Source organism: Massilia cavernae (genome assembly GCF_003590855.1).
In the GTDB taxonomy this organism is placed as follows: domain Bacteria; phylum Pseudomonadota; class Gammaproteobacteria; order Burkholderiales; family Burkholderiaceae_D; genus Telluria_A; species Telluria_A cavernae.
On record NZ_QYUP01000123.1, the window covers coordinates 1 to 57671 of the forward strand.

Annotated in this window: 49 protein-coding genes and 2 pseudogenes (1 of these 51 running past the window's edge); 34 read left to right on the plus strand and 17 right to left on the minus strand. The window is 65.0% G+C overall.

Features of this window, described 5'->3' with window-relative positions; translation table 11 throughout:
• Positions 1-1679: TonB-dependent receptor (locus D3872_RS15735; protein WP_119811695.1), on the plus strand; the 1679-nt coding region annotated here is incomplete at its 5' end.
• A 128-nt stretch (positions 1680-1807) separates the two neighbouring features.
• On the opposite strand, the gene D3872_RS15740 is transcribed toward D3872_RS15735, so the two are convergent.
• Entirely contained in the window at positions 1808-2635 is an 828-nt protein-coding gene (locus tag D3872_RS15740; RefSeq protein ID WP_119811696.1) for a carbon-nitrogen hydrolase family protein, read from the minus strand.
• 84 nt (positions 2636-2719) lie between these two features.
• Between D3872_RS15740 and D3872_RS15745 the strand changes: the two genes are divergently transcribed.
• The 7 genes from D3872_RS15745 (at position 2720) to D3872_RS15770 (ending at position 9284) form a co-directional block, all read left to right on the plus strand.
• Positions 2720-3385 carry a GntR family transcriptional regulator gene (locus D3872_RS15745; protein ID WP_119811697.1) on the plus strand — a complete coding sequence of 222 codons (666 nt, stop codon included), beginning with the start codon at positions 2720-2722 and terminating at the stop codon, positions 3383-3385.
• Positions 3386-3568: 183 nt separating this feature from the next.
• Positions 3569-4951, plus strand: a complete 1383-nt coding sequence (locus D3872_RS15750; RefSeq protein WP_119811698.1) for a glutamine synthetase family protein — start codon at positions 3569-3571, stop codon at positions 4949-4951.
• Positions 4952-4965: 14 nt separating this feature from the next.
• Positions 4966-6357 (plus strand): aldehyde dehydrogenase family protein, encoded by a 1392-nt coding sequence (locus D3872_RS15755; RefSeq protein WP_119811699.1) that lies wholly within the window; start codon positions 4966-4968, stop codon positions 6355-6357.
• The gene (locus D3872_RS15760; protein ID WP_229459353.1) at positions 6354-7523 is read left to right on the plus strand and encodes an iron-containing alcohol dehydrogenase; all 1170 of its coding nucleotides are present in this window, start codon (positions 6354-6356) and stop codon (positions 7521-7523) included. Before D3872_RS15755 ends, D3872_RS15760 begins: the two co-directional genes overlap by 4 nt.
• 31 nt (positions 7524-7554) lie before the next feature.
• On the plus strand, positions 7555-7683 hold the full coding sequence (locus D3872_RS27080; protein ID WP_274381728.1) for a hypothetical protein: 129 nt from the start codon (positions 7555-7557) through the stop codon (positions 7681-7683).
• A 63-nt stretch (positions 7684-7746) separates the two neighbouring features.
• The gene (locus tag D3872_RS15765) at positions 7747-8700 is read left to right on the plus strand and encodes an RNA-guided endonuclease InsQ/TnpB family protein (protein WP_229459354.1); all 954 of its coding nucleotides are present in this window, start codon (positions 7747-7749) and stop codon (positions 8698-8700) included.
• A gap of 29 nt (positions 8701-8729) precedes the next feature.
• Positions 8730-9284, plus strand: coding sequence for an RraA family protein (locus D3872_RS15770; protein ID WP_119811700.1), 555 nt, complete (start codon positions 8730-8732; stop codon positions 9282-9284).
• Here D3872_RS15770 and D3872_RS15775 read toward each other — a convergent pair.
• Positions 9281-10183: a proline iminopeptidase-family hydrolase gene (locus D3872_RS15775; RefSeq protein ID WP_119811701.1), complete on the minus strand. Its 903-nt coding sequence runs from the start codon at positions 10181-10183 to the stop codon at positions 9281-9283. The two genes, D3872_RS15770 and D3872_RS15775, sit on opposite strands and share 4 nt — an antisense overlap.
• 120 nt (positions 10184-10303) lie before the next feature.
• Between D3872_RS15775 and D3872_RS15780 the strand changes: the two genes are divergently transcribed.
• From D3872_RS15780 to D3872_RS15790, 3 genes are read left to right on the plus strand one after another with little or no spacing between them, the layout of a single operon-like run.
• The gene (locus D3872_RS15780) at positions 10304-11071 is read left to right on the plus strand and encodes an HpcH/HpaI aldolase family protein (RefSeq protein WP_119811702.1); all 768 of its coding nucleotides are present in this window, start codon (positions 10304-10306) and stop codon (positions 11069-11071) included.
• Between the two features lie 6 nt (positions 11072-11077).
• Positions 11078-12544 (plus strand): M81 family metallopeptidase, encoded by a 1467-nt coding sequence (locus D3872_RS15785; RefSeq protein ID WP_119811703.1) that lies wholly within the window; start codon positions 11078-11080, stop codon positions 12542-12544.
• A gap of 6 nt (positions 12545-12550) precedes the next feature.
• On the plus strand, positions 12551-13093 hold the full coding sequence (locus tag D3872_RS15790; protein WP_119811704.1) for a M17 family peptidase N-terminal domain-containing protein: 543 nt from the start codon (positions 12551-12553) through the stop codon (positions 13091-13093).
• Between the two features lie 64 nt (positions 13094-13157).
• Here D3872_RS15790 and D3872_RS15795 read toward each other — a convergent pair whose 3' ends face one another.
• On the minus strand, positions 13158-13973 hold the full coding sequence (locus D3872_RS15795) for an alpha/beta hydrolase (RefSeq protein WP_119811705.1): 816 nt from the start codon (positions 13971-13973) through the stop codon (positions 13158-13160).
• Positions 13974-14213: 240 nt separating this feature from the next.
• Here D3872_RS15795 and D3872_RS15800 point away from each other — a divergent pair, with 240 nt between their 5' ends.
• Positions 14214-15350: a PepSY-associated TM helix domain-containing protein gene (locus D3872_RS15800; RefSeq protein WP_119811706.1), complete on the plus strand. Its 1137-nt coding sequence runs from the start codon at positions 14214-14216 to the stop codon at positions 15348-15350.
• Between the two features lie 255 nt (positions 15351-15605).
• Here D3872_RS15800 and arfB read toward each other — a convergent pair whose 3' ends face one another.
• From arfB to D3872_RS15820, 3 genes are read right to left on the minus strand one after another with little or no spacing between them, the layout of a single operon-like run.
• Positions 15606-16004, minus strand: coding sequence for an alternative ribosome rescue aminoacyl-tRNA hydrolase ArfB (gene arfB, locus D3872_RS15810; RefSeq protein ID WP_119811707.1), 399 nt, complete (start codon positions 16002-16004; stop codon positions 15606-15608).
• Positions 16001-20392, minus strand: a complete 4392-nt coding sequence (locus D3872_RS15815; protein ID WP_119811708.1) for a DEAD/DEAH box helicase — start codon at positions 20390-20392, stop codon at positions 16001-16003. The genes arfB and D3872_RS15815 overlap by 4 nt, the downstream gene beginning before the upstream one ends.
• 55 nt (positions 20393-20447) lie before the next feature.
• The gene (locus D3872_RS15820) at positions 20448-21392 is read right to left on the minus strand and encodes a DUF535 family protein (RefSeq protein WP_119811709.1); all 945 of its coding nucleotides are present in this window, start codon (positions 21390-21392) and stop codon (positions 20448-20450) included.
• Positions 21393-21630: 238 nt separating this feature from the next.
• Between D3872_RS15820 and D3872_RS15825 the strand changes: the two genes are divergently transcribed.
• The 7 genes from D3872_RS15825 (at position 21631) to D3872_RS15855 (ending at position 29729) form a co-directional block, all read left to right on the plus strand.
• The gene (locus D3872_RS15825) at positions 21631-22587 is read left to right on the plus strand and encodes a DUF5996 family protein (protein ID WP_119811710.1); all 957 of its coding nucleotides are present in this window, start codon (positions 21631-21633) and stop codon (positions 22585-22587) included.
• A complete protein-coding gene (gene ppsA, locus D3872_RS15830) occupies positions 22584-25010 on the plus strand; it encodes a phosphoenolpyruvate synthase (RefSeq protein ID WP_119811711.1) in 2427 nt (808 codons plus the stop codon). The genes D3872_RS15825 and ppsA overlap by 4 nt, the downstream gene beginning before the upstream one ends.
• A 9-nt stretch (positions 25011-25019) precedes the next feature.
• A complete protein-coding gene (locus D3872_RS26055) occupies positions 25020-25400 on the plus strand; it encodes a CBS domain-containing protein (protein ID WP_119811712.1) in 381 nt (126 codons plus the stop codon).
• Entirely contained in the window at positions 25397-26518 is a 1122-nt protein-coding gene (locus D3872_RS15840) for a 6-phosphofructokinase (protein ID WP_220476946.1), read from the plus strand. Before D3872_RS26055 ends, D3872_RS15840 begins: the two co-directional genes overlap by 4 nt.
• A gap of 81 nt (positions 26519-26599) precedes the next feature.
• Complete coding sequence (locus D3872_RS15845) at positions 26600-27706, plus strand: HPP family protein (RefSeq protein ID WP_229459356.1); 1107 nt, start codon at positions 26600-26602, stop codon at positions 27704-27706.
• Complete coding sequence (locus D3872_RS15850) at positions 27703-28143, plus strand: MarR family transcriptional regulator (protein WP_119811715.1); 441 nt, start codon at positions 27703-27705, stop codon at positions 28141-28143. The genes D3872_RS15845 and D3872_RS15850 overlap by 4 nt, the downstream gene beginning before the upstream one ends.
• Before the next feature lie 62 nt (positions 28144-28205).
• A complete protein-coding gene (locus D3872_RS15855) occupies positions 28206-29729 on the plus strand; it encodes a CYTH and CHAD domain-containing protein (RefSeq protein ID WP_182915824.1) in 1524 nt (507 codons plus the stop codon).
• A 6-nt stretch (positions 29730-29735) separates the two neighbouring features.
• Here the strand turns inward: D3872_RS15855 and D3872_RS15860 are convergent, their stop codons facing one another.
• Both D3872_RS15860 and D3872_RS15865 read right to left on the minus strand, forming a co-directional pair.
• Complete coding sequence (locus tag D3872_RS15860) at positions 29736-30254, minus strand: DUF2244 domain-containing protein (RefSeq protein ID WP_307719438.1); 519 nt, start codon at positions 30252-30254, stop codon at positions 29736-29738.
• Positions 30255-30291: 37 nt separating this feature from the next.
• A complete protein-coding gene (locus D3872_RS15865; RefSeq protein WP_119811718.1) occupies positions 30292-31365 on the minus strand; it encodes a LacI family DNA-binding transcriptional regulator in 1074 nt (357 codons plus the stop codon).
• Positions 31366-31543: 178 nt separating this feature from the next.
• Here D3872_RS15865 and D3872_RS15870 point away from each other — a divergent pair, with 178 nt between their 5' ends.
• From D3872_RS15870 to D3872_RS15895, 6 genes are all read left to right on the plus strand, one after another.
• On the plus strand, positions 31544-32806 hold the full coding sequence (locus tag D3872_RS15870) for an Hsp70 family protein (protein WP_119811719.1): 1263 nt from the start codon (positions 31544-31546) through the stop codon (positions 32804-32806).
• Positions 32807-32810: 4 nt separating this feature from the next.
• Positions 32811-33452 carry a 3'-5' exonuclease gene (locus D3872_RS15875; RefSeq protein ID WP_119811720.1) on the plus strand — a complete coding sequence of 214 codons (642 nt, stop codon included), beginning with the start codon at positions 32811-32813 and terminating at the stop codon, positions 33450-33452.
• Between the two features lie 37 nt (positions 33453-33489).
• The gene (locus D3872_RS15880) at positions 33490-33816 is read left to right on the plus strand and encodes a DUF2946 family protein (protein ID WP_119811721.1); all 327 of its coding nucleotides are present in this window, start codon (positions 33490-33492) and stop codon (positions 33814-33816) included.
• Between the two features lie 85 nt (positions 33817-33901).
• A complete protein-coding gene (locus D3872_RS15885; RefSeq protein ID WP_119811722.1) occupies positions 33902-35890 on the plus strand; it encodes a TonB-dependent receptor in 1989 nt (662 codons plus the stop codon).
• Between the two features lie 225 nt (positions 35891-36115).
• Entirely contained in the window at positions 36116-37513 is a 1398-nt protein-coding gene (locus D3872_RS15890) for a tetratricopeptide repeat protein (protein ID WP_119811723.1), read from the plus strand.
• A 121-nt stretch (positions 37514-37634) separates the two neighbouring features.
• The gene (locus tag D3872_RS15895; RefSeq protein WP_119811724.1) at positions 37635-39803 is read left to right on the plus strand and encodes a prolyl oligopeptidase family serine peptidase; all 2169 of its coding nucleotides are present in this window, start codon (positions 37635-37637) and stop codon (positions 39801-39803) included.
• A 136-nt stretch (positions 39804-39939) separates the two neighbouring features.
• Here the strand turns inward: D3872_RS15895 and D3872_RS15900 are convergent, their stop codons facing one another.
• Positions 39940-40515 carry a helix-turn-helix domain-containing protein gene (locus D3872_RS15900; protein WP_119811725.1) on the minus strand — a complete coding sequence of 192 codons (576 nt, stop codon included), beginning with the start codon at positions 40513-40515 and terminating at the stop codon, positions 39940-39942.
• Between the two features lie 211 nt (positions 40516-40726).
• Here D3872_RS15900 and kbl point away from each other — a divergent pair, with 211 nt between their 5' ends.
• From kbl to moaD, 6 genes and pseudogenes are all read left to right on the plus strand, one after another.
• On the plus strand, positions 40727-41938 hold the full coding sequence (gene kbl / locus D3872_RS15905; RefSeq protein ID WP_119811726.1) for a glycine C-acetyltransferase: 1212 nt from the start codon (positions 40727-40729) through the stop codon (positions 41936-41938).
• 21 nt (positions 41939-41959) lie between these two features.
• Positions 41960-42922 carry an NAD-dependent epimerase/dehydratase family protein gene (locus D3872_RS15910; protein WP_119811744.1) on the plus strand — a complete coding sequence of 321 codons (963 nt, stop codon included), beginning with the start codon at positions 41960-41962 and terminating at the stop codon, positions 42920-42922.
• A 50-nt stretch (positions 42923-42972) separates the two neighbouring features.
• The gene (locus D3872_RS15915) at positions 42973-44358 is read left to right on the plus strand and encodes an L-serine ammonia-lyase (RefSeq protein ID WP_119811727.1); all 1386 of its coding nucleotides are present in this window, start codon (positions 42973-42975) and stop codon (positions 44356-44358) included.
• A 160-nt stretch (positions 44359-44518) separates the two neighbouring features.
• Entirely contained in the window at positions 44519-45994 is a 1476-nt protein-coding gene (gene thrC, locus D3872_RS15920; RefSeq protein ID WP_119811728.1) for a threonine synthase, read from the plus strand.
• 351 nt (positions 45995-46345) lie between these two features.
• Positions 46346-47556 (plus strand): annotated as a pseudogene (locus tag D3872_RS15925) (molybdopterin molybdotransferase MoeA).
• Positions 47557-47564: 8 nt separating this feature from the next.
• Positions 47565-47822 (plus strand): molybdopterin converting factor subunit 1, encoded by a 258-nt coding sequence (gene moaD / locus D3872_RS15930; protein ID WP_119811729.1) that lies wholly within the window; start codon positions 47565-47567, stop codon positions 47820-47822.
• Positions 47823-47824: 2 nt separating this feature from the next.
• Here the strand turns inward: moaD and D3872_RS15935 are convergent, their stop codons facing one another.
• On the minus strand, positions 47825-48754 hold the full coding sequence (locus D3872_RS15935) for an alpha/beta fold hydrolase (protein ID WP_119811730.1): 930 nt from the start codon (positions 48752-48754) through the stop codon (positions 47825-47827).
• 91 nt (positions 48755-48845) lie between these two features.
• Here D3872_RS15935 and D3872_RS15940 point away from each other — a divergent pair, with 91 nt between their 5' ends.
• Positions 48846-50144 carry an MFS transporter gene (locus tag D3872_RS15940; protein WP_182915825.1) on the plus strand — a complete coding sequence of 433 codons (1299 nt, stop codon included), beginning with the start codon at positions 48846-48848 and terminating at the stop codon, positions 50142-50144.
• 81 nt (positions 50145-50225) lie between these two features.
• Positions 50226-51476: a TIGR03862 family flavoprotein gene (locus D3872_RS15945; protein WP_119811732.1), complete on the plus strand. Its 1251-nt coding sequence runs from the start codon at positions 50226-50228 to the stop codon at positions 51474-51476.
• Here the strand turns inward: D3872_RS15945 and D3872_RS15950 are convergent.
• From D3872_RS15950 to tnpA, 6 genes and pseudogenes are all read right to left on the minus strand, one after another.
• The gene (locus D3872_RS15950) at positions 51463-52269 is read right to left on the minus strand and encodes a GIN domain-containing protein (RefSeq protein ID WP_119811733.1); all 807 of its coding nucleotides are present in this window, start codon (positions 52267-52269) and stop codon (positions 51463-51465) included. The genes D3872_RS15945 and D3872_RS15950 overlap by 14 nt on opposite strands.
• A gap of 18 nt (positions 52270-52287) precedes the next feature.
• Positions 52288-53214, minus strand: a complete 927-nt coding sequence (locus D3872_RS15955) for a DUF1700 domain-containing protein (RefSeq protein WP_119811734.1) — start codon at positions 53212-53214, stop codon at positions 52288-52290.
• 22 nt (positions 53215-53236) lie between these two features.
• The gene (locus D3872_RS25715; protein WP_182915826.1) at positions 53237-53395 is read right to left on the minus strand and encodes a hypothetical protein; all 159 of its coding nucleotides are present in this window, start codon (positions 53393-53395) and stop codon (positions 53237-53239) included.
• Positions 53396-53491: 96 nt separating this feature from the next.
• Entirely contained in the window at positions 53492-54820 is a 1329-nt protein-coding gene (hpnE, locus tag D3872_RS15960) for a hydroxysqualene dehydroxylase HpnE (RefSeq protein ID WP_119811735.1), read from the minus strand.
• Positions 54807-55640 (minus strand): presqualene diphosphate synthase HpnD, encoded by an 834-nt coding sequence (hpnD, locus tag D3872_RS15965; protein WP_119811736.1) that lies wholly within the window; start codon positions 55638-55640, stop codon positions 54807-54809. Before hpnD ends, hpnE begins: the two co-directional genes overlap by 14 nt.
• Before the next feature lie 98 nt (positions 55641-55738).
• Positions 55739-56150 (minus strand): annotated as a pseudogene (gene tnpA / locus D3872_RS15970) (IS200/IS605 family transposase).
• A gap of 21 nt (positions 56151-56171) precedes the next feature.
• Here tnpA and D3872_RS15975 point away from each other — a divergent pair.
• The gene (locus D3872_RS15975; RefSeq protein WP_119811737.1) at positions 56172-57389 is read left to right on the plus strand and encodes an RNA-guided endonuclease InsQ/TnpB family protein; all 1218 of its coding nucleotides are present in this window, start codon (positions 56172-56174) and stop codon (positions 57387-57389) included.
• Here the strand turns inward: D3872_RS15975 and D3872_RS15980 are convergent.
• On the minus strand, positions 57378-57671 hold the end of the coding sequence (locus D3872_RS15980; protein ID WP_119811738.1) for an IS1182 family transposase. 1404 nt of this gene lie beyond the right edge of the window; 294 of the gene's 1698 nt are visible here — the last part of the coding sequence; the start codon falls outside the window, past its right edge; the stop codon is at positions 57378-57380. The genes D3872_RS15975 and D3872_RS15980 overlap by 12 nt on opposite strands.

Genomic DNA, 57671 nt, shown 5'->3' on the forward strand with positions numbered 1-57671 from the left:
GCTTCATCAACTACGTCACCAAGGCCGGCTCGAAGGGGCCGGCAGTTTTCCGCACCGAGGCCGGCGCCGATGTCTCGACCAACAAGTTCAAGGCCCAGGGAAGCAGTCCGTCGGTGCGCCAGAGCGTGTCGGGGACAGTCGGACAGTTCGATTACCGCGTCATCGGCATGGTCAGGCGCATTAATGACTACATCGACGCCGACGGCAACGTGATCCCACCGCAGCTCGGTTCCGGCATCCAGAATTCGACGGTCAAGAGCCTCCTGGCCAAGATCGGCTACAGTTTCGGCCGCCAAAGGGTCGAAGCGGCGTTCAACGCGTATGAGCAAGTGGCGGACATCGAGTGGGCGGTCAAGAACGGCAACATCGCCACCGGTGCCCCGGCCACTGCGATCCCGGCCGTGCGGCGGCCAGGGCAGGTGGAAGAGCAGAACAAGAGCCAGGTTGCCAATGTCGTGTATTCGAACGCTGCGCTGTTCGGTTCCAGGAATTCGTTCCGTGCGCAGGCGTATTATGTCGACACCACCAGCTGGTTCCAGTATGCGGTCAACCGCTTCCCCCTGTTCCCGGAGGCGCCGAATGGCCAGTCCGGCAACCTGACCAAGAAAAGCGGCGCGCGCTTCGATGTGAATACACCACTGCGCTCCGTGCTGCCAATGGACGGCGCGCTGCTGTGGGGCCTGGACCTGATGCGTGACGATACAAAAATACCGCTGGTCGACGGCCGCCAGTTCGGTATCCCGCAAGTGCTGACCAGCACCGCCGGCTTCGTACAGCTTCAAATGAGCCCCTTCGACAAGCTGAAGGTGAGCCTGGGGCTGCGGCGCGAGGCGAGCGAGGTCGAGGTCAGCGATTACACCTCGCTGTTCACCAAGGCCAGGATCACCGGCGGCACTCTCGACTTCAAGACCACGCCCAAGAACGCCGGCCTGGTCTATTCGCCGAGCAAGCTGTTCGACCTGTACGGCGGCTTTTCGCAGGGCTTCGATATCCAGCAGACCAGCCAGAACTTCCGCGCCTGGCCGGTCGACATTGACCTGACCAGGACCAAGCCGCCGGCCAATGTCATCGACAGCCATGAGGTGGGCGTGCGCTTCCACGGTCATGGCATGCGCGCCTCGGCGGGCGTCTACCAGCTCAAGTCCAGCAATGGCATCAGCTATGTGTACAATGCGACAGCGCCACTGGAGCCGCGCGCCGTCGTGGCGCCGGACAAGGTCAGCGGCATAGAGCTCACGGCCGACTACACGGGCGTCGACGACTGGGTATTCGGTACGACCTATGCGAAAAGCCGCGGCAAGGCTGACACGAATGGCGACGGCAACTACGACACGCCGCTGCAGAACCGCCGCATCCCGCCGCCGAGCCTGACCGCGCATGCCGAATACGCATTCGCGCCAGGGTCCTTCGTCCGGGTGCAGGCGCTGTATTCGGGCAAGCGCAATGCGTTTCCGAACACCGTGCCGAATCGTTTCCACGAGGGTAAGGTCAACGCCTACCACACGATCGATGTGTCGGCCCGCATCGCCATGGCCGCGAACATGGACTTGAGCCTCGGTGTCCGAAATCTGTTCAACCGGGATTACTTCACCAATTATTCCGAAGGTTTCAACACCAACGACAACTACCTGAAGGCGCCGGGCCGCAGCATCTCCATGCGGCTGGGCGTGAATTACTAAGCAATTCTTGAGCAGGCCCGTTCGGGCGCCGCTTCGACAGGTTCGAGCGGCGCCCGTTTTTTATCCTGGCCAGGGACGAAAAAAAGCCGGCCTGCGCATTGCGGCCGGCTTGCACGCGATGGCGGCGCCTACGGCATGCTCAATGAGAAAGGCCGGTCGGCGCCCAGGCTGGGAATTGCCCGGCGCGCCTGCTGGACCAGCGCCAGGTCGAGCGTGGCGTCGATGATGCCTGGTTCGGTCCCCGTTTCGGCCAGTACCCGGCCCCACGGGTCGATGATGATCGAATGGCCGAAGCTTTGCCGGGCGCCGTAGTTGTTGCCGCACTGCGCGGGCGCGAACACGAAGCAGCCGTTCTCGATGGCCCTGGCGCGCATCAGCGCATGCCAGTGCGCCTCGCCGGTGACCTGCATAAAGGCGGCCGGGATGGCGAGCACGTTCGCGCCGCCCTTGGCCAGCGTACGGAACAGCTGCGGGAAACGAAGGTCATAGCAGATCGACAGCCCGATGCGGGCATGATCGAGTTCTGCAACCACGGCGCGGGTGCCGGCCACGTACAGTTTCGACTCCGTCGAGACGACCTCGCCGGGCGCAGCGTCGAACAGGTGGACCTTATCGTAGTAGCAGGCGATCGCGCCTTGGCGGTCGATGAAGACGCAGCGGTTCACCATCTGGCCCGACTCGTTCAGCGCCGCAATCGAACCCACCAGGACCGCCACGCCCAGCTCGCGCGCGGCGGCGCGGTAGCCCTTGAGGGCAGGGTGCTGGTGCATGGGTGCGGCAAACGCGCGCATGCGCTCGTTGTCCGCGTCGAGCAGGTCGACCGCCTCGGGCAGGCCGATAAGGGTGGCGCCGCGGCTGGCGGCTTCGCGGATCATCTGCAGCGATTCGCGCAGGTTGCGCTCAAAGTCCGGGCCGGTAGTCGTTTGCACGCAGGCGCAGTGTAGTGGATTGGTCATTGTAGGTGACGAGCATGGGAGGCTCGTGTAGACTGAGGTTCAGTTGAACAATTCTGCCTACTATTTTGGCTACTATTTCAAATTATGGCAACAAATATTTCGCGTGACGAAAAAACCGAGTCGTTCGGGACCGCCCTGCGCGCCGATCTGCTCTCGGGAAAATACTCTCCTGGCGAATGGCTCAAGCAGGCCGACCTCGAGTCGTCCTACGGGGCCAATCGTTTTGAAGTGCGCATCGCGCTTGCCGAACTGAACGCGCAAGGGCTGCTCGACCACTTCCCGAACCGCGGCTACCGGGTCTGCCAGCATTCCTACGCCGAACGCGAGCAGCTCTATGAGGTGCGTACCTTGCTGGAGGTGGCTGCCTGCCGCCTGGTCGTGCAACGAGCGACAGCTGAACAGATCGAGGAGTTCGAGCGCATGGTGAAGAAGTTCGACGAGTCGATCGAGAACGAGCGCCTTGGCAAGCTGCATGAGCTCAATTACGATTTGCATGGCCATCTGTATGAGATGACAGGCAATCCCATCCTCGCCGCCCAGATCCGCAACCTGCGCGAGCGCGGCATTCCTGGCCGCCAGGGCATGTGGGACGTGCAGAAGTCGATCAAGGAAAGCAGCGCCGACCACTTCGAGATGCTAGACATGCTCAAGCGGCGCGACGCCGACGGCCTTGCCGCCGCGGTGTACCGGCACTTGAACAACTGGCGGCGCGCCCCGGCCGGTTCCGCCGCCGCCACCACCGCCGAGTAATTCTTCAAATCACGGCGACGCTTGCCCCAGCAGGCGCCGCCGCATTTCTATCCCTGCTATCCTGAAATCAGCCACTGTGCACGGCTGGCGCCGTCGCGCCTTGCATTTTCACGTTGACATGAGTCGCACAAATTGGCTACTCTTCAAGTTCGCCGATCCGGCCATTGACCGATGGGAGCAGCAATGCAAGCCAGGGACATCAAAACCGCGCAAGATGCGCTCGCGCTGGCCGAAGCACGCCAGCTGACACACGTGAAGGTCGCCGTCACCGATATCGACGGCGTCCTGCGCGGGAAATACCTGTCGAGGGAAAAGTTCGCCTCGACACTGGAAGGGGGCCTGTCGATGTGCAACGTTGTTCTGGGCTGGGATTCGCAGGACCAGCTCTACGACAACGTCGAGTACACCGGCTGGCACACGGCCTATCCGGACGCGCAGGTGCGCCTGCTGCCGCACACGACCCGCGACCTGCCGTTCGAACCGGCTGCCGGCGGCGACATGCTGTTTGTGTTGGGGGAGTTCAGCGGCGAGGCCGAGCAGATCTGTCCGCGCGGCTTGCTGCGCCGGGTCCTCGAGCGCGCCCGCACGATGGGATTCGACGCTTTCGGGGCGCTCGAATATGAGTTCTTCATGTTCGACGAAACGCCGGAATCGGTACGCGCCAAAGGCTACCGCGACCTGCGCACCTGGACCCCGGGCGCATTCGGCTATTCGGTGCTGCGCAGTTCGGTCCATGCGGGCTTCTACCGGGAGCTGATCGAGCTGTGCGAAACGATGGACATGCCAATCGAAGGCTTGCACACCGAGACTGGTCCCGGCGTGCTCGAAGCGGCGCTGGCAGTCGATGAAGTCGGGGCAATGGCGGACAAGGCGATCCTGTTCAAGACCTTCGTCAAGGTGCTGGCCCAGAAGCACGGCCTGATGGCCACCTTCATGGCCAAGTGGTCGCATGAGTATCCGGGCCAGAGCGGGCATATCCACTTGTCGCTGCGCCACCGGCACGACAATCGCTCCGCCTTTTATGATGCGTCGCAGGCGCACGGGATGAGCCAGGCGCAGCGTCATTTCATGGCCGGTGTCCAGCGCCTGCTGCCCGAGATGATGGCCATGTACGCGCAGACCGTCAACAGCTATTCGCGCCTGGTGCCGGGCTACTGGGCGCCGCTGGACGCGACCTGGGGCGTCGAGAACCGCACCACTGCGTTGCGGCTGGTGCCTGGTTCCGACAAATCGCAGCGGGTCGAAGTGCGCATCGGCTCGGCGGACGCCAATCCCTACCTGGCGCTGGCCGCTGCCCTCGCTTCCGGGCTGGAGGGCATCGAGCAGGGCTGGGAGCCTGGACCTATGGTCGTCGGCAATGCCTACACCCAGCAGTTCCCGGCGGCGCTGGCCTTGCCCAATACATTGTCCGACGCTGCGCTGCGCCTGCGCGGCTCCGACACCGCACGCCGCCTGTTCGGCGCGGCGTTCGTCGACCACTACGCCGCCACCCGCGAATGGGAGGACCGCCAGTTCAGGCGCCATGTGACCGACTGGGAACTTGCGCGTTACTTCGAAATTATCTAAGCCGGATTCTTCATATGACCACAGAAATCGTTACTATCAGTCCCATTGACGGGCGTATCGTCGTGCGCCGCGAATGCGCCTCGCCCGCTGCCATCACCCAGGTCCTCACGCGCGCCCGCGCCGCCCAACCGGAATGGAAGCGCATGCCGCTCGCGCAGCGGGCGGCGCTGGTCGGACGCGCGGTCGACGCGCTGGTCGCCAACAAGGAGGCCATTGCAAGGGAACTGACGCTGCAAATGGGCCGTCCGATCCGCTACGCCGGCGGCGAGGTCGATGGCTTCGAGAACCGCGCGCGCCACATGATCGCGATCGCGCAAGAGTCATTGGCCGATGTGGTGCCCACTGCCGCCACGGGCTTTGTCCGCTTCATCCGGCGCGAGGCGCTTGGCGTCGTGCTGGTCGTGGCGCCATGGAATTACCCGCTGCTGACCGCCGTCAATGCGATCGTGCCAGCGCTATTGGCAGGTAACACCGTATTGCTCAAGCACTCCGCGCAAACACCGCTGGTTGCCGAGCGCCTGGCCGAGGCTTTCGCGCAGGCCGGGCTGCCGCCGGGCGTATTCCAGATTATCCAGACCACGCATGACGACACCTGCCGCATGATCGCATCGCCCGAGGTGGATTTCGTCTGCTTCACCGGGTCGGTGGCGGGCGGCGTGGCGGTCGAGAAAGCCGCCGCCGGCCGCTTCATCGGCGTGGGCCTGGAGCTGGGCGCATGCGACCCCGCCTATGTCAGGGCCGATGCCGATATCGCACACGCCGTGGACAGCCTGGTCGATGGCGCCTTCTTCAATTCGGGCCAGTCGTGCTGCGGCATCCAGCGCCTGTATGTCCATCAATCGGTGTACGGCGAATTTATCGAACGCGCCGCCGCGCTGGCGCGCCAGTATGTGCTTGGCGATCCGCTCGATCCGGCTACCACCCTCGGTCCGCTGGTGCGCACCTCCGCCGCCGCCGAAGTGCGCAGCGTAGTCGCCGACGCGATCGGCAAGGGCGCGCACGGCCTGGTCGATCCGCGCGCCTTCGGCCTCGACAACGGCGCCACGGCCTACATGGCGCCGCAGATCCTGACCGGTGTCGACCACGGCATGCGCATCATGGCCGACGAATGCTTTGGCCCGGTCTGTGGCGTGATGCCGGTCGCCAGCGACGAGCAGGCGATCGCGCTGATGAACGACAGCCAGTATGGCCTGTCGGCCGCGCTGTACACCAGGGATGCCGCCGCCGCCGTGCGGATCGGCGAACAGGTCGACACCGGCACCTTGTTCATGAACCGCTGCGACTACCTTGACCCGGCGCTGGCCTGGACCGGTATCAAGAACAGCGGTCGCGGCGCGACCCTGTCGAGCATCGGTTTCGAGCACCTGACCCGACCAAAATCCTTTCACCTGAAGACAATCCTATGAACATGACACCTATCCGCGTCAGCTGGAACTATCCCACTGCAATCAAGGCCGGCGCCGGCAGCATCGAACTGCTGCCCGGGCTATGCCAGTCCCTCGGCATGACCAATCCCTTGCTTGTCACCGATCCCGGCCTGGCCCGGCTGGCGCTGCCCGCGGCCGCCGTCGAACTGTGCCGCGCCGCAGGCCTGCGCTGCGCGGTGTTCAGCGAGGTCAAGGGCAACCCAAACGGCGAGAACGTGACCGCCGGCGTTGCCGCCTACCACGCCGGGCTGCACGACGGCGTCATCGCCTTCGGTGGCGGCTCCGCCATCGATGCCGCCAAGGCTATCGCATTGATGGTCGGGCAGGACCGCCCGCTGTGGGATTTCGAGGACATCGGCGATAATTGTCTGCGTGTCAAAGTGGACCGCATGGCGCCCGTGATCGCTGTGCCGACTACTGCGGGCACCGGTTCGGAAGTCGGGCGCGCATCGGTCATCACCGACGAGCAGGCGCGCGTCAAGCGCATCATTTTCCACGCCCGCATGCTGCCTGCGGCGGTGATCCTCGATCCCGAGCTGAGCGTGGGGCTGCCGCCGTCGCTGACCGCCGCCACCGGAATGGACGCGCTGTCGCACAACCTCGAGGCCTACTGTTCCCCGTTCTATCATCCGATGGCGGCAGGAGTGGCGCTGGAAGGCATACGCCTGGTCAAGGACTGGCTGCCGGCGGCGGTCGCAGTCGGGGGCAACCTGGAGGCGCGCCTGCACATGCTGGTCGCGTCGAGCATGGGCGCGACCGCATTCCAGCGCGGCTTGGGCGCCATGCACGCGCTGGCCCATCCGCTTGGCGCCCTGTACGACGCCCACCACGGCATGCTCAATGCAATCCTGATGCCGTACGTGCTGAAGGCGAATCGGGCCGCCATCGACACCCGCGTCGCTGCGCTGGCACGCTACCTTGATTTGCCGGATCCATCGTTCGACGCCTTCCTGGACTGGGTGCTGGCGCTACGGGCGCAACTGGGCATCCCGCATGCGCTCTCGGCGCTTGGCATCGACGCCACCGAGGCCGCTCAGGTGGCGCGCATGGCAGTGGCGGACGGCTCCGCCGCGACCAACCCGATCGCATTTTCGGAGCATGAGTACGCGCGCATCTTCACCGATGCCGTGGCCGGCGAACTGTAGGCGCCGCCAGCTGGAAAGGACAAGGACAAGCATGGACAAGTACCGGCTCGAAGCGATGCCGCCCCAGGTTGCGCCCGCGCTGGTGGCCAGCCTGGCGGGTATGGCGACCGCCACCATTGGCCACTTTTATCCGACAGCGCGTAAAAGGTGGGGGATATAAGCGCGGGATGCTGAAAGCATCCTTGCTTTTGACTTTAATCTTGATACACTGGATATTTATACAGTGATTTCGACAATGATGCCACGCGCTTCCCAATCCCAGACCGGTCCGCTTACGCGCGTGCTTCGGCTAAGGCTGAAAGATAAGCACGCGGCGGCGCTTCGGGAAAAATCGTATTGGGTCAATATGGTCTGGAATTACTGCAACGATCTGTCATTCAAAGTGTGGGAGCGCGAGCGCCGTTTCATGTCTGGCTATGATTTTGCCAAATACACCAAGGGTGCCGGCAAAGCCGGCATCCCACTGCACTCCCAGACTATCCAGGCAATTTCGGAAGAATTCGCTGCCCGGCGTAAACAATCCAAGAAACTGAAGCTGCGCTGGAGGGTCTCGGAGGATGCTCGTGGCCGTTGGTACATCAATATCTCCGTCAAGGTCGGCAGGCCGGCCGCGTCGCGCATGGAGCGCTCAATCGGAATTGACTTGGGCTTGAAGGATTTTGCGTCCACCTCGGACGGCGAGGTGATTGACGCGCAGCACATCTATCGGGATGCTGAGGCGCGACTGGCGGCGGCTCAGCGTGCAGGAAAGAAGAAGATAGTAAGAAATATCCACGCGAAGACTGCAAACAAACGCAGGGATTTCAATCACAAATTAAGCGCCAGGCTGGTTGTAGGGCATGGCGCAATCTTTGTTGGCAATGTGAATGCGGGCGCGCTGGCCAAGACGCGGATGGCGAAATCCGTATCGGATGCAGGGTGGTCGCAATTCCGAACCATGCTCAGTTACAAATGCGATAGCGCAGGTGTATGGTTCGATGAGGTCCATGAAGCGTATTCCACCCAAGACTGTTCTGCGTGCTTCGCACGCAGCGGGCCGAAAGGACTGCAAGATCTTGGAGTAAGAGAATGGACTTGTTTGGAATGCGGCGAGCATCACCATCGTGATGTGAATGCCGCCAAGAACATTCTCCGTCGCGGACGTGCGACGCTGGTAGTAGGAATCCCGGTCCTTTAGGGCCGGGAGGACGTCAACAATGGGGCTTCATGGACCTGGCGCTGCAGCGCCTGCGCCCGGGTGGCGTGGTGGCCGGCACGGCGGTCACCCTGAGCATTCCATCCCAGGACTCGACCTTGCTGCATCACGTGATCGGCATGCTGCGGCCAGGCGACTTCCTGGTGGTCGAACGCCAAGGCGATCACCGCCATGCCTGCTGGGGCGGCGGCGTCACCAGGGCGGCCCGCAATGCCGGCCTGGCGGGAGCGGTCATCGACGGCCCCTGCACCGACCCGGGCGAGATCGCCAGCATTGGTTTTCCGCTATGGTGCCGCGGCGTTTCAGCCATCACGACCAGGATGAACGATGTCGGCGGCCGCTTCAATATGCCGGTCAGCTGCGGCGGCGTGGCCGTGTCGCCAGGGGACCTGGTCCTGGCCGACGAAAGCGGCGTTCTGGTCCTGCCGCGCGACGAAGCAAGCGCGGTCGCTCAGCGGGCCCTCGCGCTTGCCGCCGACATCGAGCGCGGCGAGCAGCGCCTCGATGCCGGCGAACTGCTCGGCAAGGTGTACGGCGCCTCCGCCTTGGTCGTGGCGCGCCGCTAGTCGGTGGGCCCGGTCTGCTTGTGCAGGAAGGCGTTCAGGACGGCGAAGTAGGCCTGCGGCCGCTCGAAGAAAGGCATGTGCGAGCAGTCGCGGAAAATCACCAGCTCCGCGTTTGGCATCGCCTGCTGCATGCGCGCGGAGCAGGAGGGCGGCAATTCGTCGTATTCGCCGGCCAGCACCAGGCTAGGGATCGTAATGGCGCCCATGGCCGGCACCCGGTTCCAGTTCCGCATATTGCCGGTGTAGGTAAATTCGTTCGGGCCCTGGATGGCGCGGTAGGGATCCATGTTCCAGCCTTCGATGCTGGCGTTTAGCGAAGCGGGCCAGTCGTCGAGGCGGCACACGTGGCGGTAGTTGAGGATTGTGATGGCGGCCTGGTACTCCGGATGCCCGATGCTGCCTTCCGCTTCGCGCCGCGTCATCATGCTGACCGTTTGCTCGCCCAGGCACTGGCGAAGCCGCTGCAGTTCGCCGACCAGGTGCGGAATGTCTGCCGCGCCGTCGGCGGCGACATAACTCAACACCCGCTGCGGAAAGGTCAGGCAGTATTCGGTTCCAAGCCAGGTGCCCCAGGAGTGTCCCAGCAAGTGAAAGCGCTCGATGCCCAATTGCGCGCGAATTTGTTCCAGTTCCGCGACGTAGCGTTCAAGGGTCCACAGTGCATTGTCGCGCGGCCGGTCGGACGCCCCACAGCCCAGCTGGTCGTAGAAGACGATGCACCAGTCGTCATTGGCAAGTACCTTGTGGCTCTCGCGCAGATAGTCGCACGGCAAGCCAGGTCCGCCGTTGACGCATACCAGCACCTGCGCGGCCTGGCTGGGGGCGGGTCCGTAGCGATACGTGACGACCTGGTGGCCTTCGTTTAGGCGCAGCCGTGTTTCGTGGCAGGGGATGGACATACAAGCTCCTTCATTGTCAGTGGGATTGGAGGTTATTTTGGCTACTATAGCAGTTTCGTCTTGACGGTGCTAGCTTGAATTGGCTACTATTTATCTGTCACCATTTGGCATCGGAAAAACATGTTCAGACCAAACCGCCTGCTGGCCAAATTCCGCGCGGGGGAGCCTTGCCTGGGCGCCTGGCTGTTCACGGGCAGTCCCACGGTGTCCGAAGTGCTGGGACTGGCAGGCTTCGACGCCCTGATCATCGACCATGAGCACACGCCGGGCGGTATCGAGACGGCGGTCGAGCAGATCCGGGCGATCCAGGCGGCCGGCCCCAGTACCGTGCTTGCGCGCGTCGGCAGTAACGACCCGGCCCGCATCAGGCTGCTGCTCGATGCGGGTGTCGAAGGCCTGATCCTGCCCGACGTCAGGAGCGCGGAGGAAGCGCGCCGCTTTGTCGCCGCTTGCCGCTACCCGCCCGCTGGCATCCGGGGTGCGCATTTCACGGTGTCGCGCGCCGCCCATTGGGGCAGGCAAGGGGAGCGCTACTACAGGGACATCGACAAGGAATTGATCCTGATCGCGATGATTGAAAGCGAGGCCGGCGTGCGTGCGATTCCCGCGATGGCAGGGATCGACGGCCTGACCATGCTGTTCCTTGGGCCGCTCGACCTGTCCGCCAGTATCGGCAAGATGGGCATGCTGGACGATCCGGCAGTCATTGGCGCCCTGCGCGAAGCCGAGTCGGCCATCCTCGGGCACGGGGTCATGCTGGGCGGCGCGGCGCTTCCCGCGGAGAGCGCCGCCGACTGCTTCGCGCGCGGTTATCGTTTCGTCACCAGCGGCAGCGACGTCGGCATGCTCCATGCCGGGGCGGCCCGGCTGCTGGCCGGGGCGCGGTAGCTCGCCATGGCACGGATCGCGCTTGCAGGCTTTTTGCATGAGACAAATACGTTCGCGCGGCGAATGACCGGCATCGACGCCTTCATCGCGGCCGATGCCTGGCCCGGCCTGGTCATGGGGGAAGCGCTGCTGGAGAGCGTCGCCGGCGCCAACCTGGCGAGCGCCGGCTTCATCGCGGCGATGCGGGGGCTGGGGCACGAGATCGTGCCGTTGCTGTGGTGTTCGGCCAACCCGTCCGGCGTCGTCGCCAGCGATGCCTATGAAACCATCTGGACCATGCTGGCGCAGCAGCTGCGCGATGCGGGACAGATCGAAGGCTTGTTCCTCGATTTGCACGGCGCGATGGTGACCGAGCACCATCCGGACGGCGAAGGTGAATTGCTGTCCCGGCTGCGCGCCGTGACCGGGCCGTCGATGCCCATCGTCGCCGCCATCGATTTTCACGCCAACGTCAGTGCGCGCATGGTCGAGCTGACCGACGCCATGGCTGCCTACCGCAGCTATCCCCATGTCGACATGGCGGACACCGGCGGGCGCGCAGCGCGCCTGCTGGACGGTATGCTGGACGGAACACGCCCGCATAAGGTGCACCGCCAGCTGGACTTCCTGATTCCGATGCTGGCGCAATGCACGCTGGCGCAACCGTTTGCGGGCCTGGTGGCCCTGCTCGAACGCACCGAAGCCGAGACTGGCGTCCGTGCCGCGATCGTACCTGGTTTTCCGCTGGCCGATACGGCCGATTGCGGCCCGTCGATCCTGGCCTATGGTCCCGACCCAGGCGCCGTGGAGTGTGCCGCACAGCGCCTGCATGACGCCGTGGCCGCGCAGCGCCCGAACATGGCTGTTCGCCTGCTGGCGCCGAAGGAGGCGCTGGCCGAGGCGCAGGCCGTGCTGGCGCGCGGCGGCGGTCCGGTGATCCTGGCCGACACCGAAGACAACCCGGGCGGCGGGGCCAGCGGGGACACGACCGATATCCTGCATGAACTGGTGCGTGGCGATGCCGATGCCTGCCTCGGCTTGCTGTGCGATCCAGCCGCGGCGGAGCAGGCATGGCTGGCCGGGGTCGGCGCGCAGCTAGCGCTGGAGCTGGGCGGGGGCAGCGGCATTGGCGCGCCGCCCCTCAGCGCTTTGTTCCGGGTAGAGGCGCTGGGCGACGGCGAGATTACCGGCACGGGGCCGTTCTATCTGGGCTGCCGCATGTCGCTCGGCCGCATGGCCTGCCTTCGCATTGGCCGGGTGCGGGTGGTGGTCGCGAGCCGCAAGCAACAGGCGGCGGACCAGGCGATGTTTCGCCACGTCGGCATCGAGCCCGGCCTCGAAACAATACTGGTCCTGAAAAGTTCGATTCACTTCCGCGCCGACTTCGAGCCGATCGCCGCGGCGATTCTGACCGTATGTGCGTCCGGCGACAACATTGCCGATACCAAGGCCCTGGACTACAAGCGCTTGCGCGCTGGCGTGTCGCGAGGCTAGGAACCGATGAAGCAGGCAGACGTTCCGGCGCTGGCGATTGCACCGATGGCGGTGCGGCGCTCGCTGGCCACTGCGGACAGCGACTGCATCGTGGTCGCTGTCTCTGGCGGCGGCGGATTGTCGAAGCAGGCAGCGGCGCTCGACCGCTACGGCGAAATAACGGAGGCAGTCGCGTCCGGCGACATCAGCGGGGAGCCTGGCTCGACGCTCCTGCTGCGGAACTTGCGCGGCGCACGCGCGGCGCGCGTCCTGCTGGCCGGATTCGGCAGCGGGCCGTCGATCGCGGAGAAGGACTTCATCGGCGCGCTCAGGCGCATCGCCGGATGCCTTGCCGCACTCGGTGCGCGCCGCGTGCTGCTGGCGCTGCCGATCCGGCAGGTGACAGGGCGTGGTCCGGACTGGGCGATACGATTGATTGTTCAAAGCGTCCACGACGCGTGGTTAGGAACGGCGTATGTGCTGGCGGGCGGGCATGGCGCCACCGGGCGGCCGGTGTCCCTGCTGGCGACCTTCCTGATAAACCGGGCCAGGCGGGCGAGCCGGCTTTAGCTGCCTCGATGCGCCGCTGGGCGCAGCCAGGGGGCGGGGGAGCCGGGCGGCCCGCGCAAGCGGCTCAGTCCACGAAGGTGGAAGGCCGCCGCAAGAACGTGATGGCTGCCTGCACGACCGGTTCGAGCTGGTGGGCGACGCCGTCGAGTTCTTCGAGTGTGGCATGGATATGGTTGCGCGCGAGGTCGCGATGAAGGCTGCGAATCCGTTCGAGACGATTGGCGCCGGCGCTATCGACACCTTCCATCCAGCGCCGGTTGTCGCGGCCCTGGACGATTCCGGCGGTATTGATGTCGTCGCCGCCAACGACCAGGTGAACCGGCACTTCATGCAGCGCCGCCCACGGGACTGGGCGTCCGAACAATTGCTCGTAGTCGTACAGTCCCACCCACCAGGGATAGGCGAGGCTGGGTAGCGTGACTGATCCGGGCGCGGCAACGATGACGGCACTCAGGCGTTCAGGGTGGACATAGAAGAAGCGATGTGCAAGGTGTGCGCCGCCCGAGAAACCAAACAGCGCGAAGCGGTCCGCATTGAGCTTGTAGGCCGCTGCGACCTGTTCGACCATCGCCAACAGGATCCTGTCATAACGGATGCCGTCGTTGTTCAGGTATTTGTAGTTATCCAGGTCGTCATCCTCTACACCCACCGGAAACAGTGGGGCAAGCACGACGGTATTGGTTTGCTGGGCATACTCGCTGAACAGGTCGCGCAAGTATTGATTGTTGCGGTCGGTTCCATGCACCGCCACCAGGATCCGGCCCGGCGGGTTGCTGTGGTAGTCGCGCGGTACGTACAGGCAGAACGAGAAGCGAGGGTCAAGCGCGCACGTAAAGCTGACGGTTTTTTCAACGTGGAAGGGAGAAGTAGGAGAGCCCATCAATGGTGGCCTTGTTGAGTTCAAAAGGATAGTAGCCAATAATAGCTTCTATTTTGTGCGCTTGTAAACAGAAAGTCGCGTTGTTTCTGATGTTTGTCTGCTGCGCTGGCCCTGCCGCCTGTGGAGCCGTGTCCCGTTTTAACGTTCTTGCTCATGCCGCCCATTCGAAGCTTGACGATGGTAGCCGTGATTGGCTACTATTAATCGGTCTTTTCTCCTACCTTTGCAAAGGAATATGGAATGAATATTCGCGGATTGCCGCTGTTGGCGCATCGTTACCTGGGGTTGGCACTCTTGTTATTTGTGTGCAGCGCCGGCCTGACCGGTTCGCTGCTGGTGTTTCGGCACGAGCTAGACTATGCCTTGAATGCCGATGTGGTCCGTGTCCAGGCCGGGGGCAAACGCTTGACCGTCGCGGAGATGGTGATTGCCCTGGCGATTCAGCGGCCTGGCGCCAGCGTCGAACAGTTTGTGGTCGGCAAGGGGCCCGACCGGGCATGGTTGTTCACGCTGGCGGGACATCGGAATGGCCAGGCGGTGGTGACCGATGTGTGGATCGATCCCTATACCGGCCGCATCACGGGCCAGCGCAACCCTACAGAAACGGGCCTGGATCGGCGGCATCTGATGACCACGATCTGGAAATGGCACAGCTCGCTGCTGATGGGAACGGGGGGGAAGACGCTGGGCGGAATTCTCGCCATCCTCTGGGTCGGCTTGTCATGCATTGGCGTTTACCTCGCCTTGCAGCGCGGCCTGCGCAACGCCTTGCGCATCAAGGCCAATGGCAGTGGCTTTCGCGCGATCTATGACGGACACCGTGCCGTTGGCCTGGCGACCGTCCTGATCCTGTCCGCCAGCCTGCTGACGGCGATCAACCTGGCATTGCCGGACGCTTCCCGGCAGCTGATCAGCGCTTTGGCCTCGACGCGGCCGCGGCTGCCGCAATCGCTGCCGGATCGGCCAGAACGAGAAACGCGCATCGAATTCGAGAACGCGTTGGAGATCGGGCGGCGCGCCATGCCAGATGCTGTATTGACGGGCCTGGTTGCCTACCACGGTAAAGGTGTGTACCTGGTTCGGTTCCGTACTGCGGGCGATATCGCCGTCACCCATGGCACCGGGCGTGTCATCGTCGATATGGCCGACGGAACGGTTTTGCACCGCGAGAGCGCCGCCGATACCGGCGCGCCCGGGAATACTTTGATCACGTGGATGTATCCCCTCCACAGCGGGCAGGCGTTTGGTACGCCAGGGCGCCTGTTCATCATGGCGGTGGGCCTGGTGCCGGTATTGCTTTCCTTGACGGGTTTTTGGATCTGGCGCCAGAAGCGCCGCAACCTGAAGCCTGGATCCGCCTTGCAGCGCAGCCGGTAACATGGCTGTGTCGTGAAAATTCCGTCGCGTGCCGGAACGCCTGCCGCGCCTGTGCTCAAGGTTTGCATGCTGACCCGGGCAGCAGCATGCGCTCCAAGCCGGTGACCACGTTGCTGTCCGACTTGGGCATTGTCAAGTCACACAGTAGGCCCTACGTCTCCGACGCTCTGGAAGACGCCTTCCAGCGCACGCCGAATCGCTTCAAACACCGCATGCCGTAGCCGCAGAAACTGCCGACAGCTGCTGTGGTTGTAATCAGGCGGTGACCTTGGCCCGCAGCGCCTTCACATTCCCACTACGCGCCTTGGACTCCAGCCTCCGCCGCTGCGAGCCCCGCGTCGGCCGCGTCGCCTTGCGCACAATCGGCACTTCGGCAGCGCTATCGACCAGCGCCTGCAAGCGCCGCAGTGCATCGTCCTTGTTCTGCTCCAGGCTGCGTGACTGCTGAGCCTTCAGCACCACCACGCCTTCATGCGTGATGCGGCCGTCGCGCAGTTCGAGGAGCCGCGCCTTGATCTCGGGCGGCAGCGACGAAGCGCCAATATCGAAGCGCGCGTGCACCGCGCACGACACCTTGTTGACGTTCTGCCCGCCCGGTCCTTGCGCGCGGATCGCGCTGAACTCGACCTCGGCCGGATTGATCGCCGGCTTCATGGATGCCGTCCGACGAGATGCGAATGCAGCAATTCACGCTCAACGCCGGGATCCTGCAGGTAGCCGATCTTCCCGGCGACGATGGTCGCCACCGGCAGCCCATCGCGGAACAGGATTCGGTTCCCTGCCAGGGCAGGCACCTTGTCACCAACCAGCAGAGTCCCGCACAGGTTGAGCGGATCGACACCGGAGATGCACACCAGGCTCCCATCCTGGGGACGCCGCCGCACTTCGCGCAGCAGCGGGATGGCTCCGGGCAGCGCGAACTGCTCGCCGGAGAATCCCGCGACGAAGCGCCCGCCACGGATGTCGCCGCGCGCTTCCAGCCGGTGATACACCGGCAGCAGCTCGCGCCACGACGGCAGCCACGCCGCCTCGCGCTCCATCAAGCGCCAGAACATCACCCCGTAGCGCCGCAGCAGCGTCATCGCGACATACTCCAGCGTCTCCGGATCGGTGCGCGGCCTGCGCGCCGGTTTCGCAGGATTGGCCGGTTCCGATACAGCGGCTTCCACGCCGCTTCGCCGTACCAGCGCCCAGCGTCCCGCTTCCTCCATCGTCGGTCCGGCGCCACGGCGGCGCTTGTCGTTGCTGGCCCGCTTGGTCGCCGGCAGCAGCATCGCGCGCATGCCGCCGAAGCTGTCGGCGTTGACCAGGCCGACCGACACCAGCTCGCCCAGCGCGTTCTCCAGCTCCACCGGCAGCATGCGGACGTCGTGCTGCAGTTCGTCGAAGAACATCGCGCCGTCCCGCCGCAGCGCTTCCAGCACGCCGGCCGCGCGCGACGAGACTTCGGGTTCGCCGGAAACCGCCGGCAGCGAGTGCCACAGCGCGGTCTGGCGCCGCGGCAGCAGCACGATCGGCGTGCTGCGTACCGGGCCTCCGGACGCCGAGCGCGGCGCACCAACGCGCGTCCATACCAGCTTGCCGGCACGGCACAGGTCATCGAGCCAGAGGATCGAGTAATCGCGCATACGCAGTGCGAGCAGGTCGCTTTCCCACGCACCGGCGGCCGCCTCGTAGCCCTCCAATTGCGCCAGCACCGTCGGTAGCGCGTCCTGTCCTTGCAGCTGCGTGTCCTCTGTCAGGTGCTGCCAGTCGAACAGGAAACGCATGAAATCCTGTTGTTCCACCGGCTCGATCTCGCGCCGCAGGCGCTTGATCGTATAGCGGTGGATGCGCGCCAGCAGGTGTCGCTCGCACCATTCCTCGTCCACCACGCCAGGCGTGAAATGGCCGCGCATGACATAGCCTTCGCTCTCCAGCTGCGTCAGCGCGATGGTGGCCGTACTCTCCGTTAGCGCTAGTGAGGACGCGATCGCCGACAGCGGCTGCGGCCCGAAACCGGCCAGGCGCGCGCGCATGATTTCGACCAGCGCGGTGTCGCGGGTCCAGTCCTGGTCGCCGTTGCCTCGATGGCTGTCGGGGATCTCCAGCGCGGGCGCCGCCACCGCCTCCGGATAGGCCGCCTGCATGCAGTCCAGGCGTTCCAGCGCTACCCAGAAGTCCGCGCCATTGTTGTCGCGCAGGCGGGTCACTCGGCCGCTCTCGGCCAGGCCTTCGAGCCAGGCGGGCCAGCCGTCCTGCCGCAGCGCTTCAGCGCGCGTGACGCAGGCCAGCGCCACCAGCGCCTCCTGCACTTCGTCGCTGCTGCGCGCAGTCGGCCAGGCTTCCTCGGCCACGCTCTCGATGGCGCCGGCATCCAGTGCGCCCAAGTCGTCGGTGGACGCCGGATCGGTCCATCTGCGGCTCATGACGGCTTGCGTGCGGCGTTCCTCAAGTGGTGCGTCGTCGAGGAAGGCGTAAGGGCGGGCGTTGAGGATTTCCGCCGCCAGCGGGGAGGGCGTCGGCAGGTCGCGCGCCAACAGCCGCACTTCGCCAGCTTCCATCCGTCGCAACAGCGCCAGCCAGCCTTCGCTGTCCATCGCCTCGTGCAGGCAGTCGTCCAGTGTCTGGTCCACCAGCGGGTGGCTTGGCAGTTCGCGTTCTCCCACGATGTTCTCCAGGCAGGCCGCCTGGTCGGGGAAGACTGCCGCCAGCAGGTCGTCGCTCTTCATGCGCTGCAGCTGGGGCGGGACCTTGTGCCCGCCCGTGAAGCGCGGCAGGGCGAGTGCGGTGGTCGCGTTCCAGCGCCAGCGCACATTGAACAGCGGCGCATCGAGCAGCGCCTGCACCAGGATGTGCTCTGCGCTTGCCGAACGCAAGTAGCGCCACACTTCGTCGAGCGGGAAGCTGTGGCTGGTCGACAGCGACAGGATGATGGCGTCCTCGGTGGCCGCGGCCTGCAGTTCGAAGTTAAAGCTGCGGCAGAAGCGCTTGCGCAGCGCCAGTCCCCAGGCTCGGTTGATGCGGCTGCCGAAGGGTGAGTGCAGCACCAGCTGCATGCCACCGGTTTCATCGAAGAAGCGCTCCATCACCAGCGTGTCCTGGGTCGGCAGGGCGCCCAGCGCAGCGCGGGACCGCGCCATGTAGTCGACGATCTGGCGCGCGGCGTCCTCGTTCAGCCCAAGGTGCTCGTCGAGCCAGGCCACCGCGCGGTCGAGCGCCGCGTCGCCGTCGCCTTTGGCAGAAGCCTTCGCATGCTTCTTCGTAGCCGTCGAGGGCTCGGCCAACTGATTCTCGATCTCCGCGCGCAGCCGCGCCACGCCAGTCGACAGCTCGTCGCTGCGGCCGGGCGCCTCGCCCAGCCAGAACGGGATGTTGGGCGCGGCGCCATGCGCATCCTCCACGCGCACCTTGCCTGCATCGATCCTTAATATGCGGTACGAGGTATTCCCAAGCTGGAAAACGTCGCCCGCCATGCTCTCGACCGCGAAGTCCTCGTTCACCGTGCCGACGGACTGGCCCTGCGGCTCCAGCAGCACGGTGTAGTCGGCATTGTCCGGTATCGTGCCGCCCGAGGTTACCGCCGCCAGCTTGCCGCCGCGCCGTCCGCGCACCGACTGGGTCGCCGCATCGCGGTGCAGGTAGGAGCCGCGCACGCCATTGCGTGTGGTGTAGCCTTCGGTAACCATGCGCAGGACGGCGTCGTAGCGTGCACGCTCCAGCTGCACGTATGGCTGTGCGCGGCGCACCAGTTCAAACAGTTCATCCTCGCTCCATTCGCGGCAGGACACTTCGGCCACGATCTGCTGCGCAAGTACGTCCAGCGGCGCTTGCGGAATGCGGAGGGCGTCCAGTTCGCCGCGCCGCACGCAATCGAGCAGCGCCGCGCATTCGACCAGGTCGTCGCGCGAGGTGGGAAACAGCCGCCCCTTCGGCATGCCGCCGACGTGGTGGCCCGAACGGCCCACGCGCTGCAAAAGCGCCGCGATGTTGCGCGGCGAGCCCACCTGGCACACCAGGTCGACATCGCCGATGTCGATGCCCAGCTCCAGCGAGGCGGTGGCGATCAGCACCTGCAGTTCGCCGCGCTTGAGCCGCTGTTCGGCGGCCAACCGGTATTCCTTCGCAAGGCTGCCGTGATGGGCCGCGACGTGTTCCGCGCCAAGGCGGTCGCCGAGATTGCGCGCCACCCGTTCAGCCATGCGGCGCGTATTGACGAAGATAAGCGTGGTCCGGTGCATCACCACCAGTTCTGCCATGCGGTCGTACACGCGCTCCCATACCTCGTTGGGCATGATCGCCTCGAGCGGCACCGGCGGCAGTTCCAGCGCCAGGTCGCGGGCGCGCACGTGGCCGACGTCGACCACGGCGCACTCGCCGCCGCCGCTCCCAACCAGGAAGTCTGCCACCGCCGACAAGGGCTTCTGTGTCGCGGACAAGCCCACCCGCACCGGGCGCCGCCCGCATAGCGCGTCCAGCCGTTCCAGGCTGAGCGCCAGGTGGCTTCCGCGCTTGCTGCCGGCCACCGCGTGGATCTCGTCCACGATCACGGTGCGCACGGTGGACAGCATTGCGCGGCCGCTGTCCGATCCAAGCAGCACGTACAGCGATTCGGGCGTGGTGACGAGGATGTGCGGCGCCTTCCGGCGCATTGCATTGCGCTCGGCGGTGGTGGTGTCGCCGGTACGCACGGCGGTGCGGATGCCGTGCGGCGGCAAGTCCATGGCGGCAAGCTGCTTGCCGATCCCTTCCAGCGGGGTTTCAAGGTTCAGGCGGATATCGTTCGACAGTGCCTTCAGCGGCGACACGTACAGCACCTGCGTTTCATCGGGCAGCGGCGCCGCGCTGCTTTCCGTGACCAGCGCGTCAATCGCGGCCAGGAAGGCGGTGAGCGTCTTGCCGGAACCTGTCGGGGCGGCAACGAGGGTAGGGCGCCCGTCCTTGATCAAGGGCCACGCGCGCAACTGGGCCTCGGTCGCAGCCGGAAAGGTTGCACCGAACCAGGTTGCGACGGCGGGATGAAAGTTTTCCCAGATGCTGTCGAAGGGTGCACGCTTGTTCATCCGGGACAATATGAGGGCATCGCGCGCGATTGGCAAGTCCGGCGTCCGGGTGGAATCAGCTAAGTTGTTTCCCCGGCCGCAGCAAGCGTTCCCCCACCGCGGAGTGAACCGTGCTGCATAGTGCGTGGCGTTTACGCAGCTCCGAGCGCCGCTTGGATTCGACTTCCTCCAATGCCGGCGGAGGCAGGTCCCTGCACTCCAGTTCGAAATCGCCATCCGGACGACGCACAGCGCCGAGTTCGGCCCACGCCTGGTCGTAGTCCGCCAGCACCTTTCCCTGGCGCAGCGCACCATGCACGACCCGGTTCGTATTGCCGACCAGATGCGCATGCGTGCATCCCAGGTCATGGCCGATCTGGCGCACCAGGCCGATCAACAGGTTTTTCGGCCGCAGTCCGTGCAGCGAACGCGTGCAGGCGCGGATCAGTTCGGGAGCGACATCGCTTTTCGGACCCTGGATACACCCGACGAACACCACATGCTTGCCGATAGAACCGGAAAAGGAAAATGCCAGCGAGTACACCAGCGCCCCTCCGGTGCGCAGTTGCAACACCAGCTCGCCTTCGCGCTCGAGCGGGGCGACGGCCCTCAGCCAGATTTCATAGGGCGTGCCGCATTTCCCCTCGAAGCAGGCCAGCAGGCTGCCCTCGCGTGCGGCTTCCAGCACCACGGCGTCGAGGCCGTACTCGATGACGAAGCGGTAGTGCTGCTCAAGGGCGGCAAGCCGGCGCTCCGGGCACAGCGTATTGGTCAGGTAGGGACGGTAGACTTTGTGCAGCAGGTGCGGCGCGGTGCACGCCAGCCTGCCCAGGAAGGGGTGGGAGTTGAGGATTCCCAGCCAGCGCCGGGTCAGTGACCGTTGCCAGTGCGCGCGCACGCTCAGCTTGAGCAATTCGCGCACGTAGGGCACGCCCCGGCGGATGTGGGTGACGCCCATCCTGAGCGTCACCGCATTGTCCGCGCCATGCCATGACGGCACGGAACTCCAGAATCCTTGCATTTCCTGTCTCCCTCAGGCGGCCTTTCCGGGGCAAGGCATCAGCCCGATCCCGTGCACGTAATGTCGCGCATGCCCGTATTTACACTTTACCCGATTTGCTTACAAAATTGCAAGTTACCTGTCCTTTTTGAAACAATCAGCTTCCATATCGTGCGTAAGCAATCCGGGCGCATACTGTCAACATCCCGGTACGTCCCGTCGCGAACCACCTTTAGTCTTGTGCAAAGGAGGAATGCCCATGAACCCCTCACCCGGCGTTTCCAGCAGCCATCCCTGGCCGCCATTGCCGTACAAGGAGTGGAAGGATACCTGCGAGACCCTGCACCTGTGGTCGCAGATCGTCGGAAAGGTGCGGCTGGTGCAGTCGCCGTGGCTGAACCATTCCTGGCACGTTCCGTTCTACGTCAACGCGCGCGGCATCACCACGTCGGCGATCCCCTACGGTGCGCGCAGTTTCGAAGTCCAGTTCGACTTCATCGACCATGTCCTCAGGATTTCCACCAGCGACGGCGCGGTGCGGACCATGCCGCTGCAGCCGCAGGAAGTCGCCGATTTCTACCGCGATTTCCTGACCCATCTCGCGGAGCTCGAACTGATCGTCCGCATTAACCCCAAGCCGAATGAGATGCCGGTCGCGATCCCGTTCGACGAAGACACAGTCCACGCATCCTACGACCGGGCCGCCGTCAGCCGCCTGTTCCAGGTGCTGCTCCTCTCGGACAAGGTAATGAAGGAATTCCGCGCCCGCTTCATCGGCAAGTGCAGCCCGGTTCACCTGTTCTGGGGCGGCTTCGACCTCGCCGTCACGCGCTTCTCGGGCGCGCGTGCGCCTGAACATCCCGGCGGCATCCCCAACTGCCCCGACTGGGTCACGCGTGAAGCCTATTCCCACGAAGTCAGCAGTTGCGGCTTCTGGCCGGGCAACGATGCGCTGCCGTTCCCGGTGTTCTACGCCTACGCCTATCCCGAACCGGCGGGCTTCAAGACAGCCGCGGTAAAGCCTGCCGAAGCCTATTACGAAACCAACTTCGGCGAGTTCGTGCTTCACTACGAAGCCGTGCAAAAGTCGGACAAGCCCGATGCGATGCTGCTCGACTTCTTCCAGAGCACCTATGAGGCGGCAGCCGACCTTGGCAAGTGGAACCGCAGCGAACTCGAAGCCCAGGGAGGGCTGGTCGGCAGGGTGCCCAGATGAGCCAGCCCGATGAATACATCCGATGGTTTTCAAGCCTGAGCATCGCGGATGTGCCGCTGGTCGGCGGCAAGAACGCTTCGCTGGGCGAGATGTACCGCGAACTGACGCCGCAGGGGGTAAGGGTGCCGAACGGCTTTGCCGTAACGGCTGAAGCCTACAAGACCACGCTCGACCAGGCTGCCGCATGGCCGGCCTTGCGGGAGGCGCTCGATGGCCTGAACGCGGCGGATGTCGACGACCTTGCCAGCCGCGCCCGCACCGCGCGCGAGCTGGTCTACAACGCGCCGCTGCCCGGCGCCGTGCGTACCCAGATACTGGAAGCCTACCGCCGCCTGGCCGCAGAATACGGCGACACCCTCACGGTCGCGGTGCGCAGTTCCGCCACCGCCGAGGACCTGCCCACGGCCAGCTTCGCGGGCCAGCATGAAACCTACCTCAACATCGCCGGCGAGGAACGCCTGCTCGACAGCGTACGCCAGTGCTTCGCCAGCCTGTTCAAGGACCGTGCGATCGCCTACCGGATCGAAAATGGCTTCGACCATTTCAAGGTTTTCCTGTCGGTGGGCGTCATGAAGATGGTGCGCTCCGACCTTGCGTCCAGCGGCGTGATCTTCTCGCTCGACACCGAGACGGGTTTCCGCGACGTGGTCTTCATCACCGGCGCCTACGGCCTGGGTGAGAACGTCGTGCAGGGTACGGTGGACCCGGACGAGTTCTATGTGTTCAAGCCCACGTTCAAGCAGGGACGCCGCACTGTGCTGCGGCGCAGCCTTGGCGGCAAGGAGATCATGATGGTGTACTCAGGCGCGGCCACCGGCGACACCACGCGCAACGTCCCCACGCCGGAGGCCGACCGCCAGCACTTCTGCGTCAGCGACGATGAAGTCATGCAGCTGGCCGACGCCGCCATCCGCATCGAGGAGCACTACAGCGGCAAGGCAGGCCACCCGGTGCCGATGGACGTGGAATGGGCGAAGGACGGCATCGACGGGCAGCTCTACATGGTGCAGGCCCGCCCCGAAACGGTGGCGTCGCGCCAGTCCACCGCCATGCTCGACGAGTACCAGCTTGAGCGCAAGGACAAACCGCTGGCGTCAGGGCGGGCGGTTGGCAACAAGGTCGCGGTCGGGAAGGCGCGCGTGATCAGCGACGTCGCCCACCTCAACGAATTCAAGCCTGGCGAGATCCTGGTGGCCGAAACCACCATGCCCGACTGGGGCACGGTCATGAAGACGGCGGGCGGGGTCGTCACCAACCGTGGCGGGCGGACCTGCCACGCCGCCATCGTCGCGCGCGAGATCGGCGTGCCCGCCATCGTCGGCTGCGGCAACGCCACAACGGAGATCAGGACCGGCGACGAAATCACCGTCTCCTGTGCCGAAGGCGATGTCGGAAGAGTCTACCCCGGCGCGATTCCGTTCAAGGTCACCAGCACCGACCTCTCCACCCTGCAAATGCCGGCCACCCACATGATGGTCAACATCGGCAACCCGGAAACGGCCTTCAAGACGCGCTTCCTGCCCAACGACGGCGTCGGCCTGGCGCGCATGGAATTCATTGTGGCCGAATACATCAAGGTGCACCCGATGACGCTGGTGCATCCCGAACGCATCGACGACGTCGCGGTGCACGCCACAATCGACCTGTTGTCGCGCGCATACGCGTCACCTTCCGATTACTTCGTGCGCCAGCTGTCCGAAGGCGTCGGCACCATCGCCGCTGCCTTCTATCCCAAGCCGGTCATCGTTCGCATGTCCGACTTCAAGACCAACGAATACGCCAGCCTGGTGGGCGGCGCATGGTTCGAACCGAAGGAAGAGAACCCGATGCTGGGCTTTCGCGGCGCCGCGCGCTACTCGCATCCGGCGTACGCCGAGGGTTTCGCGCTCGAATGCCGCGCCATGAAGCGGGTGCGCGAAGACATGGGCCTCACCAACGTGCGGCTGATGATCCCGTTCTGCCGCAGGGTCGGCGAGGCCGAGGACGTGCTGCAGGCGATGGCCGGGCACGGCCTGGCACGCGGCGAGAACGGGCTTGAAATATACATGATGTGCGAAATCCCCAACAACGTCATCCAGGTCGACGCCTTCGCCAAACTGTTCGACGGTTTTTCGATCGGCTCGAACGACCTTACCCAGCTGACGCTTGGCGTCGACCGCGATTCCGACATCGTGGCCTTCGACTTCGACGAGCGCGACCCCGGCGTGCTCGATATGATCCGCATGGCGATCGAAGGCGCCAAGCGCAACGGCCGCCATGTCGGCATCTGCGGCCAGGCGCCGTCCGACTATCCGGAAGTGGCGCGCTTCCTGGTGGAGCACGGCATCGACTCGATCAGCCTGAACCCGGATTCGATGATCCGCACCATCCGCGATGTGCTGGAAGTCGAGCGCAAGCTCAATATCGCGCCGCGCGCGAGTTAGGAGAATGCGATGGACAAGCCAATCTCAACCCTGATGTCACCCGACGTCACCACAGTGCGTGCCGACGACACCATCGAAGCGGTCGGCGCCACGCTGCGCAGCAGCGGCCTGACCTTCGTGCCGGTGGTCGACGCACCGGGCGACACCGTGCTGGGCATCATCAGCGCCGAAGACATCGTGCGCTTCGAGGGCGCAAAGCGCGACCCGGCCAGCGTGCGCGCATGGGAGATCTGCAGCTACAAGCCGGTGGAAGTGACGGCGGATGCTTCGGCGTGCGACGTGGCGCGCCTGATGGTCGAACGCCAGGTGCACCATGTGGTGGTCATGGACGAGGACAGCCTGGTCGGCGTGGTGTCGTCGCTCGACTACGTGAAGGAGTTCATCAAGTGACCCGTATCGCGGTGCTGACAGGCGGCGGCGACGCGCCCGGGCTGAACGCGGTGATCCGGGCCGTGGTGCTGGCCGCGGAGGGCCTGGGCTGGGAATGCCACGGCATCCGCGACGGCTTCAACGGCCTGCTGGCGCCGGCCACCTGCGTGGGCGCACCGGTGCAGCGCCTCACCGCCCACCACGTGCACGGCATCGGCCACCTGGGCGGCACCATCCTCGGCAGCACCAACCAGGGCAACCCGCTGCGTTTTCCCACCCGCGCGGCCGACGGCGCCGTCACGGAAACCGACCGCTCGGACGAGGTGGTTGCGCTGTGCGGGCGGCACGGCTTCGACGCGCTGGTGGTAGCCGGAGGCGACGGCACGATGGGCATCGCCAACGCACTGCGCCAGAAGGGCATGCGCGTGGTCGGCGTACCCAAGACCATCGACAACGACCTTGACCGCACCTTTTCCACCTTCGGATTCGACAGCGCCATCGGCTTTGCGACCGAATGCATCGACCGCCTGCACAGCACCGCCCACAGCCACCACCGCGTGATGGTCGTCGAGGTGATGGGACGCTACGCCGGCTGGATAGCGCTCCACGCCGGCATGGCGGGCGGCGCCCACGCCATCCTGATTCCCGAAATCCCGTTCGACCTCGACGCCGTCGCCGCCGCCATCCACGCGCGCGACAGCGCGGGCAGGGCGCATTCGATCGTGGTGGTGGCCGAAGGCGCGCAAATGGCGGGCGGCGCGCGCGAAATCCAGGCGCCGGCCTCCGGCGGCCACGAGGAGCGGCTGGGCGGCATCGGCGCGCGCGTGACGGCCATGCTCGAACAGCGCACCGGCAAGGACTGCCGCTCGCTGGTGCTCGGCCACCTGCTGCGCGGCGGCAGCCCCTCCGCTTTCGATCGCGTGTGCGGCTCGCGCTTCGGCGCGGCGGCGGTTCGCGCGCTGGCGGCGGGCCATGACGGCGTCATGGTCGCGCTGGGCGAAGCCGGTATCAACCTGGTGCCGCTGGCTGAAGTGGTCGGCCGCAGCAGGCGGGTCCCGGTCGATGGCGACACCGTGCTGACCGCGCGCGAACTGGGCATCTGCATGGGCGATGTGCCGCCCGGATCCTCTGCTTCCTGACCGCGGCTGGGTGGCGATGTATATCACGGCATGATATAGTTGCTGTCTTTCATGCCCGTGTTGTTACAAATGAATGATGTGATGCTGTGGCTGAGGGGCTTTGTTCCCCAGCCAGTCCTTGCGCCCTGGCGCGAACGTGCGGTTGCCTGCCTTGGCGCCTGCGCCGGGTTGTTGTTCACCGCGTGGTTCAGCCGTTTGACCTTCGGCGAGGCCAATCCCTGGTTCATCGCGCCGATGGGCGCATCGGCGGTGCTGCTGTTCGCCGTACCGGCCAGCCCGCTGGCGCAGCCATGGTCCGTCATCGGCGGCAACCTGGTGTCGGCGTTGATCGGGGTGGCATGCGCCAGCCTGGTGCCGGACAAGTCCGCGGCTGCGGCACTGGCCGTGGCGCTGGCGATCTGCGCGATGTTCGCGCTGCGTTGCCTGCACCCGCCCGGCGGCGCCGTCGCCTTTACCGCCGTGATGGGCGGCCCGGCTGTTCATGAGCTGGGTTACCGCTTCGCCCTGTCGCCGGTAACGGTCAATTCGCTGTTCCTGGTCGCCGCGGCACTGGTGCTCAACAACCTGTTGCGCCACCATCGCTATCCGCACCCGGCGTACCCGCCGGGCAACCGCCACGGCGCGACCGACCGCGCGCCGGCCGAGCGCCTCGGTTTCAACCGGGCTGACCTCGACGCCGCGCTGAAGGACCACGACGAACTGCTCGACGTCAGCGAGTACGACCTCGAACAGATCTTCCGCGACGTCGAACTGCGCGCCTGGCGCAGGCGTTCCGGCGGCGCGCGCTGCAAGGACATCATGGCGCGAGACGTGATCGTGGCGAGGCCGGAGATGACGCCCGCCGGCGCGTGGATGCTGCTCGACCGGCACGAACTGCGTGCGCTCCCAGTCGTGAACGAGCACAGGGAGATTGTCGGCATCATCACCTTGCGCGACCTGATCGCGTCGCCTGACGCCAATCCGCCGCAACTGGTGACGCAGCCCTTCGTATCCGACGTGATGTCGCGCGGCATGCAGGTCACCAGCCCGGAGCAGACCGTGGCCGAACTGGTGCCGCTGTTTTCGGACGAGGGCTTCCATCACCTGCCCGTCGTCGACGCCAGCCGCCGGGTGGTCGGCATGGTCACGCAATCGGACATCATCGCGGCGATGTTCCGCGACAAACTTGAATCGGCGGGCCGCGCATGACCGGCCCCCAGCTTCCCGCTGAACTGCGCAAGGGCGACTACGAGGCCCTGGCCGACTTCCGCTACCAGATCCGCCGCTACCTGCGCTTCAGCGAAACGATCAGCCACCAGCACGGCATCACGGTGCTGCAGTACCTGCTGCTGTTGCAGCTGAAGGGCTATCCCGGACGCGAATGGGCCACCATCGCGGAGCTGGCCGAGCGCCTGCAGGCGCACCACCACGGCGTGGTCACGCTGGTCACGCGCTGCGAAGAGGTGGGCCTGGTCGAACGGCGCAAGGGGGAAGGCGACCGGCGCGTGGTGCAAGTGGTGCTGCTGCCGAAGGGCGAAGAGCTGCTGGCCCGCCTCGCGCTGCTGCACCGGGAACAACTGCTCCACCTCGGCGACGAGCTCGCGGTCCCAAGTGCCGCGGTCTTCATGCAGGACGATAAGGCCTGAGCGGCGCAAGGATGGTCGCCCGCGCGCTAGAATGGACGGCGGCACCACTCGCTGGAGTACCCATGGAAATCGAACTCAAGCTGCTGCTGGAGCCGGCCGATGCCGACGCGCTGCGGCGGCATCCGATGCTGGCGCAGTACGCCGCCGCACCGGCCCGCGAACAGCAGCTTTCCGACACCTACTACGACACGCCCGCCCAGGATTTCAGGCAGGGTGGCGCCGGCCTGCGCGTGCGCCGCGTCGGCACGGAGTGGATTCAAACGCTCAAAGGGGGCGGCGACGCCGGCGCGGGCCTGCACCGGCGGCAGGAATGGGAGTCGGCGGTGGTCGGCCCCGAACCCGACCTGGCTGCGCTGCGCAAGTTGGTAGGCCGCAAGGATGCCTGCGGCGATCTGCTGCGCGCCCCAGGCACCGCTGCGAGGCTGGCCCCGGTGTTCCGCACCGAGGTGACGCGCACCGTCTGGGACCTCGTGCTCCCCGGCGGCGACACCGTCGAACTGGCGCTCGACCAGGGCAAGCTGGAAGCCGGCGGAGCGACGGCGGCGGTCAGCGAAATCGAACTGGAACTCAAGTCCGGCGATGCGGTCCGGCTATTCGACTTCGCCCTCGCGCTGCAGCAGCAGGTGCACCTGCGCGTGGCATCAAGCAGCAAGGCCGAACGCGGCTATGCGTTGGGGCAGGCGCTGCCTCATCAGCCAGTAAAAGCCAGCCCGGTAAAACTGTCGCGCAAGGACAGCGTGGAGAAAGCCTTTCGAACGATTGCCGCCAACTGCGTGGCCCAGATCCACGCCAATTCCGCGGGGGTGGCCGACGCCTACGACGAGGAAAGCCTGCACCAGATGCGCGTCGGCCTGCGGCGCTTGCGTTCGGCCCGCGGCGTGTTCGGGAAGGTGCTGCAGCTGCCGCCGGCGCTGTCGGCGGAGCTGGACTGGCTGGCGTACGAACTTGGCCATGCGCGCGACTGGGACGTGATGGCGGGCTCCACCCTGCCTTCGATCGAGGACGGCATGCCGCCCTGCCGTATGTTGTCCGACGTGATCCACGCCGCCCGCGAGACCGGCCAGGGCGCGCGGGCGGCGGCAACGGACGCGGCCAGGTCGCAGCGCTACACGCGCCTGATGCTGTCGCTGGGCCGCTGGTTGTACGGGAAAGGCTGGCGCCAGCAGGTGCCGGCGCGCGCCCGGCTCGATGTGCCGGCCAGGCGTGTCGCCGCCACCGTGCTGCGCCGCGCCGATAACAAGCTGCGAAAGCGCGGCAAGGCCCTGGCCGGCGGTACGCCGGAAGCGCGCCACCGCACGCGCATCGCGGCGAAGAAAATGCGCTACGCCAGCGAGTTCTTCGCATCGTTGTATAGCGGCAAGCAGGTGAAGTCCTTCGTCAAGGCGCTGACCGGGCTGCAGGATGAACTGGGGTTGCTGAATGACGCCGTGGTGGCCGAAACGCTGCTCGCGAAAGTGGAAGACGCCCACCCCGGCCTGGCCGGCCCGCTCGCCATGGTGCGCACGGCGCTGCGGCAGCGCGCGGACGATACTACGCAGGCGCAAAAGGCATGGAAGCGTTTTGCCAAGGCCAGGCTGCCGCGCTGACGTGGCTTACCTGCGTGGCTGGTCCAGCACCGAACTGCCGGCCAGTTCCATGCGCAGTTCCTGTGCCACCTGGCGGCGTATCTTTTCCGATACAAATCCCCCGACTTCGACCTTCACGCCGCGCGATTCCAGCCCGATCAGGGTGTGGCGCCGCGTGGGCGGCATGATGCGTGTCCAGTACGGATCGAGCCGCACCTGCTCCACGCTGCCGGCCTGGATCCGCTCGATCAGCAGGCAGCCGTCGCTGAGCGCGATGTGCTCGTGGTCGGTGGCGTGGCGCGCGTAGTGCAGCAGCGCCAGCGCGACAGCGCCGCTTTCCAGCGCCGCATAGGCAAGCACCACCCAGAACCCGTTCAGCGCGAACGGGGCGGCGATGATGAAGGTGAACAGGCACAGGAAACCGTAGGCATAAGCCGCCTGGCGCGGAGACATCGAACAGTTCCGCTTCAACAGCCATTCGTGCGTGGTGGAGGCCATGGCTTCAGGGACATCAAGGCGTACGTCCCAGTATAAGCCCGGCGGCATGCGCGGCAGCGCACAGATGGCTCGGTGCGCGCGGAAATCAGGCCGGCGGACCGAGGCGGGCGGTGGCGCCGTCCACGAAGGTGGCGGAATACACGCGCCGCTCCGGCGTGGCGTTGCCGTCGGCAACAAGGCCGAGCAGGAGGGCGGCGGCGGCCTGCGCCATGCTGTGCAGCGGCTGGCGCATCGTGGTCAGCTTGTAGCTGATCCAGCGCGAGGCGGCAATGCCGTCGAAACCCGCGACCGACAGGCGGCCCGGCACGTCGAGGCGGAAGTCATGGCGCGCGGTGTCGATGCAGCCGATCGCCATCAGGTCGTTGGCGCAGATGACCGCGTCGGGCACCCCGCCGAAGCGGTCGATGATCTCGCGCAGCCCGCGCGCGCCGCTGGCGTAGTCGAAATTGCCTTCGACCGACAGCGGCAGTGCCAGGCCCAGCTCTGCCAGCCGGGTTGCCACGCCATGCTTGCGCTGCTGTGCGGCGGTCGAATGGGCGGGGCCGTCGATCATGGCAAAGCGCTTGTGGCCGGCGGCGGCCAGGCGCGTCACCATCGCGCGGGCGGCTTCTTCCTGGTCGCAGACGACGGCATTGACGGTGCGGTCGGCCAGGTTGCGGTTGAACAGCACCAGCGGCACGCTGCGGCGTTCGAATTCGGCCACCTGGGCGGCCGACAGGCGCACGGCGACGATCGCGCCGTCCACCTGGTGCTGCCACACTTCGGCCAGGGTCTGGTCGATGCCGGCCTCGGTCGGCAGGTTGAACAGGATGATATGCATGCCGCGCAGGCTGAATTGCCGGCTCAGCTCGGTCAGGATGTCGGGATAGTTCAGGCCTACCGTGTCGGACAGGATCACGGCCACCAAGTTGGAGCGGCGGGTGATCAGGCTGCGCGCGGCGGCGTTGGGAGTGTAGTCGAGGCTGCGCGCCGCTTCCATCACGCGCGCGTAGGTCGCCTTCGAGACGCTGGCGCCCGGCTTGAAGCAGCGCGACACGGCCGATTGCGACACGCCGGCCAGCATCGCCACGTCGTAGGACGTGACGCGCCGCGATTCGCGGTGAATCAGGGCCTTGATGTCGGCGATGGTGTTGCTGAGGGGCGGCGTTGATTTGGTCATCACGGGAAAGTGGCTGGGCATCCCTAACGGCGGAATGCCCAGTTTAGCCTAATAACTTTCCTTATGGCAATAAATATCCACAAGGAAACACCAGCGGGTGCACGTCCAGTTCGCAAAAGCGGCTTGGGGCGGCCATTAATCTGGTAACATACCGCCCCTCTTGAACAGGAAGGGTCACATGGCAATTGCTTGCGGGGTCGATTTCGGCACCTCCAACTCCACCGTCGGCTGGATCGGCCATGAAACCGCCGGGCCGGGGAGCGCCTTGCTGCCCCTGGAAGAGGGCAAGGCGACGCTGCCGTCCGTGGTGTTCTTCAACGCCGAGGACGAGGAAGTCAGCTACGGCCGCGCCGCGCTGGCGGGCTACCTGGCCGGCTACGAAGGCCGGCTGATGCGCTCGCTCAAGAGCCTGCTCGGTACCAGCCTGATCGACGGCCAGACCGAAGTGGCCGGCCGCGCACTGCCGTTCCGCATGCTGCTGGCCCAGTTCATCGGCGAGGTCAAGCGCCGCGCCGAGGAATCCTCGGGACGCGGCTTCACATCCGCCGTCTTCGGCCGTCCGGTTTACTTCATCGACGACAATCCCGATGCCGACCGCCTGGCCGAGGACACGCTGGCCGAGGTGGCCCGCTCGGTCGGCTTCAGGCACGTCGCCTTCCAGTACGAGCCGATCGCGGCCGCGTTCGACTACGAATCCCAGATCAGCCGCGAAGAGCTGGTGCTCATCTGCGACATCGGCGGCGGCACCTCCGACTTTTCGCTGGTGCGCCTGTCGCCGGACCGCGCCTTGCGCGCCGAACGCCGCGACGACATCCTGGCCACCGGCGGCGTCCACATCGGCGGCACCGACTTCGACAAATACCTGAGCCTGGACGCGGCCATGCCGCTGCTCGGCTACAAGAGCCTGCTGAAAAACAACAGCGAGATCCCGTCCAGCTACTATTTCAACCTGGCGACCTGGCACACGATCAACCAGGCCTACACCCGCAAGGCGATGGCCCAGCTCGACGACCTGGTGCGCGACGCCCGCGAGCCGGACAAGATGCGCACCCTGCAGGCCCTGATCGAAGACCGTGCCGGCCACTGGCTGGCGATGAAGATGGAAGAGGGCAAGATCGCCCTGTCAGGGGCCGCCACCGCGGAGTTGGAACTGGACCGGCTGTCGCCGCCGCACACCGTGCACCTGCAGCGGGCGCTGTTCGAGGCCGCCACCGGCCACCTGGTTGGCGCCTGCGAGCAATCAGTGCACAAGCTGCTGCAGGATGCCGGCATCGGTGCCGAAGCCGTGGATACTGTATTCTTCACCGGCGGCTCCAGTGGTGTGCCGATGCTGCGCGAACGCCTCGGTGCGCTGGTGCCCAAGGCACGCAAGGTCGAGGGTGACCTGTTCGGCAGCATCGGCGCCGGCCTCGCGCTCGATGCTGTACGTAAATTCGGATAGGCTCATGATTCAAAAACCAATCGTCATGATCGACTTCGAGACTACCGGCTTGTCGCCGGCGATGGGCGACCGCGTGACCGAAGTGGCGGCGCTGCGGGTGGTTGGCGGCCGAGTCACCGAGCGCTACGTCTCCCTGATCAATTGCGGCGTGCGCATCCCGGCCTTCATCACCTCGCTTACCGGCATCAGCCAGGACATGGTCGACAACGCGCCGCCGGTATCAACCGTGTTCCCGGAACTGCTCGATTTCATCGGCACCGACATGTTGTCGGCCCACAATGCCAGCTTCGACGAGAAATTCCTCAAGGCCGAGGCCGAACGGCTCGGCCTGTCCACGGGACATGCCGGCCTGGTCTGTTCGCTGAAGCTGTCGCGCCGGGTGTTCCCCGGCATGCCGAGCTACAAGCTGGGTACCCTGTCCGGCCAGCTTGGCATCCGCTTCCGCAGCGCCGCCCACCGGGCCGAGTCGGATGCGGAAGTGGCGGCAGAAGTGCTGAGCGACATCGGCCGCCACCTGGGTTCGACGTACCGGCTGCCGTCGGTCGAACCGCAGCTGCTGGTATCGGTCAACAAGCTGAGCGCCGCGAAAGTGCCCGCGTATTTGCATAAATACGCGCAAGAAAATAACACTTCACAATCCGCGTGATCGCATTACAATGTCGGCCATGTTGAGCCGCCGGTCCATGTTCCGCGTATTGCTGTCGCTTCTGCTGCTGATCTCGCAGCAGATGGCGTTCGCGCATGCGCTGACGCATCTGACCGGTTCGTTGCATGAACCTGGCGCGCGCCATCACCAGCAACATGGCAAGAGCCTGTCGGCCGCTGTCGCCCAGGATCAGTCCTGCGACCACTGCCTGGCGCTGGCGCAGCTGGGCGCGCCGCTGGGCAGCACGCCGCGCACCTTTGCCGCCGGCGACAACGGCGCCACCGCCTTCATCTCCACCGATACCGGCTCGCACTGCGCCGCCACCGTCTGCGGATTCAATCCGCGCGCACCTCCTCAAGCCTGACAGCAAGTCGTTTCACCAGCACATCCTGTGGCCGCTCGCGGCCCCGGCGTGCTCGCCTGTCAAAAACATTAGCTTGAGGAAGTCCATGAAAGTCCAACGTACGCTGCTCGCCAGCGCGGTATTGTCCGCGCTCGCGCCAATCTCCCATGCCCAGACCGCCGCCCCGGCGCCTGATGCCGCGCCCATCCAGAAGGTAGTCGTCACCGCCACCCCGTTCGGTACCGGGGAAGGCGAACAGATCCTCGCCCCCGCCAAGGTGCTGGCCGGCGACGAACTGCGCGAAAAAGTCGGCAGCTCGCTCGGCGAAACGCTGTCGCAGGAACTGGGCGTGTCCGCTTCCGGCTTCGGCGCCGGCGCGTCGCGACCGATCATCCGCGGCCTGGAAGGGGCGCGCGTCAAGATGATGGAAAACGGCATGGCCGTGTCCGACGTCTCCGGCCTGTCCAATGACCACGCGGTCGCGGCAGAGGGCGCGGTGGCGCGCCAGATCGAGATCCTGCGCGGACCGGCCGCGTTGCTGTACGGCTCGGGCGCTATCGGCGGCCTGGTCAATGTCGTCAGCGAACGCATCCCGACCCACCTCGAGCCTAAGACGGTGGGCCAGGCCGAAGTGCGCTACGGCACGGTCGACAATTCGCGCAATGCTTCCGGCTCTATCGACGGCGCCAGCGGCATGATCGGCTTCCACATCGACGGCAACGTGCGCCGCGGCCATGACTACAAGATCCCCGGCGCGCACGCGCTGGGCGACCCGGCGTCGGAGCGTGGTCGCCTTGCCAATTCGTTCACCGAACAGGAAACCGCTGGCGTCGGCGCGTCGCTGATCGGCAAGCGGGGCCATGTCGGCGCGTCGGTATCGCTGCTGGACAGCCTGTACGGCATTCCGAGCGGCGAGGGCGCACGCATCGACCAGTCGCAGACCCGCTACGACATCGACAGCCTGCTCAATGCGCCCTTGCCGGGCTTCGAGACTTTCAAGTTCAAGCTGGGCTACACCGACTACGGCCACGAGGAGATCGGCGCGGATGGCGCCACTGAAGTCGCCTTCTCCAACCGTGCGCTGGAATCGCGCTGGGAACTGGCGCACAAGCCGGTGGCCGGCATGCACGGCACCGTCGGCATGCAGACCGAAAACACCCACTACTCCGCCGCCAGCGAGCACGGCCACGTCACGGTGCCGCCAACCCATTCGACCTCGGTGGCGGGCTTCCTGGTCGAGGAGCGCGACTTCGGCCCGGTGCGCATGAATGCCGGCGTGCGCCTCGAAAACGTCAAGCGCCGTCCGCTCGGCCATCCGAAGCGCGACTTCGACCTGACCTCGTACTCGGTGGGCGGCATGCATGAGTTCGCAAAGGGCTACAGCGCGGGCGTGACCCTGTCGGTCGCCCAGCGCGCGCCGTCGGCGGAAGAACTGTATTCGGAGGGCCCGCACCACGCGACCGAAACCTTCGACATCGGCAACGCCACCTTCACCAAGGAAACCTCGCACAACATCGAACTGAGCCTGCAGAAAACCAGCGGCCTGTTGCGCTGGAAGGCCAACCTGTTCAAGAACAAGGTGAAGGACTTCGTGTTCGGCCACATCACCGGCGACATCGTTGAGGACGAGGGCGAGGAGCTGCGCGAACGCATCTTCGAGCAGGCCGACGCCAGCATCCACGGCGCCGAGGCCGAGATCGGCTACAACCAGCACGGCCAGGGCCTGTCGCTGCGCGCCTTTGCGGACATGTCCCGCGGCAAGCTGGACCGCGGCGGCAGCCTGCCGCTGCAGCCGGCCAGCCGTGCCGGCATCGACGCCGGCTACCGTACCGGAGCCATAAGGGCCGGCATGTCGCTGGTGCGCGCATCGACGCAGGACCGCCTGGCCAGCTTCGAGGAAACCGTGACGCCGGGCTACACCCAGCTCAACGCCAACATCTCGTACACCCAGCGCATGAAGGAGCATGACCTGACCTGGTTCCTGCTCGCGAAGAACCTGCTGGACGAAGATATCCGGTTGTCGACCTCGCTGTTGAAGGACATCGCGCCGCTGCCGGGCCGTAACTTTGTGTTCGGCGTGCGCACCAAGTTCTGATCCCCGCGCGGGCTTTACTTTCCCGCCGAAATGAACCCCGTTGTGAGAGATCATTCCGGGGTTTTTTTACGCCGGCACGCCGTGCGCCGCCGGTCGCACGCTTGTGCGCAGTCAAACCGGCAGGCACCTCGCGAATTAAGCTTTTATCAATAGTTCATAGCCCGCCTGGCGCAAGGCGCCTCCCCAGTCCTGCATGGTCAACGGCACGCGTGCCCGAGGATGACAATGAACCGCCAGAATATCTCTCGAGAACACTACCAGACCTATGTCTGGTTCCGGCACGCGGCCGAAGCGGGGAACGCCTACGCACAGTTCAATCTCGGGCTGATGTACAAGAAAGGCGACGGCATCGAGCGCGATTACGCGCGCGCCTTCCGCTGGCTGCGCCAGGCCGCGCTGCAGGGGCTGGCCTTCGCCCAGAACCATCTCGGCGCGCTGTACTACAACGGCCGCGGCGTGCAAAAAAGCGATGTCGAGGCAGTGTACTGGTTTCGCCACGCCGCCGAACAGGGCGACCCCTCGGCCCAGCAGAACCTGGGCCAGATGTACAAGAAAGGCCGCGGCGTCGAGCAAAGCCCCGAACTGGCGCTGGCCTGGTTCTACCGTGCGGCGGAGCAGGGCGTGGCCAGCGCGCAAAGCCTGCTGGCCGAATGCTACCTGCACGGGCGCGGCGCCCCCGTCAATTATCCGTTGGCGATGGCCTGGTTCCGCAAGGCGGCGGTACAGGGCGACGCACTGGCCCAGCTTCATCTCGGCCTGATGTACAAGCGTGGGTTCGGGGTCGAGGCCAGCGCAGCCCAGGCCTTGTGCTGGTTTCGCCAGGCCGCCGCGCAAGGCTGTGCCGGCGCCCAGCGCGAGCTGGGGCTTGCCTATGCCGACGGCCTCGGCGTGCGCAGCGATGCGCTGCGCGCCTGTGCCTGGCTGCAGCGCGCCGCCGACCAGGGCGACAAGGAATCGCAGTACAAGCTGGGCACGATGCTGGCCAACGGCCAGGGCGTCGAGCGCGACGAGGCGCGCGCCCTGGTCTGGTATCAGCGCGCGGCCGAGCATGGCCACGTGATGGCGCAGTACAACCTCGGCAGCATGTACGCCAACGGCCGCGGCGCCGCGCGCGACGAAGCCAGGGCGCTCGACTGGTACCGCAAGGCGGCCGAGCAGGGCGCACCCAACGCCCAGTTCAACCTCGGCGTCATCTACGCGACCGGGCAGGGCGTGCCGAAAGACGAGGTGCAGGCCTCCCAGTGGTACCGCACCGCCGCCGAGCAGGGCGACCCCAGCGCCCAGAACAACCTCGGCGTCATGTACGCAAACGGGCAGGGCGTGCCGCAGGACGACGCCATGGCGGTCTACTGGTACGGCCAGGCCGCCGAGCAGGGCCACGCGCTGGCCCAGTACAATCTGGGCGGCATGTACGGAAGTGGGCGCGGGGTGCCGCGCGACGCGGTGCGCCAGTACATGTGGATGCTGCTGGCGGCCGACGCCGGCGATCAGACCGCCAGCGCCAACAAGAGCATCGTGGCGCGCCGCCTGACCCCGGCCGAGATCGGCTCGGCGCTCGACCTGTCGCGCCGCTGGGTAATGGAACACGGCAAGCTCAGCCATATTGACCACAGCCGCCCCTAGGCTTCCTTGTAATTACGCCATTAATGCGACCCCATCCGGAGGTCGCCATCCGCATTATTTCGCGCTATCATCCTGTCGGCAATCCAGCCTCACGATTCCTCACCGAAAGATGCCAATACCTATGCAAATGAGACATGCATCCATTCTCGTCGGCCTGCTCGCCGCCATCGGCGCGCCTGCAATGGCGCAAAACGCCTGCACGCCGGCCGGAACCACCGTCACCTATCCGGTGACCAGGACAGTGGACCAGCAGGACAACTACCACGGCACCACCATTGCCGACCCGTACCGCTGGCTGGAAGACGCCAACAGCGCCGAGACCAAGGAATGGGTCGACGCGCAGAACAAGGTCACGCAAGCCTGGCTGGGCCAGATTCCCGAGCGCGCCAGCATTCGCGAACGCCTGACCAAGCTGTGGAACTACGAGCGCTACTCCGTCCCGACCAAGGAAGGCGGCCGCTATTTCTACAGCCGCAATGACGGCCTGCAGCCGCAGTCGGTGCTGTACACCATGAAAAAACTGAGCGACACGCCGCGCGTGCTGCTCGACCCGAACACCTTGGCCGCCGACGGCACCGTCGCGCTGGCAGGCGCCGCGGTCAGCCCTGACGGCAAGCTGCTCGCCTATGGCACCGCCGCATCCGGCTCCGACTGGAACGAATGGAAGGTGCGCGACATCGAAACCGGCAAGGACCTGGACGACCTCCTGAAGTGGGTCAAGTTCTCCGCCACCGCCTGGACCAAGGACGGCAAGGGCTTCTTCTACAGCCGCTACGACGAGCCGAAGGAAGCGACCAAGCTGGCCGACGTCAACTACTTCCAGAAGCTGTACTACCACAAGGTCGGCACCCCGCAGAGCGCCGACACGCTGGTGTACGACCGTCCCGACCAGAAGGAGTGGGGCTTCCGCGCCGAAGTCACCGACGACGGCAAGTACCTCCTGATCACCGCCACCAAGGGCACTGCGCCGAAGTACCGCGTGTTCTACAAGGACCTGTCGCGCACCGATTCCAAGGTCATGGAACTGGTGAACGAGTTCGAAGCCTCGTACGACTTCATCGACAACGACGGTCCGGTGATGTACTTCGTCACTGACAAGAACGCACCGCGCAAGCGCATCGTCGCAATCGACACCCGCAAGCCTGCGGAAGCCAACTGGAAGGTCATCGTGCCTGAAAGTGCGCAGACCCTGGTCGAAGCTAGCCTGCTGAACAACCAGCTGGTTACCGAATACCTGGCCGACGCGCGCAGCATGGTCAAGGTCTTCGACCTGAAAGGCAAGGCCGTACGCGAGATCGCACTGCCGGGCATCGGTTCGGCGGGCGGCTTCAACGGCAAGCGCAAGGACGGCGAGACCTTCTACTCGTTCGCCGGCTTCACCAACCCAACCACGATCTACCGTCTCGACATGAAGAGCGGCAAGAGCACGGTGTTCCGCCAGCCGAAGGTCGATTTCGACCCGAGCCAGTACGAGACCCGCCAGCAGTTCTACACCAGCCGCGACGGCACAAAAGTACCGATGTTCATCGTGTCGAAGAAGGGCCTGAAGCTGGACGGCAGCAACCCGACCTACCTGTACGGCTACGGCGGCTTCAACATCTCGCTGACCCCATCGTTCTCGCCGGCCAATCTGGCCTGGATGGAAATGGGCGGCGTGTACGTGGTGGCCAACCTGCGCGGCGGCGGCGAGTACGGCGAACAGTGGCACGCTGCGGGCACCAAGCTGCAGAAGCAGAACGTGTTCGACGACTTCATCGGCGCTGCTGAATGGCTGGTCGCGAACAAGGTGACCTCGCCATCGAAGCTGGCGATCGGCGGCGGCTCTAACGGCGGCCTGCTGGTAGGCGCGGCGGTGACCCAGCGTCCGGAACTGTTCGGCGCGGCGATCCCGCAAGTGGGCGTGATGGACATGCTGCGCTTCCACAAGTTCACGATCGGGTGGGCCTGGACCTCGGACTACGGCTCGTCGGAGAACGCGGACGAGTTCAAGGCCCTGGTCAAGTACTCGCCGCTGCACAACCTGAAGACTGGCAGCTGCTACCCGGCGACGATGGTCACGACGGCTGACCACGACGACCGCGTTGTGCCTGCGCACAGCTTCAAGTTCGCCGCAGCAGCACAGGCCGCGCAAGCAGCCGGCGGTTCGCCGATCCTGATCCGCATCGACACCAAGGCGGGTCACGGCGCCGGCAAGCCGACCGCGAAGGTAATCGAAGAAGTCGCCGACCGCTGGGGCTTCCTGGCCCGCGCGCTGAAGATGACTGAGCCTGCGAAAGTCGCAGCCCAGTAATCGAAGCCGCAATAGACAAAAAAAGCGCACGGTCGAAAGCCCGTGCGCTTTTTTTATGTTCGATTAGAAGAGTGGGGTAGGGCGGATAAGCGTGGCTGCCGCCGAGGCCGCATCCGCCGCGTTGACGCTTAGGCAATCAGCGATGCACAACCACCAACAACGCCTTCGCCTCCGTCTTCGACGTATTCCGAATCACATGATCCTGGTCCGCCGGATACCGCGCCGTCCCGCCAAGCTTCAACTTGCGCTTGCTTGAACCGACTTCGACCTCCACCGCCCCCTGCGTCACGGTCACATGCTCGCTGGTCCCCGGGTCATGCGCCTGGGACGCCAGCTCGCCCCCCGGCGCCAGCGTAAGCTCATACCACTCATACTTCCCCGCCAGCTCCATCGGCCCGAGTATCCTTAGCACATACCCGGCATGACTTCCCGGAAGGGTGGGCGTCTCATGCGCATCCACCACGCGAATGGTCTCGACCTCGCGCGTCTCCGACGCCAGCAAATCCCCAATCGGCACCCCCAGCGCATTGGCCAGCCGCCAGGTGATGGCGATGGTCGGATTCGCCTTCTCCCGCTCGATCTGCGACAGCATTGACTTTGACACCCCCGCGATCCGCGACAGGTCCTCCAGGGTCAACCCGCGCGCCAGCCGCATGCGCTGCAGGGTGGCGCCAACTTCAGGCGGTTGATTGGTTGTCAATGGTGTGTTCATGGCGGGCGCTTATATATGGTTCAGTTGATGTAAAAGGCTAAACTGCTGCTTGCCAAGTTCAATGTGCTTGGGTATTATCCATTATATTGAATTTCAGTTCGACATACAGGATTCGACGGAGCAGATCGAACTGGTGCAAGATCTGGAACTACGGTACAGCATAGTGCAACCGCCGGTCAAGCAGCCGGCACCCACCACGACGAGGATAGAGATGAGCGACCAAGCGAAAAGCACGTTTTTCAGCGGCCTGCAGCAAAACCTGGACACCCTGCGCGAGCAGGGCCTGTACAAGCCGGAGCGCGTGATCGCTTCGCGCCAGGGTGCGGAAGTGACGGCCGAAGACGGCCGCAAGCTGATCAACATGTGCGCCAATAACTACCTCGGCCTGTCGGGCGACCTGCAGACGCAGCAGGCTTCCATCGAAGCGACCGAAAAGTACGGCTACGGCCTGTCGTCGGTGCGCTTCATCTGCGGCACCCAGACCGTGCACAAGCAGCTGGAAAAGGCGCTGTCCGACTTCCTCGGCACCGAAGACACGATCCTGTACGCGGCGGCCTTCGACGCCAACGGCGGCGTGTTCGAGCCGCTGTTCGACGAAAACGACGCCATCATCTCCGACGCGCTGAACCACGCTTCGATCATCGACGGCATCCGCCTGTGCAAGGCCGCGCGCTACCGCTACGCCCATAACGACATGGCCGACCTCGAAGTTCAGCTGCAGGCCGCAACTGCAGCCGGCAAGCGCCACAAGATCATCGTCACCGACGGCGTATTCTCGATGGACGGCACCATCGCCCAGCTGGACAAGATCTGCGACCTGGCCGACAAGTACGGCGCGCTGACCATGATCGACGAATGCCACGCATCGGGCTTCATGGGCAAGACCGGCCGCGGCACCCACGAGCACCACAACGTCATCGGCCGCATCGACATCATCACCGGCACCCTGGGCAAGGCGCTTGGCGGCGCGATGGGCGGCTTTACCTCGGCGCGCAAGGAAGTGGTCGACACGCTGCGCCAGAAGTCGCGTCCTTACCTGTTCTCGAACACCCTGGCCCCGAACATCGCCGGCGCCTCGCTGTCGGTGCTCGAACGCCTCAGCAAGTCGACCGAACTGCGCGACCGCTTGCACGAAAACACCGCGTTCTTCCGCAGCGAGATCGAACGTATCGGCTTCACCATCAAGCCTGGCACACACCCGGTGGTGCCGGTCATGCTGTTCGAGGCGCCGGTGGCGCAGAAATTCGCGGCACGAATGTATGAACTGGGCGTGCTGCTGTCGGGCTTCTTCTACCCGGTGGTGCCGATGGGCCAGGCGCGCGTGCGCGTCCAGCTGTCCGCCGCACACACCCGCGAGCAGCTCGAGACGGTACTCAAGGCATTCGAACAGGCCGGCCGCGAGCTCGGCATTCTCAAGAACTAAGAATTGGATAACAGGATCATCATGGAACGCATTCTCATCATCGGCGCCAACGGCCAGATCGGTAGTGAACTGGTCGAGGCGCTCGCCGCCCAGCACGGCGCGCAAAACGTCATCGCATCGGACATCGGCGCCACCAACGTGTACAAGGCTGCGCGCTACGCCCAGCTGAACGTGCTGGACAAGGCTGGCCTGGCCAAATTCATCGCCGACGAAGGCGTCACCCAGGTCTACCAGCTGGCCGCGCTGCTGTCGGCCACTGGTGAGAAAGACCCGCTCAAGGCGTGGACCCTGAACATGGATGGCCTGCTGAACATCCTCGAAATCGCCCGCGAACGTGGCGAAGCGGGCAAGCCGCTGCGCATCTTCTGGCCTTCATCGATCGCGGCCTTCGGCCCGAACACCCCGGCCCTGAACACGCCGCAGTACACCGTGATGGACCCGACCACGATCTACGGCATCAGCAAGCTGGCCGGCGAGCGCCTGTGCGAGTACTACTTCACCAAGTACGGCGTCGACGTGCGCAGCATCCGCTACCCGGGCATCATCAGCTTCAAGTCGCCACCGGGCGGCGGCACGACCGACTACGCGATCGCGATCTTCCACTCGGCCCTGAAAGGCGAGCGTTACGACTGCTTCCTCGGTCCTGAGACCACGCTGCCGATGATCTACATGCCCGACGCGATCCGCGCCACCATCGAACTGATGGACGCGCCGGCCGGCGAGGTGAAAATCCGTTCGTCGTACAATGTGGCCGGCCTGTCGTTCAACCCGGTCGAACTGGCTACCGCGATTACCCGCGCGCTCCCTGCGTTCAGCATCGCCTACGCCCCGGACAGCCGCCAGGCGATTGCCGATACCTGGCCGAAGAGCCTGGACGACAGCGCCGCGACCGCCGACTGGGGCTGGAAGGCCAGCATCGGCCTGGACCAAATGGTCGCCGACATGCTCGCGAATATCGACGTCGGCCTGACCAAGGCTGCCTGATCGCCTGATTTACGCGCTTCACCCAAAACTATAAATTAAGAGACAAACAGATGGACATGAGTGTTTTCGACCTGTTCAAGATAGGCATCGGGCCATCGAGCTCCCACACGGTGGGACCGATGGTTGCCGCACGCCGCTTCCTGATCGAATGCGGCCCGCTGGACAAAGCAGTGGGCGTCGAAGCCGCGCTGTATGGCTCGCTCGCGCTGACCGGCGTCGGCCACGCGACCGACAAGGCCGTGATCCTTGGCCTGATGGGCGAAACCCCGCAGGACATCGATCCGGACAGCGTCGACGACAAGCTGGCAGTGGTTGAACTGGACGGCAAGATCCGCCTGCTGGGCACCCACGAAGTGCCGTTCGTCCCGCGCACCGACGTGGTGCTGCACAAACGGGAAACGCTGCCCGAGCACCCGAACGGCATGCGCTTCACCTTGAAACTGGCGAACGGCACGAGCATGTCGCGCGTGTTCTACTCGGTCGGCGGCGGCTTCATACACGCCGAAGGCGAGGCGGAAGGGCGCGCGGCCGCGCCGGCCGCCAAGCCGCTGCCGTACCCGTTCGACACCATGGAACAGTTGCTCGCCCACGGCAAGGAATCTGGCCTCAGCATTCCTGACATGCTGCGCGCGAACGAACGCGTCAACCTCAGCGACGAAGAACTCAACGCCGGCATCGACAAGATCTGGCATGTGATGCGCGACTGCATCGCTCACGGCCTCGTCACCGGCGGCCAGCTGCCGGGCGGCCTGAACGTCAAGCGCCGTGCCGCCACGCTGTGGAAGCAGTCGGCGGAAAGCGTCGACCGCGCCAACGACCTGCCGCACGACGCGCTGCACCACGTCAGCCTGTACGCGATGGCGGTGAACGAGGAAAACGCCGCCGGTGGCCGCGTAGTCACCGCACCGACCAACGGCGCAGCCGGCATCATCCCCGCGGTGCTGCGCTACTACGCCGAGGACTGCCGCCCTACCGATGCGGTCAAGGGCATCCGCGACTTCATGCTGACTTCCGCGGCTATCGGCATGCTGTGCAAGAAGAACGCGTCGATCTCCGGCGCCGAAGTGGGCTGCCAGGGCGAAGTGGGCGTGGCCTGCGCCATGGCCGCTGCGGGACTGGTGGCGGCGCTGGGCGGGACCAACGAGCAGATCGAAAACGCGGCCGAAATCGGCATCGAGCATCACCTCGGCATGACCTGCGACCCGATCGGCGGCCTGGTGCAGATCCCATGCATCGAGCGTAACGGCATGGGGGCGATCAAGGCCATCACGGCCGCATCGCTGGCGTTGAAGGGCGACGGCACCCACTTCGTCAGCCTCGATTCGGTCATCGAAACGATGCGCCAGACCGGGGCCGACATGCAGGACAAGTACAAGGAAACCTCGCTGGGCGGCTTGGCGATTCACGTCGTAACGGTAAATCACCCGGCCTGTTAACATCGTTAGCTTCAAGACCGTCGTGCCCGGCATTGCCGGACTCGACGGATTAAGCGTCCCGGGCAAAAAATTGGCGCGCTGCGGTAGACCTTTCTTGTCCGGGCTATAATTAACGTTCGATTGCATTCCAGCGTTAGCCAAGAACGGACTTCTCCCATCTATGCACTACGTGTCTACCCGCGCCGCCAAGGCCTCCCAGTCGCAAGAACCCCAGCAATTTTCCGATATCCTGTTAGGCGGTCTGGCCCCTGACGGTGGCCTGTACCTGCCCTCCGAGTACCCGCAGGTGACCGGCGCCGAACTCGATGCATGGCGCAAGCTGCCGTACGCCGAGCTGGCTTTCGAAATCCTGAAGAAGTTCGCGACCGACATTCCCGAAGCGGACCTGAAGGCGCTGACCGCCAAGACTTACACGGCCGATGTCTACCGCAACGCGCGCGAAGGCGAGAAGGCATCCGAGATCACCCCGCTGCGCATCCTCGAACAGGACGGCGGCAAGACCCTGATCCTGCAGGCGCTGTCCAACGGCCCGACGCTGGCCTTCAAGGACATGGCGATGCAGCTGCTCGGCAACCTGTTCGAATACGCGCTGGCGAAGAACAACGCTGAACTGAACATCTTCGGCGCCACCTCGGGCGACACAGGCAGCGCCGCCGAATACGCGATGCGCGGGAAAAAGGGCATCCGCGTCTTCATGCTGTCGCCGCACAAGAAAATGAGCGCCTTCCAGACCGCGCAGATGTTCAGCCTGCAGGACCCGAACATCTTCAACATCGCCGTCGAAGGCGTGTTCGACGACTGCCAGGACATGGTCAAGGCAGTCTCCAACGACCTCGAATACAAGGCGCGCCAGAAGATCGGCACCGTCAACTCGATCAATTGGGCGCGCGTGGTCGCGCAAGTGGTCTACTACTTCCGCGGCTACCTCGCCGCGACGACCAGCAACGACCAGAAGGTATCGTTTACCGTCCCATCAGGTAATTTCGGCAACATCTGCGCGGGCCATATCGCCCGCATGATGGGCCTCCCGATCGACAAGCTGGTGGTCGCCACCAACGAGAACAACGTGCTCGACGAATTCTTCCGCACCGGCGTCTACCGCGTACGCAAGGCGTCCGAGACCTATCACACCAGCAGCCCGTCGATGGACATCTCCAAGGCGTCCAACTTCGAGCGCTTCGTCTACGACCTGGTAGGCCGCGACGCCGCCCGCACCCGCGCGCTGTTCCAGAAAGTGGAAACGGACGGCGGTTTCGACCTGTCGGGCAAGCCTGGCAGCGATGGCGACGAGTTCCAGCGCGTGGCCGAATACGGCTTCCTGTCCGGCTGCTCGACGCATGCCGACCGCCTGGATACGATCCGCGAAGTCCTCGACGACTACGACATCACCATCGACACCCACACCGCCGACGGCATCAAGGTCGCGCGCGAAAACATCGAACCCGGCGTGCCGATGATCGTGCTCGAAACCGCGCTGGCGGCCAAGTTCAACGAAACCATCCTCGAGGCAGTTGGCGTGGATGCGGAACGCCCGGCCGGTTTCGAGGACATCGAATCGCTGCCGCAAAAGTTCATCGTGATGCCGCCGGATGTCGAGAAGATGAAAGCCTACATCGCCGCAAACACGGGCCTGTAATTTGACATCCTCCCCTTCGTAAACGGAAGGGAATTCCCACTGCTGGCGTCTGATGCCCCAGACGGAAGCCGGACTGAAAGTAGCCCAGCTTCTTATTCAATCCGCAGGATATCTCTCGACCTCGCCTAAAGGCGACTGCGGATCGGAAAAAACGGTACAGGTGACTCATGCCCCAGCGCGTAATCGCATACTGAAGCACTTATGAAGTTTGACCATGCCCCGACACCAGAGTTCAAAACATTTTTTCACGTGGACGGCTGCGGGCGCTACGCGCCAGGCTCCTTTCACTCCTCGCCCTGAAGGACGAGGTTTCTCGGAGCAAATCTGATGAACGACGTGGCGAAGAAACCGATGTTGGCAGTGCGCGAAGCACTCGCTTTCTTGATGGCGGCGGCGCGCCCCGTGACGGAAACCGACACCGTGCCGACGCTGGAGGCGAACGGCCGCGTGCTGGCGCAGGACCAGTTGTCCATGCTCGCGGTGCCGTCGGCCGACAACACCCAGATGGATGGCTACGCCGTGCGTACTGCCGACTGCGCCGGCGGCGACGCGGTGCTGACGGTCAGCCAGCGCATCCCGGCCGGCCACGTCGGCCAGCCGTTGGCAGCGGGACAGGCCGCGCGCATCTTCACCGGCGCGATGATCCCGGAAGGCGCGGACGCCGTCGTGATGCAGGAGCAGTGCGAGGCGCAGGCGCCCGACAAGGTCGTCATCCGCCATGCGCCGCAGCCTGGCGAATGGATCCGCCGCACCGGCGAGGACATCAGGGCAGGTTCGGTGATCGTCCCCGCCGGTACGCGCCTGCGCAGCCAGGAGCTTGGCCTTGCCGCATCCGTGGGACTGGCAAACGTGCCGGTGTTCCGCAAGTTGCGCGTGGCGGTGTTTTTCACCGGCGACGAGCTGGCGATGCCCGGCGAGCCGCTCGCTCCCGGCGCCATCTATAACTCCAACCGCTTCACGCTGCGCGCGCTGCTCGAGAATCTGGGCTGCGAGATCACCGATTTCGGCATCGTTCCCGACACGCTGGCAGCCACGCGCGCCACGCTGCGCAGCGCGGCTCACGAGCATGACCTGATCATCACCTCCGGCGGCGTTTCGGTCGGCGAAGAGGATCACATCAAGCCGGCCGTGGAAGCGGAAGGCCGCCTGGACATGTGGCAGATCGCCGTCAAGCCGGGCAAGCCGCTGGCGTTCGGCGAAGTCGACCGCGATGGCGGCAGTGCCTTCTTCCTTGGCCTGCCGGGCAATCCGGTATCGAGCTTCATCACCTTCCTGCTGTTCGTGCGGCCGTTCATTTTGCGCCTGCAGGGGTGAAGGGCGACATCCAGCCGCGTGCCTGGGAGATGCGTGCCGATTTCAGCTGGCCGAAGCCCGACCGCCGCAACGAGTTCCTGCGCGCGAAGGTAAACGGAAAGGGCGGCCTCGACCTGTTCCCCAACCAGGGTTCGGGCGTGCTCACGTCGACCGCATGGGCCGACGGGCTGGTCGACAATCCGCCCGGGCAAGTCATCGGCGCGGGCGACACGGTGCGCTTCATCTCCTTTAGCGAATTACTGAACTAGGAACACGAATGGACATTACGCTGCGATTCTTTGCCAGCGTGCGTGAAGCACTTGGAACCGCACAGGAGCAGTTGACGCTGCCGGCCGGTGTCGCGACGGTAGGCGGGGTGCGCGAACTGCTGGTGGCGCGCGGCGGCGCCTGGGCCGAAGCATTGTCCTCCGAGCGTCCGCTGCGCACGGCATTCAACCACGTGATGTGCAGTCCCGACACCCCGGTCGAACAGGGCGGGGAAGTGGCGTTCTTCCCGCCGGTGACGGGCGGCTAGGCCTACAGCGAGTTCAGGAATCCCCTCAGTACGTCGGTGAACCGTTCCGGCTGGTCGATCATCACATAGTGGCGCGAGCCCGACATTCCCATGATGTCGAGCTTCGGCGTACCTGTCATCAGCTCGCGGTAGTAGGCCACCTTGCTGGCCAGCGTCGCGTTGGGGTCGGCTTCATCGAGCTCGAAGTAGGGCGCGATCACCATCACTGGCGCCGTGATCTTCGATAAGCCGGGGCGCAGGTCGGCCGCGGTGCGCGCGGCGGTGTACTGCACCGCTGCCTCCGGATCGCTGCGCGAGCTCAACTTGGCCAGTTCGTCTGCCCGGCCCATGTCGAGCACACCGGCGCCGCGGAGGTATTGCTGCTGCTGTGCCGCGTACTGCTCAGGCGTCAGCCCGCTGGTGCGGCGCACGATGCCGTCGGCCAGTTGCGCACGCTGTTCCGGCGGCAGCTCTTCGGTGCCTGCCACCACCGGCAGCCCGTCGATGCTCACCACGCCGCCGACCAGGCCCGGAAGGTCCTGGGCCACCGCCAGCGCGATCATGCCGCCAAGCCCATGCCCGACCAGTACCGGCTTTGCCAGCTGGCGCGAGGTCACCAGGTCCCGCAGCGACTGCTGGACCGCTTCCATCATGTTGCCCGGAACGCGAGCGCGTCCGTCGAAGCCGGGCAGCGTGACCACGTACACACTGTGGCTGCCGCGGAATTTGCGGATCGTGTCCTGCCATACCCACGCACCGCCGGCCACGCCGGGAACCAGGATGAGGGGCCGGCCGCGCTGTCCATGGCGTTCCACTTGCAGCACGCCCACGTCGAAGCGTTCCTGCGCCACCTCGGTCGCCGCAAATCGGTTGACGGGCGGCTGCGCCTGCGCGCCGGCAAACGCCGGCGCCGCGGCCAGCAGCAGCGCGAGTATCAGGGAGGCTCGTTTCATGCGCGCTCCGCTCCTTAGGTTGACGATAAGATGCAAAGCATACCTTAACTGAGAGTGGTCCGAATGGGCGACTCGTCCAAGCGGTTTACGCATGAGTATTGATTCGTCGACGCGCGCGCCTTCCAAGCCATCGATGGTCGCCAGGCCTGAGCTGGAACTCGGCTTGCGCGCGAACTGGAAACAGTTCAGCTTGCTTGTGGTGGTCAATGCATTTGTCGGGGCTATGGTTGGTATGGAGCGTAGTATTTTGCCGGCCATCGCGGAACAGGAATTCAGGTTGGTTGCGCATACTGCGATTCTCGCCTTCATCGTCGTATTCGGCGTATCAAAGGCGTTCACCAACTACTTTGCCGGTCGCTTTTCCGACACCTGCGGGCGCAAGATCGTACTGGTTATTGGCTGGCTGATCGCTACGCCCGTGCCGTTTCTGCTGATGTGGGCGCCGTCCTGGAACTGGATCTTGCTGGCGAACGTCTTTCTCGGGGTGAGCCAAGGACTCACCTGGTCAACGACAGTCATCATGAAGATCGATCTTGCCGGGCCGAACAATCGCGGCACCGCATTGGGCATCAATGAATTCGCCGGCTATTTTGCAGCCGGCGCTGCGGCGCTGGCAACCGGCTGGATCGCCAGCGAAGTTGGTCTGCGACCGCAGCCGTTTTACCTGGGCGTGGCCTTCGTACTCATCGGACTTTTGCTATCCGTAATGGTCGTGCGCGAGACAAGAGACTACGCGCGGCTGGAGGCGGCGCGGACGCCAAGCCAGGGAGCGGCGGCGATGCCATCGCAAAGTTCAATCTTTTGGCAGACCAGCGTACGCGACCCTAACCTGTCGTCGCTCAGCCAGGCCGGCCTTGTTAATAACCTAAATGATGGCATGGCGTGGGGCTTGTTCCCCGTTGTGTTCGCTGGCGCAGGCATGACGTTGGCCCAAATCGGCACGCTCGCCGCCATCTACCCCACGGTTTGGGGGCTGTGCCAGTTGTTCACGGGCGCCCTGTCCGATCGTATTGGCCGCAAGGGATTGATTGTCGCCGGAATGTGTGTGCAGGCGCTAGGAATCGCCATCATCGCCATCGCGTCACAGTTTTCCTGGTACGCGGTGGGCGCAGTACTGTTGGGACTTGGTACCGCCATGGTGTATCCAACGCTGCTTGCCGCAATCGGCGATGCGGTCAGTCCCGCCTGGCGAGCGTCGACGGTTGGCGTTTATCGATTCTGGCGCGACCTTGGATACGCAGTGGGCGCGATGCTGTCGGGACTCGTCGCCGACCAGTATGGAGTGGCAAGCGCCGTCTGGCTGGTCGCCGGCATCACATTCCTGTCCGGCATGTTCGTCGCGGTCCGCATGCGATCGGGCACGCAGGCTCGGAAACGCTCGCGAAAATAACCGCAATCCCGGCCGACCTTCTAACTGAGCCGCGTCCAACTCGACTAAAATGTCGATCCTTTCCCCGCACCCGACCGCCACATGCCTTCCAATTCGCCCCGCACCTCACGCGTCGCCGTCATTGGCGGCGGACCGGCCGGCCTGATGGCGGCCGAAGTCCTGAGCCAGGGCGGCGTGCAGGTCGACCTGTATGACGCGATGGCCTCGGTCGGGCGCAAGTTCCTACTGGCCGGGAAGGGCGGCATGAACATCACCCACTCCGAGCCTTACGAAGCTTTCGTGGGGCGCTACAGCGGCCGCGAGGTGGAGGTCGGCGAGTGGCTGCGTCAGTTCGACGCACAGGCGGTGCGCGACTGGATCCACGGCCTCGGCATCGATACCTTCGTCGGCAGCTCGGGCCGCATTTTCCCTACGGAAATGAAAGCCGCCCCCTTGCTGCGCGCCTGGCTGCACCGCCTGCGCGAGGACGGCGTGCGCTTTCACATGCGCCACCGCTGGACCGGCTGGCACGGCGACGCGCTGGCGTTCACGACGCCCGACGGCGACGTCGACGTACAGGCCGACGCCGTCATCCTCGCCTTGGGCGGCGCCAGCTGGGCGAGGCTCGGATCGGACGGCGCCTGGGTGCCGCTGCTGCGCGAGAAATCGGTCGACGTGGCGCCGCTGCGGCCCGCCAATTGCGGCTTCGACGTCGACTGGAGCGAACATTTCAGCAGCCGCTACGCCGGCGAACCCCTGATCACGGTCGCCATCGGTTCGCGCGATGCCGGCGGCCAGCTGGTGCGCAAGCAGGGCCAGTTCGTCGTGACCGCCACCGGCATCGAGGGAAGCCTGGTCTATGCGCAGTCGGCCGCCTTGCGCGACCAGGTCGAAGCGGAGGGCAGCACCACCATCTGGCTCGACCTCTTGCCCGACATGCCGGCGCAACGGGTGGCGGACGAAGTGGCACGCCCGCGTGGCGCCCGCTCGATGTCCAGCCACCTGCAAAGCCGCCTGGGGATCAAGGGCGTCAAGTCCGGCCTGCTGCGCGAGTGCGTCAGCGCGGCGGACTTCGCCGACCCGCAGGCGCTGGCAGCGGCCATCAAGGCGCTGCCCGTGACGTTGACGCGCGCACGCCCGCTCGACGAGGCGATCAGCACGGCGGGCGGGGTGAAGTTCGATGCGATCGACCCGGCCAGCGGCATGCTGCGGGCGCTGCCTGGCGTGTTCGTCGCGGGAGAAATGGTGGACTGGGAAGCGCCGACCGGCGGCTACCTGCTGACCGCATGCTTCGCCAGCGCGCGCGCCGCGGCGAAGGGCGCGCTCGGCTGGCTGGGTTCTAGCGGAAGCTGACGTCGCCCGAACCCGTCTTGCTGATGCTGCGCTGGTTCGGATCGCCGTAGATGCTGACGTTGCCGCTGCCGCGCAGGCTGACGGCGGCGGTTTCGCGGGCCTGCACGATCGAGTTGCCCGAACCGAGCAGCTGGACCTTCGCTTCCTTCGCCGCCAGGTGACGGGCGTTGAGGTCGCCCGAGCCGGTCTGTTCGGCCTTGAATTCATCGCAGGCGCCGACCACGGTCATCTGGCCCGCACCCATCAGCTCGACCGCCACCTTGTCGCTGCTGCCTCCGTTCAGTTCCAGCTCGCCGCTGCCATGCACGCCTGCCAGCACCTTCTTGAAGCGGCCGTTGAACTTGACGTTGCCCGAGCCGTGCAGCTGCACGTCGACCTGGTCGCCACTGAAACCGTTGACCGTGCTGTCGCCGCTGCCGTGGATTTCGACGTTTTCCAGCGCCGGCAACACCAGCGTCACCTGCAGCGGATGGCGGTGGTGCAGCAGCATGCCCTTGGTGGCGATTTCCAGCGAATCGCCGTCCTGGACGGTTTCGACATTGCCCAGCAGGCGCTTCTCGCCGCGCACCGTCAGTGACGGAATCGCGCCCTGGCGCAGGGTCAGGTCGATCGGACCGGAAAGCTCGACGTTGACGATGCGCGCGTCGACCTTGCGCGTTTCGCTGGCGACCACCCGGCCTTCGGGGTTGGACGGTCCCGCGGTGCCCTCGGCCCGCAGCATGCTGTACGACAGGCCGATCAGCGCGAACGCCAGTGCCAGCATGCCGAATCCGACTTTCATCAATGCGCGCATGGCGTCTCCGATCAGGTATCAGCTGCCCTTGAGCAGGGACAGGTTCATTTGAATGTAGCGGCGGATGCCGATGAAGGTATAGCGGGTGATGACCAGGGCGAGCAGGAACAGCACGATCCCGCCCAATACCATCGCCAGTCCGACCGCCGATTGGGTGGCGCGCGAGTCCGAATCCCTGTCGGTGTAGATCTTCACGCCGCGCTCGGCGACCGCTTCGGCGCGGCGGATCACCCGTTCCGAGCGACTGGCGTCGCCGTCGGGATCCCCAGCCGCGAAGGCGGCGGCATCAGCTTCCGCCGATGCTTCCGCCGCGGCTTCTTCGGCGGCCCGCGCCGCGGCTTCCGCACCGGCTGCGGCTTCGGCCGCCGCTTGCGCGGCGACTTCCGCAGCCGCAGCCTCAACCTCGGCGTTCATGGATTCGCGGTCGCCCGCATTTTCGTCGACGTGGACGCCGGTGGCGTCGATCGTCACCTTGGCCTGGCGCGGGATGCCATGATCGTCGCGCCCGTGGATGACGAAGTGCTTCAGCGGGCCGTCCAGTACCAGCTCGGTGGCGCCTGCCAGGCCGCTGGCGGTGACCGCGACGCCACCCAGGTAGAAGCCGAGTGCCGCGCCATACAGCGCCGCCAGCAGCGATGCGTAGACGATCGCTGGCACCACCATGAACAGGTTGAAGATCGCCAGGCCCAGCCCGGAGACCACCAGCCGCACGAAGTTGGCCGGATTGCGTTTTTCTTCGAAGGCGCGCATGTGGGTGCTTGCGCGCAGCGTCATGGCGATCTTCTTCGGATCGCCCAGCTCTTTCGCGATCTCTTCCTCGCTGCGGCCGGCGGCTACGCCGTCGACAAAACGCTGCTCGTAGAATGCCAGTGTCCTGGCCTGCGTTTCAGGCGGCAGGCCCGCCATCGCTCGCTTTAATGCGTCGAGATATTCCAGTTTGCCCATGGCGTACTCCAATTCGTTGCCGTCAGCCGTGGGCAAGGACCACGACGGCTTGATGCGTTTGCGGCGCCATGGCGCCGCCGATCAGTTCAGGTTTGATAATCACGGCTGTACTTACTGCGACAAATGCCACGACGGCCAGCGCGCGAAAGACAAGTGCGGTGCTCATTTTCAACCCCATCACGGATACTCGTTTCGATGATGAAACTGTACCCATTCCACCCGGCGGCCACCACCGGCGTGCGACAGGCTGCACATTTCGCGGGGCAGGCGGCCATATTCAGGCGGTGGTCGCCGCCAGCACGGCGCGCGCGGCGGCGCTGCCGCTGCGCACGGCGCCTTCAAGCGTTGCCGGATAGTCATTTGCCGTGTAGTCCCCGGCCAGGAACAGGCTTGGCAAACCGATATCATTGCCGGGACGAACCAGGCCCGGGGTGCAGGCGAAGGTTGCGCGCTTTTCCGTGATCGCGCGGCTCCATTGCGGTGCGGCAAGCTCCGGCCGGCCAAGCACCGAGGCCACCTGCCGCGCGACCGCCGTGCACAGTTCGTCATGGCCAAGGCTTGCGGCATCGCTGGATGCGCTGATCACCACCGCCAGCAGGCCCGCCTGGGTCGCGTCCAACTGGCCGCGGTCGAACAGGAACTGGCCCCAGTGGCCCGCTTCCCGGTCGTCCTCCAGCGCGTAGAAGGGCAGCGCGAGGCGGGTGTTTTCCGGGTACTGCAGGTAGCAGGTCGTAATCGGTTCGTGGTCGAAGGACGGCAGCGGCTGCGGCAGCTGCGCATCGAGCAGGGCGCCTGCAACGGCGGGCGGCGTTGCCACGACCACGGCGTCGAATTCGTCGCTGCTAGACGCCGTGTGCACGCGCCATGCCGCGCCGCTGCGTTCGACCTTGTCGACCCGCGCACCGCCGCGCACATCGCCGCCGCGCTGGTCGATGAATGCGGCCGCAGCCTGGGGGAACAATGCGCCGAGCGCAAGCCGTGGCACCAGCATGTCGGATGCGTGGCGGCGCGCGCCCAGGCTGTCGCGCAGCACGTTGAGGAACACCTGCGCCGACGCGCGTTCCGGCGGCGTATTCAGCGCCGCCAGGCACAGCGGGCGCCACATCAGCGCCACCAGGCGCGGAGTCTGGTCGAAGCGATCAAGCAGTTCGGTCACGCTGCAGTCGGCGTACAACGTCCAATCCATCCAGCGCGCGCTGGTGGAAAAGCGCGCCAGCGCCATCTTGTCCTCGCGCGCCAGTCCTTTCGCGCGCAGCAGGGCGATGGCGAGGTGGAAGGGCGCAGGCAGGCGCGGCGCGACGAAGTCCATGCCGCTGCCGAGCGGGTAGCGCATCTGCAAGGGCAGGTGCAGCAGCGCGCTGGACGGATCGATGCCGACGCGGCGCAGCAGGCGCAGGGTGTCCTTGTATGCGCCCAACATGATGTGCTGGCCGTTGTCGAGGGTCTTGCCATGGACCTCGACGCTGCGCGCACGCCCGCCGAGGGTGCGCGCGGCTTCGAACAGCGTTACGCGGCAGCCGGCGGCAGCCAGTTCGACCGCGGCAGTGCAGCCCGCCCATCCGGCGCCGATGACGGCGGCGGACGGCAGGCGCTTAGCTGCGGACATAGGTCTTCCACGCCAGCCACAGCTTGCGGATCGGCGTCAGCGAGATGCGCTGGTTCAGCACCTGGTACTTGTCGCGCTCTATCTCATCGAGCACGGTGCGGTAGATCGCCGCCATCATCAGACCGGGACGCTGGGCGCGCCGGTCTTCCTTCGGCAGCAGCGCCATCGCTTCGTCGTACATCTTGTGGGCGCGCTCGACCTGGAAGCGCATCAGCGCCTCGAACTTGTCGCTGTGGCGCGCATTGAGCAGGTCGGCCGCGGTTACGCCGAACTGCTGCAGCTCGTTGATCGGCAGGTAGATGCGGCCCTTGCGCGCATCCTCGCCGACGTCGCGGATGATGTTCGTCAGCTGGAACGCGAGGCCCAGCTTTTCGGCGTATTCCAGGGTCTTCGGATTGGTCACGCCGAAGATGCTGGCCGAGAGGATCCCCACCACGCTGGCCACGTGCCAGCAGTAGTTCTTCAGCGCGGTGTAATCAAGGTAGCGGCTCTGGTTCAGGTCCATCTCCATGCCGTCGATGATCGCCTGCAGGTGCTTCTGTTCCAGGTTGTAGATGGCCAGGTGCGGCTGCAAGGCCTGCATCACCGGATGGGTCGCCGTCCCTGCATACATGGCCTGCACCTCGGTGCGCCACCAGGCCAGCTTGATGCGCGCGACCGATTCGTCGGTGCAGTCGTCTACCGTGTCGTCCACTTCGCGGCAAAACGCGTACAGCGCGGTGATCGCGCGGCGGCGCTCCTGCGGCAGGAACAAAAAGCTGTAGTAGAAGCTGGAACCGCTTTGGACGGTTTTTTGTTGGCAGTATTCGTCGGGAGACATGTATGAATGGCAATGGTGTGCGACAAGAGGCGCTATTCTAGCCGATGGGCAATCCCGGGTCGATCTATTGCGCGGCAAAGCAGTCCTTGCCTTTGACTTTAGTGCGGAGTCTGCTGCTGTTCGATGTACTGCCGAATAACTGCGATGGGTGCGCCGCCGCAACTACCCGCAAAGTAGCTGGGCGACCAAAGCGCGCCGCCCCACAGTTTTTTTCGAATACTCGGATAGTTCTTCTTCCGAATCATGCGGCTGGAACCACCTTTCAGGCTGTTGACTAGATTGGAAACGGCAACCTTGGGCGGGTTGTTCACCAGAAGGTGAACGTGGTCATCCTCGCCTTCAAACCCACCAGTTCCGCTTCAGAGTGCAGACGCTGGCGAACATCGGGCGCAGGTCGTCAAGAATCTCTTTTGTGAAGACTTCACGGCGGTATTTTGTGACAAAGATCAAATGCACATGCATTAGAAAAATACAGTGTCTTCCGTGGCGAATGTCGCTGCTATTACTCATAGACCGAACGATAATCGAAGCATGCAGCGTCTACAAGCCTACAAATACGAACTGATGCCAGATGGCGAGCAGGAGCGCGCTATGCGCCGCTTCGCCGGATCGTGCCGGTTCGTTTATAACAAGGCGTTGGCGCTGCAAAAAGAAAATTACGAAGCGGGTAACAAGTTCATCGGCTATGTGGCGATGGCGAAACACCTTACGGGATGGCGCAATGGTTTTGACACGCCGTGGCTCAAGGACGTGCCTTGTCATCCATTGCAACATGCCTTGAAGGACTTGGAGAAGGGGTACAAAAATTTCTTCGCCAAACGCGCCGATTTCCCGCGCTTCAAGCGCAAGGGCAGCGGCGATGCTTTCCGCTACCCCGACCCGAAACAGATCAAGCTCGATCAGGCCAACAACCGCCTCTTTCTTCCCAAATTGGGCTGGCTGCGCTACCGCAACAGCAGGGACGTGCTCGGCGAACTGCGCAACGTCACCGTGAGCCAGTCGGGAGGCAAGTGGTTCGTGTCGATTCAGACGCGACGCGAGGTCGAGCAGCCCCTGCCCGCAGCGACCACCGCCATCGGCATCGACGTCGGCATCGCTCGGTTCGCCACCATGAGCGACGGGACCTATATCGCCCCACTCAACAGCTTCAAGAAGCACCAACAGCGCCTTGCCCGCTACCAGCGCCGCATGAGCCGCAAGGTCAAGTTCAGCAACAACTGGAAGAAGGCAAAGGCCCGCGTCCAGAAGGTTCACACCCGCATCGCTAACGCCCGCAAGGATTTCCTGCACAAAACCACAACGACGATCAGGCTCGCCGCCCGCGCAAACCACGCGTTCGTATGCATTGAGGATTTGCAGGTACGGAACATGTCCAGGTCTTCCAAAGGCAGCAGCGAACGGCACGGCAAGATGGTGAAACAGAAGTCCGGCCTGAACCGCGCCATTCTCGATCAGGGATGGGGTGAATTCAGGCGACAACAGGATTACAAGCTGGCGTGGAACGGCGGCATACTGTTGGCCGTTCCGCCGCACCATACCAGCCGGACGTGCCCGTGCTGCGGCCACGCATCGAATGACAATCGGCAAACCCAAGCGAAATTCTTATGCGTCGATTGCGGTTACGAAAATCACGCCGATGTGGTCGGTGCGATCAATGTTTTAGCGCGAGGACATCGCGTTCTAGCCTGTGGAGAGCCGGTGCAGTCAGGCCGCTCGGCGAAGCGTGAGCGCATGCGCTCACCCCACTGAAGCGACTGTGCAAATCGCCGCGTAGCGCCGTAGGAATCCTCTTCCTTCAGAGGGTGTCGCAAAACGTTTTTCTGCGATCACATCAGGCCCGGGCGATGTTGTGGTTGAGGACGCAAGCCAAAAAAACGCGGCATGCGGCCGAAAAAACGTATGCGCCCCTCTGAGAGCGTATGGAACGGCGTAAAAGTAGAAAAACAGCGCTCTCAGCAGGGCAACCGCTCTGGACAAGTTGTACGCCATGACATGTAAGGCAAATTCGCGCTTGACCGCCTGTAGCCCACG

What these genes read in the sequence shown, in the direction of transcription:
- D3872_RS15875 (WP_119811720.1), top strand. Translation starts at nt 32,811, where the DNA reads ATGATTCAAAAACCAATCGTCATGATCGACTTCGAGACTACCGGCTTG.
- D3872_RS15945 (WP_119811732.1), top strand. Translation starts at nt 50,226, where the DNA reads ATGCCTTCCAATTCGCCCCGCACCTCACGCGTCGCCGTCATTGGCGGC.
- ppsA (WP_119811711.1), top strand. Translation starts at nt 22,584, where the DNA reads ATGAGCCAGCCCGATGAATACATCCGATGGTTTTCAAGCCTGAGCATC.
- D3872_RS15880 (WP_119811721.1), top strand. Translation starts at nt 33,490, where the DNA reads ATGTTCCGCGTATTGCTGTCGCTTCTGCTGCTGATCTCGCAGCAGATG.
- D3872_RS15820 (WP_119811709.1), bottom strand. Translation starts at nt 21,392, where the DNA reads ATGCAAGGATTCTGGAGTTCCGTGCCGTCATGGCATGGCGCGGACAAT.
- D3872_RS15955 (WP_119811734.1), bottom strand. Translation starts at nt 53,214, where the DNA reads ATGGGCAAACTGGAATATCTCGACGCATTAAAGCGAGCGATGGCGGGC.
- D3872_RS15780 (WP_119811702.1), top strand. Translation starts at nt 10,304, where the DNA reads ATGTTCAGACCAAACCGCCTGCTGGCCAAATTCCGCGCGGGGGAGCCT.
- D3872_RS15870 (WP_119811719.1), top strand. Translation starts at nt 31,544, where the DNA reads ATGGCAATTGCTTGCGGGGTCGATTTCGGCACCTCCAACTCCACCGTC.
- moaD (WP_119811729.1), top strand. Translation starts at nt 47,565, where the DNA reads ATGGACATTACGCTGCGATTCTTTGCCAGCGTGCGTGAAGCACTTGGA.
- D3872_RS15785 (WP_119811703.1), top strand. Translation starts at nt 11,078, where the DNA reads ATGGCACGGATCGCGCTTGCAGGCTTTTTGCATGAGACAAATACGTTC.
- D3872_RS15885 (WP_119811722.1), top strand. Translation starts at nt 33,902, where the DNA reads ATGAAAGTCCAACGTACGCTGCTCGCCAGCGCGGTATTGTCCGCGCTC.
- D3872_RS15755 (WP_119811699.1), top strand. Translation starts at nt 4,966, where the DNA reads ATGACCACAGAAATCGTTACTATCAGTCCCATTGACGGGCGTATCGTC.
- D3872_RS15815 (WP_119811708.1), bottom strand. Translation starts at nt 20,392, where the DNA reads ATGAACAAGCGTGCACCCTTCGACAGCATCTGGGAAAACTTTCATCCC.
- D3872_RS15890 (WP_119811723.1), top strand. Translation starts at nt 36,116, where the DNA reads ATGAACCGCCAGAATATCTCTCGAGAACACTACCAGACCTATGTCTGG.
- D3872_RS15900 (WP_119811725.1), bottom strand. Translation starts at nt 40,515, where the DNA reads ATGAACACACCATTGACAACCAATCAACCGCCTGAAGTTGGCGCCACC.
- D3872_RS15915 (WP_119811727.1), top strand. Translation starts at nt 42,973, where the DNA reads ATGGACATGAGTGTTTTCGACCTGTTCAAGATAGGCATCGGGCCATCG.
- D3872_RS15850 (WP_119811715.1), top strand. Translation starts at nt 27,703, where the DNA reads ATGACCGGCCCCCAGCTTCCCGCTGAACTGCGCAAGGGCGACTACGAG.
- D3872_RS15795 (WP_119811705.1), bottom strand. Translation starts at nt 13,973, where the DNA reads ATGGGCTCTCCTACTTCTCCCTTCCACGTTGAAAAAACCGTCAGCTTT.
- thrC (WP_119811728.1), top strand. Translation starts at nt 44,519, where the DNA reads ATGCACTACGTGTCTACCCGCGCCGCCAAGGCCTCCCAGTCGCAAGAA.
- hpnD (WP_119811736.1), bottom strand. Translation starts at nt 55,640, where the DNA reads ATGTCTCCCGACGAATACTGCCAACAAAAAACCGTCCAAAGCGGTTCC.
- D3872_RS15750 (WP_119811698.1), top strand. Translation starts at nt 3,569, where the DNA reads ATGCAAGCCAGGGACATCAAAACCGCGCAAGATGCGCTCGCGCTGGCC.
- D3872_RS15895 (WP_119811724.1), top strand. Translation starts at nt 37,635, where the DNA reads ATGCAAATGAGACATGCATCCATTCTCGTCGGCCTGCTCGCCGCCATC.
- D3872_RS15865 (WP_119811718.1), bottom strand. Translation starts at nt 31,365, where the DNA reads ATGACCAAATCAACGCCGCCCCTCAGCAACACCATCGCCGACATCAAG.
- D3872_RS15740 (WP_119811696.1), bottom strand. Translation starts at nt 2,635, where the DNA reads ATGACCAATCCACTACACTGCGCCTGCGTGCAAACGACTACCGGCCCG.
- D3872_RS15935 (WP_119811730.1), bottom strand. Translation starts at nt 48,754, where the DNA reads ATGAAACGAGCCTCCCTGATACTCGCGCTGCTGCTGGCCGCGGCGCCG.
- D3872_RS15770 (WP_119811700.1), top strand. Translation starts at nt 8,730, where the DNA reads ATGGACCTGGCGCTGCAGCGCCTGCGCCCGGGTGGCGTGGTGGCCGGC.
- D3872_RS15775 (WP_119811701.1), bottom strand. Translation starts at nt 10,183, where the DNA reads ATGTCCATCCCCTGCCACGAAACACGGCTGCGCCTAAACGAAGGCCAC.
- D3872_RS15800 (WP_119811706.1), top strand. Translation starts at nt 14,214, where the DNA reads ATGAATATTCGCGGATTGCCGCTGTTGGCGCATCGTTACCTGGGGTTG.
- D3872_RS15855 (WP_182915824.1), top strand. Translation starts at nt 28,206, where the DNA reads ATGGAAATCGAACTCAAGCTGCTGCTGGAGCCGGCCGATGCCGACGCG.
- D3872_RS15845 (WP_229459356.1), top strand. Translation starts at nt 26,600, where the DNA reads ATGCTGTGGCTGAGGGGCTTTGTTCCCCAGCCAGTCCTTGCGCCCTGG.
- D3872_RS15910 (WP_119811744.1), top strand. Translation starts at nt 41,960, where the DNA reads ATGGAACGCATTCTCATCATCGGCGCCAACGGCCAGATCGGTAGTGAA.
- hpnE (WP_119811735.1), bottom strand. Translation starts at nt 54,820, where the DNA reads ATGTCCGCAGCTAAGCGCCTGCCGTCCGCCGCCGTCATCGGCGCCGGA.
- D3872_RS15760 (WP_229459353.1), top strand. Translation starts at nt 6,354, where the DNA reads ATGAACATGACACCTATCCGCGTCAGCTGGAACTATCCCACTGCAATC.
- D3872_RS26055 (WP_119811712.1), top strand. Translation starts at nt 25,020, where the DNA reads ATGGACAAGCCAATCTCAACCCTGATGTCACCCGACGTCACCACAGTG.
- D3872_RS15940 (WP_182915825.1), top strand. Translation starts at nt 48,846, where the DNA reads ATGAGTATTGATTCGTCGACGCGCGCGCCTTCCAAGCCATCGATGGTC.
- D3872_RS15745 (WP_119811697.1), top strand. Translation starts at nt 2,720, where the DNA reads ATGGCAACAAATATTTCGCGTGACGAAAAAACCGAGTCGTTCGGGACC.
- D3872_RS15975 (WP_119811737.1), top strand. Translation starts at nt 56,172, where the DNA reads ATGCAGCGTCTACAAGCCTACAAATACGAACTGATGCCAGATGGCGAG.
- D3872_RS15950 (WP_119811733.1), bottom strand. Translation starts at nt 52,269, where the DNA reads ATGCGCGCATTGATGAAAGTCGGATTCGGCATGCTGGCACTGGCGTTC.
- D3872_RS15860 (WP_307719438.1), bottom strand. Translation starts at nt 30,254, where the DNA reads ATGCCGCCGGGCTTATACTGGGACGTACGCCTTGATGTCCCTGAAGCC.
- D3872_RS15790 (WP_119811704.1), top strand. Translation starts at nt 12,551, where the DNA reads ATGAAGCAGGCAGACGTTCCGGCGCTGGCGATTGCACCGATGGCGGTG.
- D3872_RS15825 (WP_119811710.1), top strand. Translation starts at nt 21,631, where the DNA reads ATGAACCCCTCACCCGGCGTTTCCAGCAGCCATCCCTGGCCGCCATTG.
- D3872_RS27080 (WP_274381728.1), top strand. Translation starts at nt 7,555, where the DNA reads ATGGACAAGTACCGGCTCGAAGCGATGCCGCCCCAGGTTGCGCCCGCG.
- arfB (WP_119811707.1), bottom strand. Translation starts at nt 16,004, where the DNA reads ATGAAGCCGGCGATCAATCCGGCCGAGGTCGAGTTCAGCGCGATCCGC.
- kbl (WP_119811726.1), top strand. Translation starts at nt 40,727, where the DNA reads ATGAGCGACCAAGCGAAAAGCACGTTTTTCAGCGGCCTGCAGCAAAAC.